The organism is Alcaligenes sp. Me129, assembly GCF_050487245.1.
In the GTDB taxonomy this organism is placed as follows: Bacteria; Pseudomonadota; Gammaproteobacteria; order Burkholderiales; family Burkholderiaceae_B; genus Alcaligenes; species Alcaligenes phenolicus.
On the sequence record NZ_JBKQGX010000003.1, the window covers coordinates 169,906 to 227,005 of the forward strand.

The 57,100-nt window shown below is 57.2% G+C and carries 54 protein-coding genes (2 of these 54 running past the window's edge); 28 read left to right on the forward strand and 26 right to left on the reverse strand.

The genetic code is table 11. The features are described 5' to 3' along the window. Positions 1-253, forward strand: partial view of a monooxygenase gene (locus ACLPGZ_RS04745; protein ID WP_060186241.1) — the 3' portion only. Its footprint begins 59 nt before the window's first position; only the last 253 of its 312 coding nucleotides appear in the window; the start codon falls outside the window, past its left edge; its stop codon occupies positions 251-253. Positions 254-317: 64 nt separating this feature from the next. Here the strand turns inward: ACLPGZ_RS04745 and ACLPGZ_RS04750 are convergent, their stop codons facing one another. Next, positions 318-860, reverse strand: a complete 543-nt coding sequence (locus ACLPGZ_RS04750) for a carboxymuconolactone decarboxylase family protein (RefSeq protein WP_009463226.1) — start codon at positions 858-860, stop codon at positions 318-320. Between the two features lie 130 nt (positions 861-990). Here ACLPGZ_RS04750 and ACLPGZ_RS04755 point away from each other — a divergent pair, with 130 nt between their 5' ends. After that, positions 991-1,845, forward strand: a complete 855-nt coding sequence (locus ACLPGZ_RS04755; protein WP_115634286.1) for an AraC family transcriptional regulator — start codon at positions 991-993, stop codon at positions 1,843-1,845. On the opposite strand, the gene ACLPGZ_RS04760 is transcribed toward ACLPGZ_RS04755, so the two are convergent. Then, a complete protein-coding gene (locus ACLPGZ_RS04760) occupies positions 1,837-2,730 on the reverse strand; it encodes a LysR substrate-binding domain-containing protein (RefSeq protein WP_026484978.1) in 894 nt (297 codons plus the stop codon). The two genes, ACLPGZ_RS04755 and ACLPGZ_RS04760, sit on opposite strands and share 9 nt — an antisense overlap. 154 nt (positions 2,731-2,884) lie before the next feature. Here ACLPGZ_RS04760 and ACLPGZ_RS04765 point away from each other — a divergent pair, with 154 nt between their 5' ends. The 3 genes from ACLPGZ_RS04765 to ACLPGZ_RS04775 all read left to right on the forward strand — a co-directional run bounded on the left by ACLPGZ_RS04765 (position 2,885) and on the right by ACLPGZ_RS04775 (position 6,634). Further along, positions 2,885-3,877 carry a Bug family tripartite tricarboxylate transporter substrate binding protein gene (locus ACLPGZ_RS04765; RefSeq protein ID WP_035271329.1) on the forward strand — a complete coding sequence of 331 codons (993 nt, stop codon included), beginning with the start codon at positions 2,885-2,887 and terminating at the stop codon, positions 3,875-3,877. Positions 3,878-3,892: 15 nt separating this feature from the next. Then, positions 3,893-5,059 carry an amidase gene (locus tag ACLPGZ_RS04770; protein ID WP_411762640.1) on the forward strand — a complete coding sequence of 389 codons (1,167 nt, stop codon included), beginning with the start codon at positions 3,893-3,895 and terminating at the stop codon, positions 5,057-5,059. A gap of 261 nt (positions 5,060-5,320) precedes the next feature. Next, positions 5,321-6,634, forward strand: a complete 1,314-nt coding sequence (locus tag ACLPGZ_RS04775) for a ferredoxin reductase family protein (protein WP_035271333.1) — start codon at positions 5,321-5,323, stop codon at positions 6,632-6,634. A 95-nt stretch (positions 6,635-6,729) separates the two neighbouring features. Here ACLPGZ_RS04775 and ACLPGZ_RS04780 read toward each other — a convergent pair whose 3' ends face one another. Continuing rightward, the gene (locus ACLPGZ_RS04780) at positions 6,730-7,338 is read right to left on the reverse strand and encodes a TetR/AcrR family transcriptional regulator (protein WP_115634288.1); all 609 of its coding nucleotides are present in this window, start codon (positions 7,336-7,338) and stop codon (positions 6,730-6,732) included. 144 nt (positions 7,339-7,482) lie between these two features. Here ACLPGZ_RS04780 and ACLPGZ_RS04785 point away from each other — a divergent pair, with 144 nt between their 5' ends. From ACLPGZ_RS04785 to ACLPGZ_RS04805, 5 genes are all read left to right on the forward strand, one after another. Next, complete coding sequence (locus ACLPGZ_RS04785) at positions 7,483-8,991, forward strand: DHA2 family efflux MFS transporter permease subunit (RefSeq protein ID WP_429641002.1); 1,509 nt, start codon at positions 7,483-7,485, stop codon at positions 8,989-8,991. Between the two features lie 34 nt (positions 8,992-9,025). Beyond that, positions 9,026-9,406, forward strand: coding sequence for an RNA-binding S4 domain-containing protein (locus ACLPGZ_RS04790; protein WP_060186234.1), 381 nt, complete (start codon positions 9,026-9,028; stop codon positions 9,404-9,406). 435 nt (positions 9,407-9,841) lie between these two features. Next, positions 9,842-10,996 (forward strand): mandelate racemase/muconate lactonizing enzyme family protein, encoded by a 1,155-nt coding sequence (locus tag ACLPGZ_RS04795; protein ID WP_302357263.1) that lies wholly within the window; start codon positions 9,842-9,844, stop codon positions 10,994-10,996. Positions 10,997-11,026: 30 nt separating this feature from the next. Then, complete coding sequence (locus ACLPGZ_RS04800; protein ID WP_429641003.1) at positions 11,027-12,001, forward strand: Bug family tripartite tricarboxylate transporter substrate binding protein; 975 nt, start codon at positions 11,027-11,029, stop codon at positions 11,999-12,001. A gap of 115 nt (positions 12,002-12,116) precedes the next feature. Continuing rightward, entirely contained in the window at positions 12,117-12,758 is a 642-nt protein-coding gene (locus ACLPGZ_RS04805; protein ID WP_429641004.1) for an HD domain-containing protein, read from the forward strand. Between the two features lie 13 nt (positions 12,759-12,771). Here ACLPGZ_RS04805 and ACLPGZ_RS04810 read toward each other — a convergent pair whose 3' ends face one another. From ACLPGZ_RS04810 to ACLPGZ_RS04830, 5 genes are all read right to left on the reverse strand, one after another. Then, positions 12,772-13,146, reverse strand: coding sequence for a nucleotide pyrophosphohydrolase (locus ACLPGZ_RS04810; protein WP_026484969.1), 375 nt, complete (start codon positions 13,144-13,146; stop codon positions 12,772-12,774). A gap of 71 nt (positions 13,147-13,217) precedes the next feature. Beyond that, positions 13,218-13,679 (reverse strand): YaiI/YqxD family protein, encoded by a 462-nt coding sequence (locus ACLPGZ_RS04815; RefSeq protein ID WP_088451220.1) that lies wholly within the window; start codon positions 13,677-13,679, stop codon positions 13,218-13,220. 3 nt (positions 13,680-13,682) lie between these two features. After that, positions 13,683-13,949, reverse strand: a complete 267-nt coding sequence (locus ACLPGZ_RS04820; RefSeq protein WP_083054211.1) for a hypothetical protein — start codon at positions 13,947-13,949, stop codon at positions 13,683-13,685. Positions 13,950-14,202: 253 nt separating this feature from the next. Next, a complete protein-coding gene (locus tag ACLPGZ_RS04825) occupies positions 14,203-14,484 on the reverse strand; it encodes a peptidylprolyl isomerase (RefSeq protein ID WP_009463196.1) in 282 nt (93 codons plus the stop codon). Between the two features lie 96 nt (positions 14,485-14,580). Next, a complete protein-coding gene (locus ACLPGZ_RS04830) occupies positions 14,581-15,288 on the reverse strand; it encodes a TerC family protein (protein WP_035271346.1) in 708 nt (235 codons plus the stop codon). Positions 15,289-15,746: 458 nt separating this feature from the next. Here ACLPGZ_RS04830 and ACLPGZ_RS04835 point away from each other — a divergent pair, with 458 nt between their 5' ends. From ACLPGZ_RS04835 to ACLPGZ_RS04845, 3 genes are all read left to right on the forward strand, one after another. Next, the gene (locus tag ACLPGZ_RS04835; protein ID WP_083054212.1) at positions 15,747-16,253 is read left to right on the forward strand and encodes an RNA polymerase sigma factor; all 507 of its coding nucleotides are present in this window, start codon (positions 15,747-15,749) and stop codon (positions 16,251-16,253) included. Further along, entirely contained in the window at positions 16,243-17,238 is a 996-nt protein-coding gene (locus tag ACLPGZ_RS04840) for a FecR family protein (protein ID WP_203145136.1), read from the forward strand. The genes ACLPGZ_RS04835 and ACLPGZ_RS04840 overlap by 11 nt, the downstream gene beginning before the upstream one ends. A 147-nt stretch (positions 17,239-17,385) precedes the next feature. Continuing rightward, a complete protein-coding gene (locus ACLPGZ_RS04845) occupies positions 17,386-19,821 on the forward strand; it encodes a TonB-dependent siderophore receptor (RefSeq protein ID WP_429641005.1) in 2,436 nt (811 codons plus the stop codon). Positions 19,822-19,944: 123 nt separating this feature from the next. Here ACLPGZ_RS04845 and ACLPGZ_RS04850 read toward each other — a convergent pair whose 3' ends face one another. The 12 genes from ACLPGZ_RS04850 to kynU all read right to left on the reverse strand — a co-directional run bounded on the left by ACLPGZ_RS04850 (position 19,945) and on the right by kynU (position 32,996). Further along, entirely contained in the window at positions 19,945-20,754 is an 810-nt protein-coding gene (locus tag ACLPGZ_RS04850; protein ID WP_429641006.1) for a phosphodiesterase, read from the reverse strand. A 9-nt stretch (positions 20,755-20,763) separates the two neighbouring features. Beyond that, positions 20,764-21,606 (reverse strand): carbohydrate ABC transporter permease, encoded by an 843-nt coding sequence (locus ACLPGZ_RS04855; protein WP_009463184.1) that lies wholly within the window; start codon positions 21,604-21,606, stop codon positions 20,764-20,766. Further along, positions 21,606-22,496 (reverse strand): carbohydrate ABC transporter permease, encoded by an 891-nt coding sequence (locus ACLPGZ_RS04860; protein ID WP_411762636.1) that lies wholly within the window; start codon positions 22,494-22,496, stop codon positions 21,606-21,608. Before ACLPGZ_RS04860 ends, ACLPGZ_RS04855 begins: the two co-directional genes overlap by 1 nt. Positions 22,497-22,508: 12 nt before the next feature. Then, positions 22,509-23,771, reverse strand: coding sequence for an ABC transporter substrate-binding protein (locus ACLPGZ_RS04865; RefSeq protein ID WP_411762635.1), 1,263 nt, complete (start codon positions 23,769-23,771; stop codon positions 22,509-22,511). A gap of 19 nt (positions 23,772-23,790) precedes the next feature. Next, positions 23,791-24,891, reverse strand: coding sequence for an ABC transporter ATP-binding protein (locus tag ACLPGZ_RS04870; protein ID WP_009463178.1), 1,101 nt, complete (start codon positions 24,889-24,891; stop codon positions 23,791-23,793). Continuing rightward, entirely contained in the window at positions 24,888-25,658 is a 771-nt protein-coding gene (locus ACLPGZ_RS04875; RefSeq protein ID WP_009463176.1) for a DeoR/GlpR family DNA-binding transcription regulator, read from the reverse strand. Before ACLPGZ_RS04875 ends, ACLPGZ_RS04870 begins: the two co-directional genes overlap by 4 nt. A gap of 153 nt (positions 25,659-25,811) precedes the next feature. Next, a complete protein-coding gene (locus ACLPGZ_RS04880; protein WP_226348070.1) occupies positions 25,812-27,551 on the reverse strand; it encodes an amidohydrolase in 1,740 nt (579 codons plus the stop codon). A gap of 91 nt (positions 27,552-27,642) precedes the next feature. Next, positions 27,643-28,194: a peroxiredoxin gene (locus ACLPGZ_RS04885; protein WP_083054219.1), complete on the reverse strand. Its 552-nt coding sequence runs from the start codon at positions 28,192-28,194 to the stop codon at positions 27,643-27,645. 88 nt (positions 28,195-28,282) lie between these two features. After that, complete coding sequence (locus tag ACLPGZ_RS04890) at positions 28,283-28,831, reverse strand: TetR/AcrR family transcriptional regulator (RefSeq protein ID WP_035271362.1); 549 nt, start codon at positions 28,829-28,831, stop codon at positions 28,283-28,285. A 199-nt stretch (positions 28,832-29,030) separates the two neighbouring features. Next, positions 29,031-29,975, reverse strand: a complete 945-nt coding sequence (locus ACLPGZ_RS04895; protein ID WP_239055078.1) for a hypothetical protein — start codon at positions 29,973-29,975, stop codon at positions 29,031-29,033. Positions 29,976-30,334: 359 nt separating this feature from the next. Continuing rightward, positions 30,335-31,708, reverse strand: coding sequence for an amino acid permease (locus ACLPGZ_RS04900; protein ID WP_026484954.1), 1,374 nt, complete (start codon positions 31,706-31,708; stop codon positions 30,335-30,337). 37 nt (positions 31,709-31,745) lie between these two features. Next, positions 31,746-32,996, reverse strand: a complete 1,251-nt coding sequence (kynU, locus tag ACLPGZ_RS04905; RefSeq protein ID WP_009463162.1) for a kynureninase — start codon at positions 32,994-32,996, stop codon at positions 31,746-31,748. Positions 32,997-33,139: 143 nt separating this feature from the next. On the opposite strand from kynU, the gene ACLPGZ_RS04910 reads away from it, so the two are divergent. Further along, positions 33,140-33,601, forward strand: a complete 462-nt coding sequence (locus ACLPGZ_RS04910; RefSeq protein WP_021447021.1) for an Lrp/AsnC family transcriptional regulator — start codon at positions 33,140-33,142, stop codon at positions 33,599-33,601. Positions 33,602-33,644: 43 nt separating this feature from the next. Here ACLPGZ_RS04910 and ACLPGZ_RS04915 read toward each other — a convergent pair whose 3' ends face one another. From ACLPGZ_RS04915 to ACLPGZ_RS04925, 3 genes are all read right to left on the reverse strand, one after another. Continuing rightward, entirely contained in the window at positions 33,645-34,349 is a 705-nt protein-coding gene (locus tag ACLPGZ_RS04915) for a GntR family transcriptional regulator (protein WP_035271366.1), read from the reverse strand. 113 nt (positions 34,350-34,462) lie between these two features. Beyond that, positions 34,463-34,891 (reverse strand): hypothetical protein, encoded by a 429-nt coding sequence (locus ACLPGZ_RS04920; protein WP_083054229.1) that lies wholly within the window; start codon positions 34,889-34,891, stop codon positions 34,463-34,465. A 204-nt stretch (positions 34,892-35,095) separates the two neighbouring features. Beyond that, the gene (locus ACLPGZ_RS04925) at positions 35,096-36,109 is read right to left on the reverse strand and encodes a TetR/AcrR family transcriptional regulator (RefSeq protein ID WP_411762634.1); all 1,014 of its coding nucleotides are present in this window, start codon (positions 36,107-36,109) and stop codon (positions 35,096-35,098) included. Between the two features lie 506 nt (positions 36,110-36,615). Here ACLPGZ_RS04925 and lldP point away from each other — a divergent pair. From lldP to ACLPGZ_RS04980, 11 genes are all read left to right on the forward strand, one after another. Continuing rightward, entirely contained in the window at positions 36,616-38,283 is a 1,668-nt protein-coding gene (gene lldP, locus ACLPGZ_RS04930) for an L-lactate permease (RefSeq protein WP_035271369.1), read from the forward strand. A gap of 78 nt (positions 38,284-38,361) precedes the next feature. Continuing rightward, positions 38,362-39,141, forward strand: a complete 780-nt coding sequence (gene lldR, locus ACLPGZ_RS04935) for a transcriptional regulator LldR (protein WP_009462556.1) — start codon at positions 38,362-38,364, stop codon at positions 39,139-39,141. Next, positions 39,138-40,277, forward strand: coding sequence for an FMN-dependent L-lactate dehydrogenase LldD (lldD, locus tag ACLPGZ_RS04940; RefSeq protein WP_026484948.1), 1,140 nt, complete (start codon positions 39,138-39,140; stop codon positions 40,275-40,277). The genes lldR and lldD overlap by 4 nt, the downstream gene beginning before the upstream one ends. 2 nt (positions 40,278-40,279) lie before the next feature. After that, positions 40,280-42,001: a D-lactate dehydrogenase gene (gene dld, locus ACLPGZ_RS04945; RefSeq protein WP_239055074.1), complete on the forward strand. Its 1,722-nt coding sequence runs from the start codon at positions 40,280-40,282 to the stop codon at positions 41,999-42,001. A gap of 294 nt (positions 42,002-42,295) precedes the next feature. After that, entirely contained in the window at positions 42,296-44,083 is a 1,788-nt protein-coding gene (locus ACLPGZ_RS04950) for an ABC transporter ATP-binding protein (protein WP_239055073.1), read from the forward strand. Continuing rightward, positions 44,077-45,843, forward strand: coding sequence for an ABC transporter ATP-binding protein (locus ACLPGZ_RS04955; RefSeq protein WP_239055072.1), 1,767 nt, complete (start codon positions 44,077-44,079; stop codon positions 45,841-45,843). The genes ACLPGZ_RS04950 and ACLPGZ_RS04955 overlap by 7 nt, the downstream gene beginning before the upstream one ends. Then, entirely contained in the window at positions 45,843-46,787 is a 945-nt protein-coding gene (locus ACLPGZ_RS04960) for an ABC transporter permease (RefSeq protein WP_083054233.1), read from the forward strand. The genes ACLPGZ_RS04955 and ACLPGZ_RS04960 overlap by 1 nt, the downstream gene beginning before the upstream one ends. Then, entirely contained in the window at positions 46,784-47,725 is a 942-nt protein-coding gene (locus tag ACLPGZ_RS04965) for an iron chelate uptake ABC transporter family permease subunit (RefSeq protein WP_239055071.1), read from the forward strand. The genes ACLPGZ_RS04960 and ACLPGZ_RS04965 overlap by 4 nt, the downstream gene beginning before the upstream one ends. After that, the gene (locus ACLPGZ_RS04970) at positions 47,722-48,498 is read left to right on the forward strand and encodes an iron ABC transporter ATP-binding protein (protein ID WP_239055070.1); all 777 of its coding nucleotides are present in this window, start codon (positions 47,722-47,724) and stop codon (positions 48,496-48,498) included. The genes ACLPGZ_RS04965 and ACLPGZ_RS04970 overlap by 4 nt, the downstream gene beginning before the upstream one ends. After that, entirely contained in the window at positions 48,495-49,499 is a 1,005-nt protein-coding gene (locus ACLPGZ_RS04975) for a siderophore ABC transporter substrate-binding protein (protein ID WP_429641007.1), read from the forward strand. Before ACLPGZ_RS04970 ends, ACLPGZ_RS04975 begins: the two co-directional genes overlap by 4 nt. Before the next feature lie 107 nt (positions 49,500-49,606). Then, positions 49,607-51,859 (forward strand): TonB-dependent receptor, encoded by a 2,253-nt coding sequence (locus ACLPGZ_RS04980; RefSeq protein WP_115634304.1) that lies wholly within the window; start codon positions 49,607-49,609, stop codon positions 51,857-51,859. A 293-nt stretch (positions 51,860-52,152) separates the two neighbouring features. On the opposite strand, the gene ACLPGZ_RS04985 is transcribed toward ACLPGZ_RS04980, so the two are convergent. The 3 genes from ACLPGZ_RS04985 to ACLPGZ_RS04995 all read right to left on the reverse strand — a co-directional run bounded on the left by ACLPGZ_RS04985 (position 52,153) and on the right by ACLPGZ_RS04995 (position 54,980). Next, a complete protein-coding gene (locus ACLPGZ_RS04985; RefSeq protein WP_060186211.1) occupies positions 52,153-52,701 on the reverse strand; it encodes a GNAT family N-acetyltransferase in 549 nt (182 codons plus the stop codon). Between the two features lie 155 nt (positions 52,702-52,856). Further along, positions 52,857-53,858, reverse strand: a complete 1,002-nt coding sequence (locus ACLPGZ_RS04990) for a 2Fe-2S iron-sulfur cluster-binding protein (protein ID WP_060186210.1) — start codon at positions 53,856-53,858, stop codon at positions 52,857-52,859. Positions 53,859-54,038: 180 nt separating this feature from the next. Continuing rightward, positions 54,039-54,980, reverse strand: a complete 942-nt coding sequence (locus ACLPGZ_RS04995; protein ID WP_115634305.1) for a LysR family transcriptional regulator — start codon at positions 54,978-54,980, stop codon at positions 54,039-54,041. A gap of 121 nt (positions 54,981-55,101) precedes the next feature. Between ACLPGZ_RS04995 and wrbA the strand changes: the two genes are divergently transcribed. From wrbA to ACLPGZ_RS05010, 3 genes are all read left to right on the forward strand, one after another. After that, positions 55,102-55,728, forward strand: a complete 627-nt coding sequence (gene wrbA / locus ACLPGZ_RS05000; protein ID WP_060186208.1) for an NAD(P)H:quinone oxidoreductase — start codon at positions 55,102-55,104, stop codon at positions 55,726-55,728. 5 nt (positions 55,729-55,733) lie between these two features. Beyond that, entirely contained in the window at positions 55,734-56,900 is a 1,167-nt protein-coding gene (locus ACLPGZ_RS05005) for an MFS transporter (protein WP_115634306.1), read from the forward strand. Between the two features lie 90 nt (positions 56,901-56,990). Beyond that, on the forward strand, positions 56,991-57,100 hold the 5' portion of the coding sequence (locus tag ACLPGZ_RS05010; protein WP_060186206.1) for a carboxymuconolactone decarboxylase family protein. The gene runs 352 nt beyond the window's last position; 110 of the gene's 462 nt are visible here — the first part of the coding sequence; the start codon lies at positions 56,991-56,993; its stop codon lies beyond the right edge, outside the window.

The following is a 57,100-nucleotide window of genomic DNA, read 5'->3' on the forward strand; positions in this document are numbered from 1 at the left end:
CGAAGCCATGCAAGAACTGGCGCAATCCATCTGCCTGGAACCTGGCTTGATCTGGAAAATCTGGACCGAGAATAAAGAACAGTCCAAAGCAGGTGGCGTGTATCTATTCAGCGATCAAGCCAGCGCGCAGGCGTATCTGGAGATGCACAGCAAACGGCTCAACAGCTTTGGCATCACCGGCATTGATGCGCGCTTTTTTGATGTGAACCAGCCGCTGACAGCTATCAATTCCGGTCCCTTGTCAGCCAAATAAAACACAGACAACAGACGCAAGAAAACCCGCCTGCATATCAGCAAGCGGGCTTCCATATCGATGCTTAGGCAGTCAGCTCAACGGCCTTGAAATCCACCGGAACCTCCAGCGCATTGTTGATGTAGTTGGTGAACAGGTTCAAGGCAGTCACACCGACCAGTTCCACCACCTCACCTTCGGAAAAGCCGGCATCGCGCACGGCTTGCACATCGGCAGCCGAAACTTGCCCACGCTGATCCACCAGCTTGAGCACAAATTTCAAAGCGGCGGCGGTACGCGGGTCATCCGACTGACCACGCTGGGCCTGAGCCAGTGTCTCCGGACTTAGGCCAGCATTGGCACCCAGCACGTTGTGGGCGGCCAGGCAGTATTCGCAACGATTACGGTCGGCAATGGCAACCGCCAATTGCTCGCCCAGTTTCGCACCCAGCTTGCCACCGGCAAAGGCACCGAAAGAGCCCCACATGCTGCGCAAGGCGGCGGGCGAATTGGATACCATACGGAACATGGCAGGCACGCTGCCACCAAAGGCTTTTTGAATTTCCTGCAAAGCAGGCTGGCTGGCGGCGGGAGCTTGGGCAAGGTCAGGCAATGTAAGACGCGACATGATGATCTCCTGGTGAAGTGGGCCGGGGTGGCCGGAAAAAGCTTGCAGGGATAGTGTCTCGCCAAGATCAAGATCATTGGATAAGATTAGTCCCGACAACTTACCTTTTCATCCAGATGAGGATGTTTTCATGAACTTGGATCGCCTCTCCCTTCTGCTGGAACAATTCCGTGTTCGGGCTCATTTGTTCTACAACGGCTCTTTGTGTGGCGTAACCCGCTTTGCGGCCCAACCCGGACGGGCCTTCTTGCACATTCTGCGACGCGGCCAGTTAAGCGTGCGCCACGATCCGCGCGATCCCGTGCCGGAAGTCCTGACCATTGACCGCCCCAGCCTGCTGTTCTACCCCCGTCCGCTGGAGCACGCTTTTTACGATCTGCCCAATGAAGGCTCGGATTTCACCTGTGCCACCCTGGATTTTGATGGGGGTGAGCATCATCCCTTGGCCCGCTCCCTGCCCGATCTGATTATCGTGCCGCTGGAAGAAGCGGCCGGTCTTGAACAGGCCCTGGGCCTGCTCTTTGCAGAAACGGAATCCGTGCGCTGCGGCCATCGTCTGCTGGCAGACCGCCTGTTCGAGATTGTGCTGCTGCAATTGCTGCGCTGGCTGTTTGACCATCCGGATCGTTGCGAGATTCCCGTAGGCCTGTTCCGAGGTTTGTCACACCCACCCATCGCGCGCGCACTGCTGGCTATTCAGGCCGATCCCGGTCGGGACTGGACCGTGCAATCACTGGCACAGGAAGCCAAGATGTCGCGCAGCGCCTTTGCCGTGCAATTCAAGCACTGGGTGGGCGACACACCGGCAGACTATCTGGCCCAATGGCGCCTGTCGCTGGCCTGCCAGCGGCTGGCACAAGGCCAGTCTGCCAAACGTATTGCTCTGGATCTGGGCTACGCCAACCCCTCTGCCCTGTCCCGCCTGTTTCGGCAGCGCACGGGCCAATCCATGCGGGAATGGTTGGCCGCCCGCCAATCAACTTGAGCGATTCTGTTCCAGCACCGCCAGAAAATTCACCAAGGCCGGGTTGGTATTGTCCGAGACATAAGCACTCATCAGCTCTGCCGCAATATCATCTGCATCCAGCAAAGGCAGATACTCCAAGGTATCGGTGCGCAAGCGCGCCAGGGAAGCGGGAACAATAGCTGGAGCAATGCCCGCTTCAACCATGACCAGCACCGTGGGCACCATGCTTTCCTGTGCAAAGCGCGGCAGGCAGCCTGAGCGCTGCAGCATGCGCTGCTGCAAGAGATGAAAGTAACGCGACTGCTGACGCGAATACGCCACCATTTCGTAAGAGAAAGCCTGGTGCAAGGTCAGCCCCTGACTATGCTCCTGAGCACGTGGATCATCCCGCCTGACGACAAACATCATGGGTTCGGACTCCACCAGCTGCGGGTTCAAATCGGGCACGGCAAAGGAAGGCCGAATCAAGGCCACATCCACCCGGCGCTCATAAAGAGCCGCAGGCATATCGCTGGAGTTCATCTCGTAGATCTGTATATCCACCTGCGGGAAGTCCTGTCGAAAGCGATACAAATGCTTGGATACCCCCGCATAGGCGCTGCTGGGGGTCAGGGCTATGCGCAACATGCCAGTCTCGCCTCTATGCACTTGCTGTACCGCTTGCAAGGTCTGCTCCAGTTCGTTGCCGATCAAGCGCAGGCGGCGCTGCAACTCCGCTCCCGCCGCCGTCAATTGCACCGTGCGTGTGGTGCGGATAAACAAGGTCGCCCCTACCTGCTCTTCCAGCCTGCGTATGGCCTGACTCAAGGGCGGCTGGGTCATGAACAAACGCTGAGCTGCCCGGCCAAAGTGCAGCTCTTCGGCCACCACCAAGAACATCTCGCTTAATTTGGAGTCCAGCATATGCCCGCCAATTAGGTTAGAAAAAAGATCAATAACGATTATTTTTAATATTAGACAACATAATTAGCTCTTACTACCATCCGTCCTGACACTTATCAAAAACAGGGCCATACTGCACGTCACTGCGAATATTGGCCCAACGCAGGAGATAGACATGACGGTATTCAAGCATCGCGCCCCTTTACTGAGTGGCCTGCTCACACTGACTTTGTTGGGTTCCGGTTCGGCCATGGCCGACGCGGCTTACCCTTCGCAGCCCATTACGTTTGTGGTGCCCTACGCTGCAGGTGGCAGCTCGGATACCCGCTCGCGCATGCTGGCTCAAAAAATGAGCGACAGCCTGGGCGTGACAATCGTGGTGGAAAACAAGCCCGGTGCCAGCGGCAATATCGGCACCAGCATGATTGCGCGCGCCAAGCCCAACGGCTACACCATCGGCCTGGGCAACTTTGGCCCCATGTCGGTGAACAAGGCGCTGTACGGCAGCAACCTGCCTTTTGATCCTGAACAGGATTTGCAGCCCATCGCCCTGATCGAACGCGGTGCCATGGCACTGGGTGTAAACAGCAACTCGCCCTACCAGTCTCTGGCTGATCTGGTCGCCGACGGCAAGAAGAACCCCGAAAAACTCGACTACGCCTCGACTGGCGCTGGTGGTGCCTCGCACTTGCTGACTGAACAGTTCAAGGCCACCTCCGGCTTTGACGCCGTACACGTGCCTTACCGTGGTGGCGCTCCTGCATCGAACGACCTGCTGGCCGGCAACATCTCCTTCTATCTGGAATTGGCCAGCCTGTTCCTGCCCCACATGCAAATCGACAACCCACGCCTGCGCGTACTGGGCGTGACTTCGGAAGAGCGTCTGAAAGCCATGCCTGACACCCCCACCTTCAAAGAACAAGGCGTGGATCTGGTGGCATCGAACTGGTTTGGCGTGATTGCCCCCGCCGGCTTGCCTGCTGATGTACTGGAAAAACTGAACAAGGCTGTCAACGACGCCCTGAAAGACCCCGACTACCGTCAGATTGTGGAATCCCAAGGCGCGGAAGTTGTAGGTGGCACACCTGAAGAATTTACCGCTTTTGTGAAAGAAGAAACCAAACGCTGGACCACGCTGATCAAGGCACAGAACATCTCGATTCAGTAGTTCCAGTTCTCGCTTATGACTGCAAACCCTTCCCCTCTCGCTACGCAGGACCAGGCTATCCAGGCCTGGTCCTGGCTGGCTGATCCCGCCACCTGTATCAGCACCAATCCCACTGGCCCCTTGGCGGGTTTGAGCTTTGGTGTGAAAGATGTGCTGGATGTTCAAGGCATGCCCACGTGCTACGGCGCGCATTTCCCCAATGCGCTACCGGCCGAGCGGGACGCCGCCTGTGTCGCCCTGCTGCGTCAGGCCGGTGCCATTGCCCTGGGCAAAACCGTCACCGCCGAATTTGCCTACGCAGCCCCCGGCCCCACCCGTAACCCACTGAACCTGGAACACACGCCCGGCGGTTCTTCCAGTGGTTCGGCAGCGGCCGTAGCAGCTGGCATGGTTGATTTTGCATTGGGCACCCAAACGGGAGGCTCCATGATGCGCCCCGCTGCGTTTACCGGCATTCTGGGTTTCAAACCCAGCTTTGGCGCGGTGCATCGCAGCGGTCTTTTCCTGTTGTGCGACAGCCTGGACACGGTCGGCTACTTCAGCCGGGACTTGTCCGTGCTGCGCCGCGTGGCCACTGTCCTGCAAGGCTTGCCTGATAGTCGAGTCCCCACCGCGCCGCGAATTGGCGTGCTGGATGGCAAAGATCTGGGCCCGATCACACCCGCAGCACTGGCCGCGTTGGAACAAGGCTGTGAGCATCTGGAGCAACAAGGCGCCCACCTGGAGCGTCTGCCTGCGGACCCACAACTGAAAGAGCTGCTGATCCTGCAAGGCCAGATCATGGCTTATGAAATGGCCCGCAGCCTGCTACCCGTCTGGCAAGCCAGCCCGGATGCCTTGCGCCCCATTACCGTGCAAGCCATCAAACAAGGCCTGGAATTGCCTGCAGCGGATTACCACGCCTGGCAGGCGCGCCGTCGCCAATTGCAAACAGAATGGCAGGATCGTTATGGTCATTTCGACGCATTGCTCACTCCAGCGGCTCCCGGCCCGGCTCCCTATGGACTGGATAGCACGGGCTCTTCAATACTGAATCGTCCTTGGTCCTTGTTGGGCTGGCCTACCTTGAGCCTGCCCGCGCCCGGTCAAAACAGCCCACTGCCCTTGGGTTTGCAACTGATCGGACAGCCTCACCAGGACGCGGCTTTGCTGGATCTGGCATCGCTTATCTGCCCGGCTTGATGGGCCTGAAAAGCAATCAAAAGAACTACTCTGCAACAAGCTGAAATAGAGTAAACAGCAACCAGAATCATTAACAAATGCTTTAAATAACAAATATTTAGGAGTGCTTTGAGTTTTCTCAAAACACTCTTGAATATTGGCTCCGCAAACGGCTTGGCAGCGTACTAACATCAATAAGGTGTTCCCGGTGCGCTGCGTCGGTACGTTCATCACATCGCGACTACGCAGCACCCGGCTCTTTCAAACAATCCGGAAAAGACCATGCGTCGCCCTCTCTTACTGCTGCTCTCCACTTTCTTTCTGATCTGGGCTGTTGAAGCCCTGTGGCTGGCCCCCTCGCCACCGGGCGATATGCTGTGGGTGGTCCGACAAGAAGGCATGCTGTTAACCGGGATTCTGGCACTGGGCACCATGACGGCCATCATGATTCTGGCCCTGCGTCCCCGCCGTCTGGAACCCTGGTTAGGCGGCATGGACAAAGCCTACAGGCTGCATAAATGGCTGGGTATCATCGCCATTTTGCTCAGTCTGGCCCATTGGCTCAGCAAGGAATCCAAAGGTCTGATCTCGGCAGCGATCGGCACGGGCGGCCGTCTGGCCAAAACCCCGGTTCCTGAATGGGTCAGCCTGTTCAAGCCCTATGCAAAATCACTGGGTGAATGGACGTTTTACGCGCTGATTCTGATGCTGATCATCACCCTGGCGCACCGCACGATTTCCTATAAAAAGTGGTACAGCCTGCATCGCCTGATGCCAGTGGCCTATTTGATCCTGATCTTTCATGGCGTGGTACTGACGCCCCCTGCTTACTGGAGCGGTATAGGCGGCTGGGCACTGGCCATCACCATGGTGATCGGGACAGCAGCAGCCGGCATCCAGCTGCTACGCAACTTGAGTTCGGCCTACCCGCATACGGGCACCGTGATCTCCTGTACGTCACAAGGTGATGTGCTGGAGGTGCAATGCCGCATGGACCAATCCTGGCCAGGTCACCAGGCTGGGCAGTTTGCCTTTTTGCGTTTGAAGGGTGAATCCGAGTCCCATCCCTTTACCTTGTCCGATGCAGATCAGGACAACCAGATTGTGCGCTTTCATATCAAGCAGTTGGGCGACTGGACCCGCAGCCTGCCCGAGCGTTTGCATGTTGGCCAGAACATTGAGCTGGACGGCCCTTATGGACGCTTCACTCAGCCGGACCGCGATGACAAGGGCATTTATATCTGGGTGGGTGCGGGTGTCGGGGCCACGCCATTTCTATCCTGGTTAAGCCAGGAACATCAGGACGGTCACGCTCCCTACGCCTATCTGCAATATGCCTGTCAGCATAGTACTGACCCATTGGCTCAGGCCTTGAGCAAGGCTGCCAAAGAGCACCCGGACGTGAATCTGGAAATTTATGCCGATGGCCGTCGCTGGACGCCCAAAGAGGTGCTGCAGCATTACCATGCCGACAAACCTCTGCATATCTGGTTCTGTGGACCGGCTGCAATGGGCCGACAGTTGCGACGTGAGCTCAAGCAAACACTGCCTGCAAAATCCTGGACCTTGCACAAGGAACACTTCCAGTTCCGCTAAGCCTTTGCTCATCCAGCAACTGGCCTTGTTTAGAAATCAGAACAAGGCCAGTTCTGCGTATGCTGAGTGCAGCAATCCAGTGCGGCTAGAACAGCCTACATATTTTGGTGAGGCGGCGTCGCCCCGAGCATAGACACAAAAAGAGTCACCAGATTGTTCTCCATGACGGCCCACTGCTCTGCAGTTTCCAACCCCATATTGTCGACCGCGCCATGCATGCCCTGGTAGATCACCCAGGCGGTCAAATCCACGTCGGCCACAGACCAGGCCCCCGCTTGCTGCCCTTCGTTCAGGATCCTGTGCAAGGGCTCGGTTACCGTATTGCGTTCGCCCTGGTAGTTGCTGCGCATATGGTCTGAAAACACCAGATCATGCATCTCCAGCGTGTCCCTATAGGCCTGAACCGAAGCGCGAATCCAGCAAGCCAGACGCTGCACCCAATCATCTTCCGGCGCCTGCTCCAGCGCCCCCTGCACCCGGTCATGAAACTGCTGGATGAACTGCTCGCGCAGGGCAGCCAGAATCTCTTGCTTGGAGCTGAAGTAGTGATAGAACAAGCCCTTGGACATGCCCGCCCGCGACACAATTTCATCCACCGGCGTGGCATCAAACCCTTGTTGCAAAAACAAGGTGGCAGCCGCCTCCAATAAGTCTCGGCGACGAACTTCAGAGGGTTGGGTACGAGGTGTTTTGGCAGCGGTCATGGATGTCAAAGTATCAGAAAAACCCCGACAAAGTGCCTCGTCGGGTGTCACCGCGCTATTTTAGCCAGCCTGTTTATTTTTCATTGACTGACAGTCAGTCAATATTTTATATTCGTCGATAATAATTCTCATTTATCAAATATCATGACTCGCCGACTTGCTCTAACCATCGCCATTTACCTGGGGACTTTCATGGTCACCCTGGACATCAGCATCGTGAATCTTGCCTTGCCACGCATGCAACAAGCCCTGCAAACCGATATGGCCGGGCTGCAATGGATCGTGGATTCCTATGCGCTGTGCCTGTCCGCCTTCATGTTGTCTGCCGGGCTACTGGGGGATCGCTACGGACGCAAGAAGAGCTGGTTGCTGGGCGTGCTGGCCTTCACCGTCGGCTCCATGATGTGCGCCTTGGCCGGTTCACTAAGCGCCCTGCTCTGGGGTCGTGTCGTGCAAGGCGTGGCCGGGGCTTTACTTATTCCTGGAGCCCTGTCGATCCTGACCCACGCCTTCCCAGACCCGGCCCAGCGTGCCCGCGTCATTGGCGGCTGGTCTTCCTTCAGCGCCCTGGCTTTGGTACTGGGCCCGATTCTGGGCGGTGTGCTGGTCGATGTAGCCGACTGGCCTTCGATCTTCAGCCTGAATCTGCCACTGGGCCTGCTGACCCTGGGCTTGGGCATGTGGGGCATTCAGGAGTCAGCCAACCCCGAACACGCAGCTTTCGACCCTATCGGCCAACTGCTTAGTGTGATCTGGCTTGGCTCCCTGACCTATGGCCTGATCTGCGCGGGTGAGCAAGGCTGGCACGCCACCGAGACGATTCGTTCCCTGGGCGTGGCCGCGCTCACCTTCGTGGCGTTTATCTATGCCCAAACCCGTGTCGCCCGCCCCTTGCTGCCTCTGAGTCTGTTTCGGGACTACCGCTTCAGCACTGCCAATATCGCCTCCTTTGTGCTGGGCTTTGCCGCCTATAGCAATGTGTTTTTCCTGTCCCTGTTCTTCCAGAACGCCCTGGGCTGGAGTGCCACCCAAACCGGCTGGGGGCTGGCTCCCCAGTTCATTGGCATGGCTGTGCTGGCCTCCCGTTTCGGTGCCTTGAGCCAGCGCTTTGGATTGAAGCTGATCCTGACTGTGGGCTTTGGCCTGATGGCAGCCGGTTCCTGGTTGATGATGTTGCTGCAACCCGGCGCTTCCTACTGGATGGCTGGTTTCGCCTTGGCCGTACTAGGCATTGGCATGGGTTTGTCGGTGCCGGCGTGCAGTACCTTGGTCATGAATCTGGTGCCGCGTGAGCGTTCCGGCATGGCATCAGCCACCACCAATGCCATCCGCCAAACCGGCATGACCCTGGGCGTTGCCCTGCTGGCTTCCTTGATGAGCCAAGGAGCAGTCAGCTCCCTGTCCAGTCGTCTTGATCCGGTCAATCCCATGCTGGAACAGGCACAACAAATTATCAGCTCCGGTCAGGTGACTCTGCCTGCCTCAGCAGATTCCTTGTTCTGGATGCAAGCCATCCAGCACGCCTGGGCAGACGGCTTTCACCGCGTCATGTTCTGGGCCGGATTGCTGGCCGTCTTCAGTCTGGTTCTGCTGCTGCGTCTGCGTTTGCCTCGTGTACAGGCTGCTCCTGCCGCTGCGGTGGAACTGCATTAAGCCCAGCTTTTGCAGACTGGATTTACAATAGCGCATGGACAAATTACGACTGGATAAATGGCTCTGGGCAGCGCGCTTTTACAAGACGCGCAGCCTGGCTTCCGAGGAGATCACCAAAGGGCGGGTTTTGCTGAATCAGCAAAGCACCAAGCCTGCCCGCGAAGTCTCAATCGGTGATGTGATTACCTTGCGCAAGGAGACTCCTGCCATGGAGGTTCACGTCACCGCCTTAAGCAGTGTACGTGGCCCCGCGCCGGTTGCTCGCCAGCTGTATCAAGAGACGGAAGAAAGCAGCACACGACGCGCGCAAGCCGCCGAACAACGCCGTCTGGCACCTGAACCTGCACTGGACTTTGATGCTGGACGTCCGACCAAAAAAGATCGTCGTCAGATGCAGTTGCTGCGGGGGAAATAGACCGCTCCCTGCTCGTACTTCGCGACATAGAAAAAGCCCTGCCAAGCTGCCCTGCCTGGCAGGGCTTTTTTTATGATTCGTTCTTTCGATGAGTCTATCGCCAGCGTTTCACGGCGATCTGCACAGGGACTAACAACCCGCTCCTGCTTGCCTCTTCCCCGCCGGTCTACCTGCTTATGCCGCAAGCGCCTGCACTGCTTTTGAGCACCCCACAAAACGTCTGCACCCCCGTCCGCTAAAGCATCTGCCGATGCAGAAAACCTTCAACTAAAAACCTTAAAAACAACGCTGCAAACCCTTTTTGATATATCAGATTGCGCTTTTATATATCAATTAAATCAAGGGTTTACACCATTGATTGTGCTTGCAACAAAACGCTATAAACCTAAAACAATTACATGCAAACGCATTCAAAAAGCGTGAGGAGACAGGAAAATGAAGATCACAGCAGTACGCGCCATTCCCTTGAACGTGCCTTTCAAGCTCGATAGCGCGGGCATCCAAAAACCCACCAACCTGGCCATCTGCCATGTGGAAATCGAGACCGATGAAGGCATCACCGGCTATGGACTTAGCGCCATTACCGAAGAGCACCCTGTTGCCAGCACGATCAACGATATTCTGGCCAGCGACCTGATCGGGCAAGACCCCCTGAACACCGAGCGCCTGTGGGATCGCATGTACTGGAACGTGTGCCCTCGTGGCCAGACGGGCTATGCCATGCACGCTATCTCTGCGTTGGACATTGCCTTGTGGGACATCAAGGGTAAAGCCCTGGGTCTGCCCGTATGGAAACTGCTGGGTGGTGCCCGTGAAAAAGTACCGGCCTACGCGACCTTCGGCTTTGCTTTCCTGGGCGAAGAAGAGTTGGTTAAAGTCGCGCGCGACTGCGTGGATCAAGGCTTCAAGGGCCTGAAGATGGTGGTAGGCCATCATGGCTTGCAACGTCGCGACGAACCGCGCCCCCTGTCCGAACTGATCCGCCAGGACATGCGCCGCATGAGCCTGGTACGCGAGGCCATCCCCGCCGACATTCCGCTGTACATCGACGGCAATTGCAGCCTGGACTATGTGCACGCCAAAGCCATCGCCCGCCACGCCCGTGAGCTGAACGTCGGCTTTTTTGAAGAGCCCATTACCCAGAATGACACGGGTCGATTGCGCGAATTGCGTCAAAGCACTGGTATCACCATTGCCGCTGGTCAAAACGAAGGCCAGTCCTACCGCTTTCGGGATCTGTTGATGCAGCAGGCTGTCGACATTCTGCAGCCCAACGTGCTGATCTCCGGCGGTTTCACCCAGTCCCGCAAGATCTTCGCTCTGGCGGAAAGCTTTAACGCGTCCGTCGCCAATGGCGGGGCGTTCCCCTCCCACAACGGTCACCTGCACTGCGGATTGCTCAATGGCGGCGATGTGGAATGGCACCTGGCCGCCAGCGCCATGATGGCCGAGATCTACACCGGCCTGCCCCAGCCCGAACAAGGCTGGCTGCGCATGCCCGACGCCCCCGGCCTGGGGCTGACACCACGACAAGATCAAATCGACAAGCTGCGCAGCAACCCCGGCAGCCTGGGCTCCGGCAAAGGCTGAAACCGACGACTACCGAGGAGGTAAAAAAACATGAAACCCTGGTCCCGTGTTGTACTTGCCCTCAGTTTTATCTTTGCTGCCGCGCCCCAAAGCTGGGCAGCTTCCCCCGCCTGGGCCGAACGCCCGGTGCGGCTGATCGTCCCTTCTGCCGCGGGTGGTTCGGGCGACACCCTGGCTCGTCCTCTGGCCGAAGCTCTGGGCAATGAAATAGGTCAAACCGTTGTTGTAGAAAATAAAGGAGGTGTAGGCGGCGTGCTGGGTGCCAGCATGGTGGCCAACTCCAGCCCCGCCGACAATCAGCTCTTGTTTGGTGCCGTGCATCACATGATTGCGCCTGCCGTGTTGCAGAACTTCCCCTACGACACACGCAAGGACCTGAAAGCCGTCACCCTGATTGCCGCCATGCCCAATGTGCTGGTGGTGAATGCCAATTCGCCCTATCACAGCGTGGACGACCTGCTGGCCGCCGCCAAGCAAGGGGCTGGTGTGAACTATGGCACCAGTGGCGTCGCTACCATGCTGCATCTGATGGCCGGCAAGCTGGAAAAGAAATCCGGCACCACCATGACCGCCGTGCACTACAAAGGCAGCGGCCCGGCTGTGATGGCGCTGATCAGTGGCGATCAAGTGGACTTCATGTTCGAGACCATGCCGTCGGCCGTGGCGCAGATACGCAATGGCCGCTTGCGCGCCCTGGCCGTATCCAGCCCGGAACGCGCTCCTGCCTTGCCGGATGTACCCACGCTGAAAGAACTGGGCATGGATGAGATCAGTGCCCAGACCTGGTACGGGATTTTCATGCAAGGAGATGTACCGGATGCCACCGTGCAAAGCGTGGCAGACAGCATTCACCGTGCCTTGAATACCGACAAGATCAAGGAAATCTGGGAAGGGAACGGCGCGACCCTGGTCACCAACAGCCCAGCCGAGTTCACGGTCTATGTGGATCAGCAGTTGAACTATTGGGCCGACTCGGTCAGTGATCTGGGGCTGAGCAACTTCTAACTCTAAAAACTGCAACTCACCTTCAGGGCTGCCACTGGCAGCCCTTTTTCTTGAGCCTGCCCTGCCCCTGCTGCTTCGCGTTATGCTGTGGCACCCGTTACAGCAAACCATAGCCATGTCCAGCCTGTTCCACCCCTTTGAAAAGCTTGCCGCCCAACTCCTGCCCCATAGCAGCACCAGTCACAACGACGGCTCCCACGACCAATCGCACTTGCAGCGCGTCTGGAAGAACGTCTGTGCGATTCAGGAAAAAGAAGGTGGGAATCTGCGGATTTTGCTGGCAGCAACGGTGCTGCACGACTGCGTGGCGGTAGAGAAGAATTCGCCATTGCGCTCTCGTGCTTCCACCCTGTCGGCGGAGCAGGCACGACACATTCTGACCAGGCTGGGATGGTCAGAGCAGGACTGTGAAGCCGTGGGCCAAGCAATTCAAAGCCACAGCTTTTCAGCAAACATCCCGCCCGTCAGTCTGGAGGCCCGCATCTTGCAGGATGCAGACCGCCTGGATGCCATTGGCGCTTTAGGGATAGCTCGCTGCTTCTATACAGCGGGGCGAATGGGCTCCAGCTTGTATGAGCCGGAAGATCCAAAAGCAGAGAGTCGTCCTCTGGATGACAAGCGCTACGCGCTGGATCACTTCCCGGCCAAATTATTCAAATTGGCCGAGGGTTTTCAGACTGAACGGGGGCAAGCAATCGCGCGTGAGCGACACGCGCGGATGGAACGGTTTGTAGAGGAAATGCTGGGGGAGCTGTAATCCCTAGCCCCTTTTACAACTCCGTATATTTCTTGTTCGTCCCCCGCACTTTGTCAGCGGGATATTTCCGGGCATTTTTCACCAGCTTGTTGGTAACAGCCTCATTCATGTCCACACCCAGAACGAAGGCAAGACGGCTCAGGTAGATTTGCACATCGGCCAGTTCATCGCGCACGGCTTCGGCGGTTTTCGGGTCTTTGCCTGCTTCGCGGGACTGGTCTTCTGTCAGCCATTGGAAGATTTCGATCAGCTCGCCCACTTCATTGGTCAGGGCCATGGCCAGATTTTTGGGGCTATGGAACTGGTCCCACTCACGCTCGCGGGCGAACTGGGCGACGGCCTCGTTCAGGCCAGTCAAATTCATCAAGGGGCGTTTTGGGTCTGTCATTACGTACTTCACTCTAAAAATTTCAATCCAGCGACAGACTCACACAAGCACCGGGGGGATGGCAAGTCTGTTTACGATCTCGCAGCCGTTTGCAGGCTCATCATCAGGCGGTCCAGTGCGTTGGCAAACTCACGCCGGTCGGCCTGGCTGAAGGGGGCTGGGCCTCCGATATCCACGCCGGTACTGCGCAGTTCTTCCATCATGTCGCGCATGGCCAGGCGCTCGCCTATGCTGTTGGCGTCCAGGCGTTCGCCCCTGGGGGTCAGGACCAGAGCTTTACGCTCCAGCACCTGGGCAGCCAGAGGGATATCGGCGGTAATCACCAGATCTCCCACGCTGGCGTGCTGGACGATGTAGTCATCCGCCACGTCAAAGCCCCGCGCCACCTGCACCGCCCTCAACCAGGGCGATGGCGGGGTGCGCAGCATCTGATTCGCTACCAGGATCACATGGCAACTCCAGCGCTGCCCGGCGCGGTACAGAATTTCTTTGATGACTACGGGACAAGCGTCCGCATCGACCCAAATCTGCATGGGTTACAGGCCTAGAGCTTGAGCCAACAGGCGATCAATGACCTCATTGGTCGAGACGCCTTGCTCGGTAGCACGAGCGCGCACGGCATCAATAACTGGCTGGGTCAGCTTGACGGGAAAGGACACCAGCCCAGCAGCCTGATCCAGACGACGTTGTTCGCGCCGATCAGCCACGGCGGAGTCACCTGCAAAGCGTTGTGGCGTACCCGCTTTTTTTACATTGCTCAGCAGTTTGACGGCGCTGAGTTTTTCCATATCGGTGCGTTTCATCGGATTTCTTTATAAGAATGGGCTGGTTCGCTCACGGTAAGCGAACAACACGGCGACAAGGCCGTTAGCCGGTATGGCTGGCATACTGCGCAGCTTGCAGGAAAATGTCCAGGCTTTTTATGTATAAGCCCTGATAATCAAAGCTTTAGTTTCTGTAAGCAGCCACCGCACGGCCCTACACCCAACCACCAGTAACCAGATCAACATGCGCAAAAAAACCCGCCGTAGCGGGTTTTTTATTGGCCTGATCGTATCAGTCCTGACGTGCAGTCACTTCTACCAGATGGTAGCCGAACTGAGTCTTGACGGGGCCTTGCACAACGCCAACGGGGGCGCTGAACACAACCTGATCGAACTCGGGCACCATTTGGCCACGGCCAAATGTTCCCAGCTCACCGCCCATGCGGGCCGATGGGCAGCTGGAATTTTCCTTGGCCACCTGAGCAAAGTCAGAACCACCTTCGATAGCGGCTTTCAGTTCGTTCGCTTTCTCTTCGGTGCTGACCAGAATGTGGCGTGCGGAGGCTTGTGCCATGGTGTACTCCTTTTTTTAGAAAATCGTTTGAGCTTAACCCAGAACCATGCCGGAAGCGAAGCCCCCGGCGCCGGTTCTACACCTGCTGTTTCAATTTCAGGCCTGGGCAGCTTTCTTGCGCTTGGCCGCGGCAATGCCATGACCCAGGGCTACGATCAGCAAGGCACCCACCACTTCAGCAATCAGCTTGGTGCTGGTGGAGGCTTCACCAAAGAACTCGATAAACTTCACGTCGGTCACGATCATGCCACCGGCAATCCAGCCCAGCAGCGCGGCGCCGAAGGTCACCACGATAGGGAAGCGATCGATCAGCTTCAGAACCAGGGTGCTGCCCCAGATAATGATAGGCACACTTACGACCAGACCAAAGACAACCAGACCGATCTGATGATCCGGATCGGCGGTTTGAGCCGCGCCGGCAATAGCGATCACGTTGTCCAAGCTCATCACAAAGTCGGCAATGATGATGGTTTTAACGGCTTTCCACAGGGTGGCACTGCCTTCCACATTACCGTGGCCATCATCTTCAGGGATCAGCAGTTTCACACCAATCCAGACCAGCAACAGGGCACCGACCACTTTCAGGTAAGGCACGGCCAGCAAGGTCAGGGCAAAGGCAATCAGGACGACGCGCAGGCCAATGGCACCGGCCGTACCCCACAAAATACCTTTGACACGTTGTTTGGCAGGCAAGTTACGGCAAGCCAATGCGATAACCACGGCGTTATCGCCCCCCAGCAATATATCGATCAGGATGATCTGAAATACTGCCGCCCAACTCATTGTTTGCAAAAACTCCATCATGTGTAAGACCGCCTTTTCATATTGTTTGATTGAAAGCTGACGACCATCTTGCATGACTGTACAACGAGAAAATGACGACTCGTGTACAAAACAAAAATGGCCTGATCCATTAAGGACGCAGGCCATATCGTTTTTAGAGGATACACCTTGCCCTTTAATGGCAAGGTCTTGCTTGCAACCCTAAGGTTGCCCGGGCACCGGGAACATGTGCAAAAAACACAGATTGCCGTGATGACGATGCGCCGGAAAGTAAGCTACTCCCCCTGATAGTTCGCAAGTATAACGATCTTGTATGAAACAACAAAGCTTTTCGCCGGACATGACGATTTTTCGATGCAAGTTCCGGATCGACGTTGCAAGCTGGCCTCACGCCCCGATAGGGCCTGAATAAAGCGCCATTGAGTTAATGAGAACTATTTGCAATAATTTGCTTTTTGTCATTCAAGCTCCCTGCCCCCATGTCCAATTCGGACCTCTCCCGCAAAAGCTGGCTGGCCTATTATGGCGAGTTCATGCAGTCCTGCCTGCGCCGCTTTGGCGGCGCCGCGGACGCGGAAGACGTCGCCCATGATGCGGTAGAGGCCCTGCTTCGAAAAGATCAGAAAACACTGACAGCGGTCCATGCACGCAACTTTCTGTACAAGTCCGCGCGCCATCGGGCCATTGATCTGTGGCGTCGCAACAGCCGCTTCCAGCACCTGGCCTGGGACGAGCTGCATGAAGACGCTCACCCCATCACCGATGGTGCCGATGCCCATGCCAGTGCGGAGCAAGTGCGCCACGCCCTGGTTGCGGCCCTGGAAGCCTTGCCTTTGAATCACCGACGGGCTTTTGTCTTGAATCGCATCGAAGGCTGGACCCAACCTGAAATTGCCCGTCATCTGAAACTGTCCATTGCCAGCGTGGAGCGTTATATTGCGCTGGCCAGCCAGTTTATCCGCGAGCGCCTGCGCGATGAGTTCTGAATCCCCTTTCTACCCCAGTGATGCCACCTCCCCCGCCGAAGCCGCCGCCCAATGGTCGGCCCGCCTGCATTCGGGCCGCTTCAGCCCGGCTGACGAGCAAGCGCTGGAGGAGTGGTTGCAGGCTGACCCGGAAAATGAGCGCGAATTTATGGCGGTGGAGCAGTTAAGCTCCCTGGCCAGCACGCTGGACAAGGATTTGGTCAAGCTGCTGTATGGCGGCAAAGTGCCCCAGCGGCCCGATCTGCGCCGCCGCAAACTGATCCGTAATACCGGCGCCCTGGTCGCTGTCGCAGGCTCTGCCGGTTTGGCAGGCCTACTACTCAGCCCCCAGGCTGTTTACGCTGCTAGCCTGCAAACACGTGTGGGCGAGCGCCGCTGGGTTCCTCTGCCGGACGGCTCCAGCCTGGAGCTGAATACCGCCACCCAAGCCGAGCTGCGGTTTTATGAAGACAGCCGTCATCTGGACCTGATTCAGGGCGAAGTGATGTGCGCGGTAGCATCCAGCCCGCAGCGCCCTTTTATCGTCAAAGCAGGCAATACGGTGGTGCGCGTTACCGGCACCAGCTTTACGGTTCGCCGCGATGCCGAGCAAGTCAAAGTGCTGGTCGAAAGCGGTAGTGTGGAAGTGTCCAGCGGTAGCTGGTGGAACCGCCAGACCCGGTATCTGGCCGCTGGCTCTGGCGCCACCGTTTCCGTTCAGGATGGGCTCAGTATTCAGCCCGAGGTTGATGTGGCCGCTGCCACCGCCTGGCGGCAAGGACGCCTGATTGTGCGGGACCTGTCCTTGTCCGAAGTCGTTGCTGAAATCAACCGCTATCGCGAGCATCCCATCCGCATCGCTGACACCAGAATCGGCCAGCAGCGTGTCACCGCGTCCTTCCTGCTGGACGAACAAAGTGCGGTGCTTCAAGCCCTGCAACAGATCCTGCCACTGCAGGCCAAGACACAAGACGATGGCAGTGTCCTGCTGAGCAGCGTCTCGTAATTACAATTAGTTTCAAATAAATCGATTCAAGCTGAGGGGTTTAGTAAGACTGACTCGTATTTAGATTCAGCGTTCCTCAACATCGCGTTTGACGAACATCTCTGAATCTGGGCGTCGCCCTGCCCGCCCCTACCCTGAATCTGCACCGTGAACCGAACCGCTTTCCTACCCCGCCTGCGCCCCGTCCTGCTCGCTTTGATGATGGCCAGTGCCAGCCCCCCTGCCCTGGCCCAAGACAATCCTGTCCCTATCCACATTCCTGCCCAGCCCTTGTCCGAAGCGCTGCTGAAACTGGCCGAACAGACCCAGCTGCAGGTGTTTTTCTCACCTTCGCTAGTGCAAGGTCTGAGCACGACACCGATTCAGGGCCGCATGCGCCCGGAAGACGCGCTACGCAGCCTGCTGCAAGGCTCTGGCCTGGAATACCGGCGCGAGAACAACACCATTACTCTCTCACGCCCCAATACGGACGCCACCATGCTGGACCCGGTGCGCGTCGTGGGCCGTCGCCTGCCCGTGACGGAAGGCAGCCAGACCTACGCCAGCCACGGCGCGACCACCACGGCCACCAAGCTGAACATGACGCTACGCGAAACGCCACAAACTATCAGTGTCATGACGCGCCAGCGCATTGAGGACCAGTCACTGGACAACATCGGCAGCGTGCTGCAACAAGCGCCCGGTATTTCCATCCAGCACATAGGCAGCGACCGCTACACCATCTACTCGCGTGGCTATGCCATCGACAACTATCAGCTGGACGGCCTGTCCACGCTGTCCGATATCGTCAGCCAGAACATCCCACAGGGGCTGGCGGATATGGCGATTTATGACCGCGTGGAAGTGCTGCGTGGAGCCTCCGGCTTGCTGACGGGCGCAGGCGACCCGTCTGGCGTTGTGAACATGGTGCGCAAGCGCCCTACAGCAGACTTCCAGGGCCATGCCGAAGTGAGCTACGGCTCATGGGATCAGATGCGCGCTCAAGTAGACCTGGGCGGCCCGATTAACGAGAACGGCAGCCTGCGCGGCCGTCTGGTTGGAGCCCATCAGGAAGGCAACAGCTATATGGACTACTTCACAACAAAAAAAGATGTGGTCTACGGCATACTTGAGGCCGACATTACGGACACCACGCTTGTCACCTTGGGGATGGATTATCAAAAAAATGATCCGCGCGGCTCCTCTGGCTCCGGCTTTCCTTTGTTCTACGACACCGGCGAACAGACCGATTTTGATATTTCCACCAATGCAGGGGCTCGTTGGAACACCAATACACTGGAGTCTCACAACACCTTTGTGAAACTGGACCAGCAACTGGGGGCAGACTGGTCACTGGCCATGTCCCTGAATTACCTGAAGGCCCGCCGAAGCGGGAAAAGCGCGGATGCTTCCTGGGGCTATCCCAACCGTGAAACGGGCGACGGCGTGCAGCTTTACGGAGGTGTTTCAGATGCCACACAGTATCAAACCAGTTTTGATATTCACGCAAAAGGCCCTTTTCAACTATTTGGACAGGACCACGAACTGATCGTCGGCTTTAATTCGTCGCGCTACAAGAATCGCCATGACACCATGGACGACGATATCGAAGGCGCCTCCATCAATCTCCACAACTGGAACAACAACCCGGCCCTACCCAATACGACTGGAGAAAAGCTGTTTGACTATGATCTGACCGTCAAACAGTACGGTGGGTATTCGGCGCTACGCCTGAAACCCAGCGACAAGCTGGCTGTCATTTTGGGTGGTCGCCTTAGCAACTACCGCTACAGTCTTTCCCAAAGCTATCCTGACCCTGGTATGCAGCGCTTTAACAGCCTGAAAACCATGCACGAAGACAATGTCTTCACTCCCTATGCCGGCATTGTGTACGACCTGAATGAAGAGCATTCGATCTACGCCAGCTACACCAGCATCTTCAAGCCACAAAGCTATCGCGACCGTAGCGGCAACTTTCTGGACCCGCGCAAAGGTAATAACTATGAGATCGGTCTGAAAAGCGAAATGCTGGACGGCCGCGTGAACAGCAGCATTGCGCTGTACGAAATCCGCCAGGACAATCTGGCCGTGGCCGACAGTGGCTTTATCGTGCCGGGTACCGAGCGCGAAGCGGCCTACACGGCGGTCAAAGGCGCCAAGACCCAGGGCCTGGATATGGAAGTGACGGGCGAGCTGCTCGATGGCTGGAACATGGCCTTTAGCTACACCTACAGCCAGACCAAAGACGCCCAGGGCGAGCGCATCAAAACCCTGGTGCCACGCCATATGGCCAAGCTGTGGACCACGTATCGCCTGCCTGGAAGCTGGAATCGCCTGACGATTGGGGGTGGTGTGAACTGGCAAAGCCAGATCCATTTCACCGCCACACCGTGGGATTTGGGCAAGACTGTCACCGGAGAACAAAGCAGCTACGCCGTCGTCAACCTGATGGGCCGCTACGACTTCAGCAAGCAATTGACGGCCACCTTGAACGTCAACAATCTATTTAACCGCAAGTACCTGAGCGCGCTGGATCAGACCTTCTACACCGGCTATTACGGTGCGCCGCGTAATGCCATGCTGAACCTGCGTTATTCCTTCTAATCACGTGAAAGCGGCTAGCAGGCAAACAGCCCCCGTAACCTGGAAAATAATCCAGGCCTCGGGGGCCACTGCGGGTTTGCTGATCGCTACCGCCTTGTGCCAGCGTTGCTGAACCCGGAAGGCTTACACGCACTTCAGGGCACTCAAGTCCCCCGTATACGGAAAGCGCAATTCCTCGTAGCCAAAGGGCTGAAAATGCACCGTCAAACCATCTGCGTTGGGCAAGATAAGCGCGTAACTGGCAGGCTCGAAAGTCGATGTTGCGGCCCCCTCGCGCTCCAGATCCAGTTCGTGCTGATGGTTGGTGCCATTCACCGTCACAAAATGCAGGCCGTTCCACACGCCGCTGGCGCAGCGATGCACGTGGCCGGAGAACAAATGCACGGGCGCGGGATGAGCCTTGAGCAAAGGCAATAAATCCGACGCATTACTCATACGCAGCCAATCCATGGACGGATACTGCAAGGCAGGTAAAGGATGGTGCGAAAACAGCATCACCGGGCCACTATGCGCGGCCAGCTCCTGCTGCAACCATTGCAGACGCCGCGTACACAAATAGCCGTTGGTATAGCCGTCCTCCAAGGTATCCAGGTAGATCAGGCGCCAGTCGCCCAGGGTCTCGGCATGCTGTACAAAGCCGGGTAAATCGGTCGTGGCCTGCGGAAATACACTGTGAAAAGCGCTGCGGCTGTCGTGGTTGCCCATCATCAAACGTACAGGCGGAATCAAATCCTGCAAGCCTTCACGCAGGCGCTCGTATGCGCGTGGATGACCGGCGTGGGTCAGGTCGCCCGTCAGCACGCACAAGTCTGCATCTGCATGATGACGATTGACGTGCTGTACACAGCTACGCAAGCGATCCAGAGGGTCCGAGCCAAACAACAGGCCATCGGGCGGGGTAATGTGCAGGTCCGAAAACTGGATGATCTTCATCAGAATTCCTTAACGAATGCCGGCGCGTAAAAAGGCCTGCATGAACTGCTTTTGAAACAGCAAAAAGCCCAACAAAAGCGGCAAGATAGTCATTAATGTGGCGGCACTGATCAGGGAGATACTGACCCCACTTTCCGGTGCGCCAAACAGGGATAAACCTACGGTCAAAGGACGGGTATGGTCAGAGCTGCTGATCACCAAGGGCCATAGAAAATTGTTCCAGTGCGTCGACACCGACACCAGGGCATAAGCCAGGTACACAGGCTTGACCAACGGCACGTACACTCGCCAGAGCACACCCAGGCGGCTGCATCCTTCCAGTCGCGCCGCATCCTCCAGTTCACGCGGCACTTGCTTGAAAGCCTGGCGCAACAAGAACACGCCAAAGGCACTGGCCATATAGGGCACACCCATGCCCCAGACCGTGTCCGTCCAGCCCAGCAAGGCCACCATGCGGTAGTTCTCCACAATCAGCACTTCAGGCAGGATGAACAACTGCAAAAGCAACAGCATGAACAGAAACTGGCTGCCAAAGAAACGAAAGCGGGCAAAGGCATAAGCGGCCAGGGTGCACAGCACAAACTGTCCGAGCAGAATGGTCAGCACCAGCACGGTGGTGTTGAAGATGTAGCGCAACCAGGGCGCACGGTCCCAGGCGGCTGCAAAATTGCTAAAGGTCCAGCCTGCGCTCCAGTCAAAACTCAAGGCGGCGGACGGGTCGCGAAATGCAGCCCAGCAGGCGTATAGCAAAGGGGCAATCCACAGCAGGGCCAGCGCATGTGCCCCCACCGTATCCAGGGATGGCAAACGCAAGCTGCGGCCCGGAGCAGTCAAAACAGTGTCCATGTTCATCACTGGTAGTGCACGCGTCGTTCAGCGTAGCGAAATTGAAAGATGGCGACAGCACCCAGCCCCAACAAGAGCACAACTGTCAGCACGGCGGCACTAGGCGTATCCATATAGGCAAAGGCGGTTTCCCAGATCCAGTACAGCATCAGCTTGGAGGCATTATTGGGGCCGCCCTTGGTCAAGATAAACAAGTGATCAACCAGCTTGACCGAGTTGATCAGCGCGTTGATCAAAATGAACAGGGTCGTGGGTGCCAGCAAGGGCAAGAGCACACGGCGGCCATACCGCCAGCGGGTCGCGCCTTCCAGACGAGCGGCATCGCGCAGCTCGGGCGGAATGGTTTGCAAGGCCGCCAGATAAAAGATCATGAAAAAACCGGCTTCTTTCCAGATCGTCACCACCATGACCGCGCCCAGGGCGGTTTGCGGCTGGCCCAGCCAGTTGGTGGCCCCGGCGCCAAACAGCTTGGCAATCTGATCCAGTAAACCCAGATCCGGTGTGTAGAAAAACAGCCATAGATTGGCGGCGGCAATCATGGGCAGCATGGTGGGCGTGAAGTAAGCACAACGCACCCAGGCCCGCATACTCATGGCCCGGTTGGCCCACAAAGCCATCAACAAAGCCAGGGCCATGGACACCGGAATCACAATGGCGGCATACCAAAGATTGTTCTTCAGAACCAGCCAGAACGTCGGGTCAGCCAGCATGGCATCGTAGTTGTCCATGCCCACAAACTGGGCCGGACGACGCGCCGTGCCTTTACTCAACAAGCTGGACCAGAACGTGTGCAGCGCCGGGATAAAGGCAAACACGCTTAGCAGCACAAACAGCGGCGTTAACAAGAGGTACGCAAATACCCACTCTTTACGCAGCACACGCAATGGTTCAGCCATTCCTGCACCTGCTTAGTTGAAAGGACGCAGCAGACGATCTGCAGCAGCCTGGGCTTCATCCAAAGCGGCCTTGGGCGTCTTGGCATTGGTCAGCACGGCTTGCACGGCGTTGGACAGCAGCTCGCGTACACGTGCTGTCTCGTAAGTGGCAAACTCGGGCGAAGCTACGGCCAACTGATCGCGGGCAACCACAGCTTGCGGGAACGTTTTGGCGTACTCGACCAGAGCAGGCGTTTCGTAGGCGGCAGGGCTGACACCGACATAGCCCGTAGCCATGGACCACTTGGCGGCACGCTCAGGGGCCGTCATCCAGCGCACAAAATCCAGAGCCGCTTTCTTCTGTTCCTCGTTCGCGCCCTTGAACAGGTAGAAGTTGCCACCGCCGGTAGGCGAAGCCGCTTTTTCCTTGGCGGGCAGCATGGCAACACCAAAGTCGAACTTGGCTTCATTCTTCACCGCAGTCAGGTTGCCCGTGGTGTGCCACATCATGGCGGTCTTGCCTTGGACAAAAGCCTGACGCAGCGTGCCCCATTCAATGGTGCCAGTGGGGCTGACTTTGTGCTTGTAGGCCAGGTCGTGGAAGAACTGCAGCGCCTCCACCGACTTGGGGTCATTGAAGTAGACCTGCGTGCCTTCTTCATTCATCAGCTGACGGCCATTTTGCAAGGCCATGGCCTGGAACATCCAGTAGGGGTAGCCCGTCGACGGAACCATCAAGCCGTGATGCTGGTCATTAGTCAGTTTCTGGGCGGTTTGCACCAACTCGTCCCAGGTCTTGGGAGCTTGATCCGGATTCAGGCCCGCTTCACGGAACATGTCCTTGTTGTAGAACATGACGATGGTGGAGCGCTGGAACGGAATGCCCCAGACCTTGCCTTCCAAGGTGCCGTTAGCCATCAAGGCTGGATAAAAGCTTTTCAGCCAATCCTGGCTGGTGGCGTCCTGAGCCACATCGCTAAAGGCTTCAACCAGGCCTTGTTCCACCAGATCATGCGTATCCAGTGCGCCCAGCACAGAAAGCTGCACCGGCTCGCCCGCACGCAGGGCCGACAAGGCACGTACACGGGTTTCATCGTAGTTCCCGGAGTACACGGCCTTGACTTTGACATCCGGATTCTGGGCCTGGTAGTCCGTAATCATTCCATCGACCACATCGGTCAGCGGGCCGCCTACGGCAATGGGGTAGTACATGGTCAATTCCACCGCGCTATGGGCATTGGCGCCCAGGCCCATCAACAGGGCGCTGGAGGTGGCAAGCAGACAATTCTTCAACATGGGTAGACTCGCAGTACGTTTAGGGAAGAACAGCAGGAGGAACAGCGAAAGGAGCAGCAGTCAGAGCATCCGCAGACGGCAGGCGAGCCCCGCTGTCCTGGTTAAAGTAAAAAGCGTGAACAGGGTCCCAGCTCAAGCCACAGCGAGCACCCGCCTCGACGCTGCGGCTGTGCGGCGCGCGCACGATCAGGGTGTGGCCATCGTCAAGCTGCACATACACATAGGCATCGGCCCCCTGAAACTCCTGGTGCACCACGGTGGCAGCCACATACTGCTCGCCTGCTTCGTGCAAGTTCAGGTTCTCCGGGCGCACGCCCACCAGCACACGATGCGGCTGGTCGTACTGACGGCGCGAGGGCCACAACTCCAAGGGCACGTGGTCACTGTGAATCATCATCATGGGTGGGCTGCCGATAAAGCCGGCGGTAAAGACGCTATTGGGCTGCCCGTACAGGTCCTGGGCACTGCCCTGCTGCTCAATATGTCCGGCATTGAGCAGCACCACGTGATCGGCCATGCCCATGGCTTCGGTCTGATCGTGGGTGACGTACACCACGGTCAAACCCAGGCGTTGCTGTAGAGCACGGATTTCATGGCGCACGGTGTGACGCAGCTTGGCATCCAGGTTCGACAGCGGCTCGTCCATCAGGCAGATACGATGGCCCGACACAATGCTGCGCGCCAGGGCTACACGCTGCCGCTGCCCGCCCGACAACTGGCCGGGCTTGCGCTCTTCCAGACCTTCCAGATTGGTCAGCGCCAGGGCTTCACGCAAACGCTCTTTTTGCTGCTGACGATCGGCACGGCGTACTTGCAGGCCGAACAAGATGTTGTCGGCCACATTCAGATGCGGGAACAGGGCGTAGGATTGGAACACCATGCTCAAACCACGCTTGGCGGGCTCCAGATAGGTGGCGTCCTGCCCATTAATAAAAAGACGACCCTGATCGGGGGTTTCCAGCCCGGCAATAATGCGCAGCAAGGTGGACTTACCGCAGCCCGAAGGCCCCAGCAAGGCCGTAAATTTACCTTCCTGAATGGACAGGTCCATTTGCTTGAGCACGGCCTGTTCGCCCCAGGCTTTGCCTATGCCTTGCAACTCGATAGCGGCGCGATTCATGCCTGCACCTCGTCAGCGATCACGATCTGAACACGCGCAGGAATTTGCTCGCGGTAAGGTTCGGGAATAGGCTGGTCGCTGACCAGAATATCCACATCATCCAAAGAGCCACTGCGCACAGGAGCACGACGGCCAAACTTGGTGTGATCCAGCACCAGAATCCGCACACGGCAATTGCCGCGCAGGGCTTTGTGGCAATCGGACTCGGCCATATCAAAGTCCAGCAAAGCACCGTCCGAGTCAAAGCCCCCTACCCCGGACACGCCAAAGTCCGCCTTGAAGCTGTTGAACAGGCGTTCGGCGCCGGGGCCCAGAATTTCGGGGTTGGGTTGACGCAGTTCGCCACCCGTCAGTACCACGCGGTGGCTCATATTGTGGGACAGGGCCAGAGCGGCACTGATGTTGTTGGTGACCACGGTCAGATCGCGATGGTCGGCCAGCGCCAGGGCCACTTGCTCGGGGGTGGTGCCAAAACCCAGCAGCAGGCTGGCACCGGGAGGAATCAATGTGGCAACGGCTCGCCCGATACGGGCCTTGGCTTGCAAATGGGTAATGCGGCGCGTTTGGAAAGGCACATTGCGCTCGACCACGTTCAGCTCGGCACCACCATGGCGGCGGCGCACCAGATCGGCTTCATACAAGTGGTTCAGGTCGCGCCGGATAGTCTGCGGCGTCACCCCGAAATGCGCGGCCAAGCCATCCACTGACACCGCCCCTTGGGCGGCCAGCAGATCCACAATAATGCTTTGCCTGACAGATAGGTTCATAACACGGCGTATGGGTTTCGTTTGAATACCCGGCAGTGTAGGAACGCGAAGTTACGAGTCGGTGACGCTCAGATGAAAGTTTTATGACGCCCAAATGTTCATATGAACATTTGGGCGCTCAATTCAGACAGCATTCGCACGGTCTGTCTGGTGTTAGTGAGGGACAAGCTGCTTTGTCTCCACTGCCCCATCCTGTTCATAAATCAGCTTGCCCCGCTTGATGGTCTGAACCACTTGCAAGCTGGTCAATTGCTCAGGGGCGACCGAGGTCGGGTCTTGCGACAGGACGACAAAGTCCGCCAGCTTGCCCGGCTCAATCGAGCCTTTCTCCTTCTCCTCAAAATGCTGAAAAGCCGGCCAGATGGTCATCGCCTTAAGGGCCGTCATGACATCCACCCTCTGGTCCGGCCCCAGAATATCGCCCGATCGAGTGCGACGAGTCACGGTCGCCGACAGCACCCTCATGGAATCAGGAAAGGCAACTGGTGCGTCGTGGTGGGTGGAAAACATCAAACCGTGTTCACGCACCCAGCCAGTGGGAGAAATATTGTCGGCATTGACCGGCCCCACTGTGCGGTCACGGTGCCAATCCCCCCAATAAAAGGTGTGCATGGGGAACAGGGAAGGAAAAACATCCAGCTCCGCTATGGTCGCCACCTGGTCCCGGCGCAAAAACTGCCCATGAATCAATACGGCTCGCCGATCCCGGGGGCCATACTTGTCACGGGCTGTTTTAATCGCAGCCAGCAAAAGGTCTGAGGCGGCCTCACCATTCGCGTGAGTCAGAAGCTGTATATCGTTCTTGAAGGCCCAGTCCACCGACTCAAACACCTGATCTGACGTGACCGCCGCATAACCCCGGTAATCGGCGCGGTAACCTGCTGGCGGCTTGTAATAGGGACGGTCGCGATAGGCCGTAAACCCCTGAGGAGAGCCGTCAATCGTAAGCTTGGCACCGGCCACCCGGAAACCGTCGGTGTAATGCCGCGAGACATGACGCGCGATAAAGTCCCGGTCCTGCAGCACATCAACGTAGACGGCGACATCAATATCGATCTTGCCCGCCGTCGCTGCTGCCTGCATTAAAGGCACCGTATCGGACGTCGCGCGCCCCTCCTGCCCGGTCGTGTAGCCATAACGCTTTAGCAGATCGGTGCCGGCAACAAACAGAGCCTGAACCTGTTCGGACGTAAGTTTGCCCATCTGACTGGTCAAGCTGGAGAAAAAAGCCATCTCCTCCAGCACCCCATCAGGTTGAGTCCCGCCCTCTTCCCGCCGAATGACACCGCCTGCAGGATCTGGGGTCTGGGCGGAAATGCCCGCCATCTCCAACGCCTTGCTGTTGAGCACTCCAATGTGGCTGGACTGATGAATGATGATAATCGGCACTGACTCGGACACCGCATCCAGCTCATGTCGATTGGGATGTCGCTGTTCCGCCAGCTGGGCATCGTCATAACCAAAACCCAGGATCAGACCCACCTCCCTGGTTTTACTTTGCTCACCCAGCCATTGCCTGAGCGTCTCTTGCAGACTGTGGATATCTGTCACCGCGCCATCCGGAGGCGATAGCAGATTGGCGGACATGGCCTGCAGACCGATCATGAAAGCGTGGCTGTGTGCGTCCACAAAGCCCGGCAGCAAGGCCTTGCCCTGCAAATCGATCACGGTAGTGTCCTGACCTTTGTAGGCTTGCATCGCCTGCAGGGTACCCACATCCAGAATCAGACCATTCTTGACCGCAACCGCCTGGGCAGCAGGCTGGCTGTCATTCATCGTCAGCACGGGTCCTCCCATCCAGATCTGATCGGCTATTTCTGCCGTCCAGGCAGAGCCAGCCATCACCATGCTGCTAGCCAGCACAAACACTTTCAGTGTGCTTTTGAACGACATATGCTCCCCTTTCTATTCAGAAAAAAGTTGCCGACTCGTTTACTGTGCCCCTCGCCATGCTGTGCGGAACAACAAGCTGCTATCCCGGTTTTTACTTGACCCCCTGTTGTGCGGACCAGTCGCGTACGGCACCCAGGGTCTTGTTCACGTGTTCGTCCGGCTCCATTGCCGTATATTCAAAAATGATTTTTCGCTCAGGCGAAATGACGTAAGAAATGCGGGAAGCACGCTCGGTGTGCGTCCCCAGGCCCGCGTCATAAGCCTTGATGACCTGGCCTGTGGTGTCCGCACCCACCGCGAACTTGCTGCCGCAAGGTCCGGTGGAAAAATCCTTCAGGGTATCGATATTGTCCGAAGACAAGCCAATTACAGTGGCGCCAAAGTGGCTGTACTCGTCAATGGCTTGCGCAAAAGTATGCGCTTCGACAGTACAACCCTGGGTGAATGCTGCCGGATAAAAATACAGGACGACTGGCCCTTTTTTTAAGGCCTCATCCAAATTGAATTCAAAGGTTTTACCGGCCAGAGCGGCCTGCACGGTAAAGTCCGGCGCGGGGGTGCCCACGTCCAAAGCGGCCTGTGCGCCACCTGCCCCCGCCAGCAGGGACAAACCCAAAGAGAAAGCTGCTATTGCCTGTTTCATGCCATTGCCTCCGTATGTGTGCGCTGCACCAACAAGCAGCGTAATCCGCACAGACATGAAAGCACAAGGCCTGGTTTTCCGGTCCCGATCAGGGATGAACGATGCCGCTCCACAGCAGGACAAACACATTATGGGGTGCATCATGGCGGGCCAGACGGCCAGCTCGAATCAGCCTGGCAGCCTTGCCCAGCAAGGCAAACAAGGACTCGCATAACCAACTGGCCGCCAGATCGCGCCGCAAGTCCCCGCTTTCCTGCCACTGTTGAAACTGCTCAATCAACGCCTCTCGTACCGCTTCACTGCGGGCCGTGGAATACTCCTCTACCTGCAACTGCAGCTCAACGTACATGTACAGATCCACAATAGGCAGCAGTTCCTGGATTAGTCGTTGAATGGCTTCTTGTGCCCTTCCCTCGCACAGACGGGCGCGTTCAATAGCCTGCTCCGCACTATTTACCCCTTCCTGGAAGATCTCCATCATCATGGCTTCGCGAGACGGGAAGTAGCGGCACAGGGTTGCGCGACTCAAGCCCACCAGACCGGCCAATTGCCCCATGGACGCCCGCGGCTGGTCAGCCAAAGCGCTTACAAGGCGCAATAGCAATTCCTCGCGAGGCCGAGGCTTTGCTGCAGTCATAATTCTTCCCCTAGGTAATGCAGGACTGGATCGGGCACGGGCTATTGCCAGATCGCTGCGAATCGGTCTTCTTGTTTGGCACCACTGGAGATCAGGAAAACGAACAGGCACGCTACCTGGGTGGAGCGTGCGCTAGTGTAACGTCATTCATTGAGAAACCGTATTTCACCCATGGAATAATGACTATGCAGGTGATTTTTTAAACGCTCAGACCGGCACGCGGAGCCGGCCAGAAAGCATCTGTCAGCAAGGTATCCGGATCCAGATCCAAAGGGCCGGGCCGGGTTTCCGGCACGCAGCGGCGCAAGGCTTGCTGCATCCGGTGCAAGGCCAGCTCGCCCGTGGCCCCGGCAGTGACCCGATCCCACCAGAAGCGATGCACATGGCGTACCTGCACGGGTACGCTAGGCAGGCCCAGCCTCTGGGCCATGGCCAATCGGTGCAGACCACGATTAATTTTCAGAATACGGCCATCACGGGAGATAACCACACCCAAGGCATCTTTGCCGCGCCTGGGATCAAAGCCATCACGAGCCATATCGTCCAGAAAACCCAGGTAAATGCGCAGGTACTCAATAATCTTTTCCGGCGTATCCAGAAATACACCTTGCTGATACGACTCCCAAGGATTGCCCTGTTCAATACGCTTCATCAGCTTTTTGAAACGCGCCGTTTGTTCCAGCTGATGCCGGTTTTCATCCAGATCGCTGATCAGGGAGTAACGCGTTCCGACGCGCAAATCCTCACACCGCTGGTCCCAGCTTCCCTCCCAGATAAAGGCCAGGGAGGACGGCCGTTTTTCCTCCTTGCGAGGCGCCTGAATGGCCATGCGGATCAGCTCTCGCGGGTTCACATGCAGGGTTAAAGCCTGCTCCCCCAAGGTTTCATGGACGATGTGACGCGGCAGGCCAAACGCCTCGATCCGACGGCTGCCGACTTTGCTGTGCATCCAGCGCTGCAGCATGATGCGGCCCAAGGGGAAACCCAAGTACTGCTGGGTCTTGTCCCGGCTATGGGCCACCCAATGGGCCAGCAGCACGCGCTGCCGAATCTCGGGCGCCGCCAAGCTGCTAAAAGCAGCATCCGCGCCAGGGCCCAGCAAGGCTTTGCGATTCGATTGACGCAACTCACGTGGATGAGTCATGCGCTTTCCATGACGGTTCACAGTTTTCCTCCCAAGCACTCGCAGCACTGGCCGCCCCCAACAAAGAACAGCGGCCCAGAACGACTGACAGTGGCCTTCTTGAGCAATCACAATACCAAATGATACATAATAGTCTCAAATAATACACATTTTTATTGAGTCGATTCTCCACAAACCGCAAGGCTGACAAAGATCAAACCGGCCCCACACCACATCCTTACCTGCTCAGACACACACGCCTCAACATCACTACGCTCCCGCTGTTATCCGACGGGACGAGCTTCTTGAAACGCACGCTGCAAAAAAAAGCCCCTGCCAAGGCAGGGGCTTGTTCAAACAGAGCCAGAAAGTCAGATCACTCAGGCAGCCTTACGAGCGCCTCGTACAAAGTAAATCACGACCAAGGCAAGCAGGAACGGCACACCAAACAGCAAGGTGTAGTGAAAGATATTGATGAACCAGGTAGTCACCAAAATCGCCACAATGCCAATCAAGCCCAGCAAGGTGCCGATGGGATAGGCCGGCATACGGAAACGTAGCTGCACACCGTCCTGTGCCACGCGGCGGCGGAAGAACAAATGAGTCAGGAAGATCATGCCCCATGTGAACAAAGCGCCAAACATGGACAAGGCAATCATCACCGGAAAGGCGGTTTCCGGATTGTTGGCATACACCACTGCGGCCACGGCCACACCGCTGGCCGATAAAGCCAGGGCATTCAAGGGCACACCATTGCGCGCCACCTTACCCAGCGCAGCGGGCGCATCACCGGCACGCGACAGGCTGAACATCATGCGGGTCGAGATATAGAGCATGCTGTTCATGGCCGACAAGGCCGCAATAATCACAATGAAGTTCAGGATGCTGTCTGCATAGGGAATGCCGACGGACTGCATCACTGTAATGAAAGGACTGGTTGTGCCTTCCGCTACCAGCACCTGCCAAGGCACCAGCATCACGATAAGCGACAAGGACAGCAGGTAGAAAATGATCAAGCGCCAGATGGTGGCCTTGAAGGCCTGGCGCACGGCTTGCTCGGGGTTTTCTGCCTCGCCCGCCGCCACGGCAATCATCTCGATACTCAGATAGCTGAAGATGGAAATGATCACCCCTACCCACACCCCATACCAGCCATTGGGCATGAAGCCACCCTGGCCAAACAGGTTTTCCTGTACCTGTGCGGGCTTGTAATAGCCCGTCAACATGCCAATGGCCAGCACGATGAACGCAATAATGGCAAACACCTTGATCAGGGCAAACCAGTACTCCACCGAGCCAAAAGCCTTGACGCTGTAGGCATTGACGGCAATCAGCACGGCCGAGAAAAAGGCGATCCAGATCCAGGGTGAGACGTCCGGGAACCAGAACTTCATATAGTCCGCCACCGCCGTCACCTCGGTGCCCACGGCCAGAACAATGCAGGCCCAATAGCTGTAGCGCACCAGGAACCCGGCCAGCGGATGAATATAGAACTCCGCATAGGCTCCAAAAGAGCCCGATGTGGGGTGTTCCACCGTCATCTCGGCCAGGCAGCCCATCAGGACCAGAGCAATGAAGCCGCCAATCACATAACTCAGTACAACGCCGGGACCCGCAAAGCCAATGGCAAATTTGCTGCCCAGGAACAAGCCGGTACCGATGGCGCCCCCGATCGCAATCATGCTCATTTGGCGGGCGCTCAGTTTTTTATGCAGCCCGGCTTCGCGCGATTGAATTTGCTCAAATCGGCTCATGTCTCCTCCTTTATGCTTATTTTTTATATCAGCCTGATCAGGTCACCTTGGAGCGTGTTTTATAGGCGGGCTTGTCCCATTCCTTATCGGTCAGTACCGCCTTGATATGCTGCACAGCCTGCCAAATATCCACAAAAGACAGATACAAGGGCGTAACACCAAAGCGCATCACTTCAGGCTCGCGGTAGTCCCCAATCACACCACGGGCGATCAGGGCCTGCACCACGGCATAGCCTTGCTCATGGGCAAAACTTACATGGCTGCCACGGTAGTGGTGATCGCGTGGAGTCACCAGACGCAGGCCAAATTCCGCACATTCCTGTTCCACCAACGCGATGAACAAGTCCGTCAGCGCCAGGGATTTACGGCGCACCGCCTGCAGGTCGGTTTGCAGGAACACGTCCACACCGCAAGCCACCAGGCTCAAGGAAACAATGGGCTGAGTACCGCACAAGAAACGCTCGATACCGTTGGCGGCTTCATATGACGGGCTCATGGCAAAGGGGTGCTTGTGGCCCCACCAGCCGGACAAGGGCTGGCTGATCTGGCCCATCAGCTTGGGGTTCACCCACAGCAGGGCCGGAGCACCCGGACCGGCGTTCAGGTACTTGTAGGTGCAGCCAATGGCAAAGTCGGACTCGCTGTCTTTCAGCTCGATAGGCAAGGCACCCACGGAGTGGCACAAATCCCAGATCAACAGGCCATTGTGTTCATGCACCAGGCGGTTGGTCGCCTGCATATCGTGCAAGTAACCCGTGCGGTAATTCACATGGGACAGCACCACCACAGCGGTTTCATCATTGACGGCTGTTTGCAGGTCTGCCGGGTCATCAATCAATTCAAGCCTATAGTCTTTGCCAAAGAAGGCGTTAAACCCTTCAATGATGTAAAGATCCGTAGGGAAGGAATCACGCTCGGCCAGGATCACTTTCTTTTCCGGATGGCGCTCTTTTTGCAAATTGACGGCGGCAGCCAGCACCTTGAACAGATTGACCGAGGTGCTGTCGCTGACGATGGTTTCACCTTGACCGGCACCGATCAGGGGCGACATCTGGTCGCCCAGACGCACGGGCAAGGTCCACCAGCCTGCCTTGTTCCAGCTATTGATCAGGTCGGTACGCCATTCCTGAGCAATAACTTCCTGGGCGCGCTCCATGGCGTGTCGGGGCATGGCGCCCAGCGAATTCCCGTCCAGATAAATCGTGTTGGGTGGCAGGTCGAACTTGGCTTTGAAGGCAGCCAGTTCATCGGCCTGATCCCACTGCTCGCATTGCTGCAAGGTAATCATATTCATGCTCCTCGATTCTGCTTTTTAAGCTATTTAGTCTAGCACCGAGCCTCTGGTAAATTATTCCAAAGCGATGAAGATTATGATTAATACTGGAAGAAAATTCGGTTTTTAAAAACCTTTTTCATAGAAAATTCTAAAATATGAGACTAGATGAGACAGACCTGAAAATCCTGCGTCTTTTACAGGACAACGGCAGGCTCAGCAACCAGGAACTAGCTGACCTGGTAGCCCTTTCGCCCTCCTCCTGCCACCGGCGCGTAAAGATTCTGGAGCAGGAAGGCTTCATCGAAAACTACAGCGCCAACTTGAGCGCAGGCAAACTGGGCTTTGCCATTGAAGCCTTTGTGGAAGTGAATATCGGGCAGCTCAACGAGAGCGAGCATCAGTACCTGAGCAAAGCACTGGCTACCATGGATGAAGTGCTCCATGCCTACATCGTGACCGGGCAGGCGAACTACATGCTGCACATACGCACGCGCAACTTCGAGACTTTTTCCAATTTTGTCATTCACAAGCTCAACACGCTGCGCGGCGTCACCAAGATCCATTCGCAGATCGTGCTGTCTTGCATCAAGGCCAAGGGGCAACGCTTGCCTGTGTAAACCGGCATACCGGCAAGGTCTGGCCAGGTGCCAGGCCGCGGGCTTAGTCGTAGTTCAGTTTGAAGCGTCGCTTGAAATGCTCGCTGCGCCACCAGCCCTTGCCGCTTTGCACCGGTTTGTTATCGGTATTGAACAGATCAATACGCTGCACAATCACGGCCTGGTTCTCCTTGATCCAGAGCTGCTTGGCCATGTCTGCCGACGCGTTGGCCATGCTGATCTCTTCTTGCGCATGCTTGATGGGCACGTTCAGCACGCCAGTCAGCATCTCTACCATGGTGTGTGTTTCCAGAGCCTGTTGCTCGATACGTTCTCCTATCGAGCGTAGCAAGTAGTTCTCAGCAAAATAAAGGGGCACCGCTGACCTGTAGCGCACCGCTTGCAGCTTATAAACCGGCTCATCGGAAGCGAAAAACTCAGCAATGTCTGCTGGCGGGGCGACCAGCCCCCAGCTGGCAATCTGGGTGGTGGTGTCTTTGCCCAACTGCACCAGATCATTGATGGAGCTCAGCTCCCAGGAGCCGGTGTTCTTGCGTTCCAGCACAAAGGAGCCTCGGCTGGGAAAACGCTCGATCAAGCCATTGCGCGTCAAGATCGCCAGGCCCTGGCGCACGGTGATGCGGCTGACGCCAAACATCCCCCCTAGCTCGGCCTCCGTAGGCAAGCGGTCGCCGGGCTTCAAGCGACCGTCCTGGATATAGCGGGTCAGCTTGTCGGCAAGCTGCTCATACAGTGGTTTTGTACTCACTTTTTTATCTCATCCCTGTTGATGACACTCTGCTGCTGGCTCTCCCTACGTGCTGTGTTCCACCTGCGGTATCAACAGAAAATCGTTGGTTCCCCTGCCAGTAAGCCATCTTCTTATTCGCGTTCCAGCAGGCCTTTGATCAGAAACATCTCGGCCTCATGGACACAGGAAATTTGCTCCCATGCCGCATCGCTTTGTGTAGCCAAACGCCAGGTCAGCAAGCTCACTACACATTTGTCTGCGCCCAGCTTGAGCACCTCGCCTGGGATAACGCGCGACATATTACGAAACTGCATCGCCTCCTTGCTGGCGCCCACCTCGTAATCCACCTGAAAGCGGTCTGCGTCCACATTCAGGCGCACATAGGTTTCCTGGCCGCTAAAGACCGAGGTCCCCATGAACAGACCCGGTTCCACTTCGCTGCGATTCGCACTGCCCCAGGCCCACTGACCTTGCAAGATGCCATCGGACATGATTTCAAAAGCGACCTTAGCCGGGCGCTCCACCAGGATGCTACTGGAATGACAATGTGGATCTTTCACGTACTTGCTCCTGTGACCAATACTTATTGTTATGACAATGTTTTTATTGTCATACCAAAGAAAAACCGAGACTAGACGGGAAAACACGTACAGTTCAGCGAAAGATTGTCCATAACAAAGCCGCTGCCTCTCAACCCGGAGACGCAGCGGCTTTGAAACCTGAAGCAAAGCGCTATCAGGCGATGGACTACTGTCTGTTATGTCCTAACTTGCTGTCACCCACTGCTGGATGAAAGCGCGCAGCTCGTCGGGGCTGGAGGCCACACCCCCGGGTACGCGATAGACCTTTTCCAAAGGCCGCACCATCTCCTGCAGGGCAGGCAGATTGGCAGGGTCATCGCACATCATCACAATCCCGCGGCAATAACGACCGAAGCCTTCACGATGTGCCTTTAACCACAACACCGCTTTCTTGCGCCCTTCCGGGTCGCCGGGAGTGGAAGGATCGGGCAGGCTTTCGTAGACCAGAACGAACTCTTTTTCGGCCTTGATCAGGGTTTCCATATCGTCCAGCCATTGCGTGGCCAGCTCCAGGGTCAAGGGGAACTCGCGCACCCTTGCTATCGGCAAAGCGGATGTATCCAGAAACTGGGTGGAAAAGTCAGGAGAAATGTCTTGCTCACTCATTGCTAAAGCTCCTTGAATCAGGGCTGTCATGCCCAATTGCAATATGCCCTCCATCTCGACCTCCTCCACGACCCGTTCCACGGCTGCACGTGGCTCCCGGCCAGCCACGGCATAGACCGTATCGGCAACCGCCAGGCAATGAAAGGCCACCGTTCCCATCAAGTAACGCGAGCGCTCGAAGGACACGCCATAAGCCTGAGCAATGTGCTCTTGATGTTCCCGGATCTTGTCCAGCATGGAAGGAGTCGCCACCAGCCTGCGTATCACATAGGGCGTGATGCCCGGATTGGCTTTCACAAAAGCCTGTGTCGCCGCACTGAACAGCTGCAGATAGTCTTCCAGGCTGCCTTGAACCGGAGTAGTGGCTCGAGGCACTTGCCAGCGGCTGAAAATTTCTTCGGCCACCAGTTGTTTAAGCCCTTCCAGATTGCCCACATGCTTGTACAGCGCCATCTGGCTGACACCCAAAGCAGCCGCTACCCCCACAAAAGTGATGTTGGGCAGGCCAATCTGAATACCAGCGTCGGCAATCCGTGCTCGGGTGATGGTGGGAGGACGTCCGCGTGGCGCGGGCGCCTGAGGGGTTGGCATATCTATGTTGACCCTTTTGATGACAGCAGCGCGGTAGTACTGCCACTGCCTCTTATTTAATTTATGAAACTCTACTAATTAGAAGCCTAGTTTACATCCACGATAATGATTCTCAATATCATTTTTTGCAAAGCGAGTGTTCCTGCTGATGAAGTCGCAAGACATCGACCTGAACGAGCAACAGCGTAACCCGATTCCTCCCGCCCCATCCTGGCAAAAATAGTCAGGAAAAGAGACTTTTCACGCCTGAAAACCGTGTGACAGCCCCTGCCCGTTCCACCTCTCATTTTTGGTTTTTCACCTAAATTGGTCAGACCAATTAATTGAATAAAAAATTGTTTATTCTTGAATTGTTAGGGTAAACACTTAGATTCAATAAAATAATCCTTTCTATACAATGCGCTCTGTTCTTGACGATCTCAAGAAATGGTCAGACCAATTTAACGACCTTCAGGCTCGCTTGCGATACAAGCGCCTCCCATTTGCTCCTGCGGAGATAGAACAACATGCAACAAGCGTGGCTGCAGCAATACGATCCCACCGGCAATATCTGGCTGTCGGCACTGATCGCCCTTATTCCGATCATCTTTTTTTTCCTGGCCCTGACCAAGTTGCGCATGAAGGGGTATCTGGCAGGGACGATTACCGTCTTGCTGGCCCTGGGCGTTGCCCTGTTTTTCTATCGCATGCCGGTTTCCACTGCGCTGGCCTCGGTGGTGTATGGCTTTTTCTATGGGCTGTGGCCGATCGCCTGGATCATTGTGGCCGCCGTTTTTCTGTACAAGATTTCGGTCAAGACCGGTCAGTTCGACATCATTCGCGCCTCCATCCTGTCCGTCACGCCTGACCAGCGCCTGCAGCTGATTCTGGTGGGCTTTTGCTTTGGCGCCTTCCTGGAAGGGGCAGCCGGTTTTGGTGCGCCCGTTGCCATTACTGCCGCCTTGCTGGCTGGCCTGGGTTTCCGCCCCTTGTACGCGGCCGGTCTGTGCCTGATTGCCAATACCGCCCCGGTGGCGTTCGGTGCCATGGGTATTCCTATCATCGTGGCCGGTCAGGTATCGGGTATTGATCCTTTTGAAATCGGCCAGATGGCTGGTCGCCAACTGCCTTTCATGACGGTGATCGTGCTGTTCTGGCTGATGGCCATCATGGACGGCTGGCGCGGTATCAAGGAAACCTGGCCTGCCGTACTGGTCGGTGGCGGCTCCTTCGCGCTGGTGCAGTTCCTGACCGCCAACTACATTGGCCCCGAGCTGCCGGACATTACCTCGGCTCTGGTTTCCCTGGTTGTGCTGACTCTGTTCCTGAAAGTGTGGCAACCCAAGCGCATCTTCCGTTTTGAAACACAAGAAGGCTCGCCTGCTCAGGACAATCTGGCCGATCAGGCCCCTACCGTGCTGAGCACTGGCCGCATCATCAAAGCCTGGTCGCCCTTCATCATCCTGACTGCCATGGTCACGATCTGGAGTGTGCAGCCCTTCAAAGCCTTGTTTGCTGCCAATGGCCCGCTGGCGTCGACCATCGTGAACATTCCTGTGCCCTTCCTGCACAATCTGGTCGACAAGGCTCCACCCGTCGTGGCCTCGGCCACTCCGTATGGCGCGGTCTACTCCTTTAACTGGCTCTCTGCCACCGGCACCGCCATTCTGATTGCCGCCTTGCTGACTATCCTCTTTTTGCGCATGAAACCGGCAAAAGCGGTGGAAACCTTGGGCGAAACCTTCAAGGAACTAGCTGTACCGATCTACTCGATTGGCATGGTGCTGGCCTTTGCCTTTATCGCCAACTACTCCGGCCTGTCCGCAACTTTGGCGCTGGCCCTGGCTCACACCGGCAAAGCCTTCACCTTCTTTTCGCCATTCCTGGGCTGGATTGGTGTGTTCCTGACTGGTTCCGACACCTCTGCCAACGCCTTGTTTGGTGCCTTGCAGGCAACCACGGCACAGCAGCTGGGTCTGCCTGAAGTGCTGATGGTGGCCGCCAACACCACAGGTGGTGTGACCGGCAAGATGATCTCGCCCCAGTCGATCGCCATTGCCTGCGCGGCAGTGGGTCTGGCCGGTAAAGAATCCGATCTGTTCCGCTTTACCGTGAAACACAGCTTGATCTTTGCGGTTCTGATTGGCCTGCTGACTACCCTGCAAGCCTATGTGTTACCTTGGATGATTCCCTAAGGGCACGCCCTCATCCTTCATCTGCAAGGCGCGTATACGCGTGCCTTGCAGATTTATTTTTCCGGTATCTCAAGAACTATGCGCCTCTCTGATCACGTTGCCCAACAATTGCTGGCGCTGATTCAATCCAGCGATTTCAAGGCCGGGCAAAGACTGCCTGCCGAGCGTACGTTGGCAGCTCAATTGAATGTGTCGCGTGCATCGCTGCGCGAGGCTATTCAGCAACTGAACAGCCAGGGCATTTTGCGCAGTCAGGTAGGTTCAGGCACTTACCTGGCCTCCCAAACGCCCCAATGGACCCAGCGCTCGGTAGACCCGCTGGCCGCCCTGATGCTGTCCGATCCCCAGTACCGTTACGACGTGCTGGAAGCGCGCATTGCTCTGGAGAGCAGTACCACCTGGCACGCCGCCCTGCGTGCCTCGCCCGAAGACAAGGACAAGATCCTGCAATGCTTCGAGCAAATGATTCGCTACCAGCAAAGCGGCGATACCGTGCAGTCCGCCCGCGCCGATGCCCAGTTTCACCTGGCCGTGGCCGAAGCCTCGCACAATCTGGTGCTGGTTCAGGTCATGCGGGGCCTGTTTGATCTGGTGCTCAGCAGCGTGACGCAAAACCGGGACATCATCATGTTCGTGCATGACTCCCCCGAGACCATTGTCAATCTGACGGCGCAACACGAAGCCCTGGTCAAAGCCATTGTTGATGGCGATCCCGCTCAAGCACGCCACGTTGTGAACGAACACCTGGGCTACGTACGCAACACCCTTCTTCAGGCTGACGAAGACCTTGCACGCCGCGAACGTGCCGCGCGCCTGCAAACCCCTCCTTCCGTCTTATCCGACCCGACCCTGCCATGATTATTTCCTCCTCGACCGACTACCGGCGTGCCGCCCAAAAACGACTGCCTCCTTTCCTGTTCCACTACATTGACGGCGGTGCCTACGCCGAGCACACGCTGCGCCGCAATGTGGACGATCTGGCCAATGTCGCCCTGCGCCAGCGTGTCCTGAAGGACATGAGCCAGCTCGATACCAGCATTGAGCTGTTTGGTGAAAAACTGTCCATTCCGGTGGCCTTGTCCCCGGTAGGTCTGACAGGCATGTACGCGCGTCGAGGGGAAGTCCAGGCTGCCCAGGCAGCCGATGCACATGGCATTCCCTTCACCATGTCGAGCGTGTCAGTCTGCCCGATCGAGGAAGTTGCGCCGCGCCTGAAGCGGCCCATGTGGTTTCAGCTGTATGTGCTGAAGGACCGCGGCTTCATGCGCAATGCACTGGAACGCGCGCAAGCTGCAGGCTGCAGCACCTTGGTCTTTACCGTAGACATGCCCGTACCCGGCGCTCGTTACCGCGATGCGCATTCGGGCATGAGCGGCCCGAATGCCGCTCTGCGTCGCTATGCACAGGCTGTCATGCACCCGCGCTGGGCCTGGGATGTCGGTCTGCTGGGTCGCCCGCACGATCTGGGCAATATCTCGCGCTACCTGGGCAAGCCTACGGGTCTGGAAGACTATATGGGTTATCTGGGCGCGAACTTTGACCCCTCGATTTCCTGGAAGGATCTGGAGTGGATACGCGAATTCTGGAAAGGCCCCATGCTGATCAAAGGCATTCTGGACCCCGATGACGCCCGCGATGCCGTGCGCTTTGGTGCCGATGGCATCATCGTCTCGAATCACGGCGGCCGTCAGCTTGACGGCGTCTTGTCCTCGGCACGCGCGCTGCCTGCCATTGCCGATGCCGTCAAAGGCCAGATCAAGATTCTGGCAGATTCGGGTATCCGCAGTGGCCTGGACGTGGTGCGCATGATTGCGCTGGGTGCCGACGCTGCCATGCTGGGCCGCGCCTACATCTATGCCTTGGCCGCCGCCGGGCAATCCGGCGTGGACCACCTGCTGGGCCTGATTGAAAAAGAAATTCGGGTCGCCATGACACTGACCAGTGTCAGCAGCATTTCCCAGATCACCTCTGACCTGCTTGTACAGGAGTCTTGACCATGTCAGTTTCCACCAGCGCTGCGGATTTGTTGCAGCAACTGCGCTCTATTGTCGGCAACCCTCACGTCCTGACGGACGACCGCAGCACGCGTCGTTACCGCAAGGGCCATCGCACGGGTGAAGGCAAGGTATTGGCCGTTGTGCGGCCCGGAACGCTGCTGGAACAATGGCGCAGCCTGCAAGCCGCTGTCGCTGCCGATTGCATCGTGATCATGCAGGCGGCCAACACCGGCCTGACAGGCGGCTCCACCCCCGACGGAGACGACTACGACCGCGACATCGTGCTGATGAACACCATGCGTCTGCAAGGCATACAAGTCATCAACGATGGCCAGCAAGTTGTCTGCCTGCCCGGTGCCACGCTGGACCGTCTGGAACAGACCCTGGCCCCCCTGGAGCGTGAACCCCACTCGGTGATTGGCTCCTCGTGTATCGGCGCCTCTGTGCTGGGCGGTGTTTGCAATAACTCCGGCGGTGCGCTGGTACGACGCGGCCCGGCCTACACGGAATTGACGCTGTACGCGCAAGTGCTGGACGATGGCACCCTGCAACTGGTCAATCACCTGGGCATCAATCTGGGGGATACCCCGGAAGAAATTCTGAACCGCCTGGAGCAAGGCAAATACAGTGTTGCGGATATCATCAACGACCCGGAACGCAAGGCCAGCGACCCACGCTACGCCGACGATGTGCGCGATGTGGATGCCCAGACCCCGGCCCGTTTCAATGCCGACCCTTCACGCCTGTACGAAGCCTCCGGCTCGGCCGGCAAGCTGTGCATTTTTGCCGTGCGTCTGGATACCTTCCCCAAAGAAGCCAGTACTGTTTTCTACATTGGCACCAATGACCCGGACGAGCTCACGGCTGTGCGCCGCCATCTGCTGACGGAACTGCCCCGCCTGCCTATCGCGGGCGAGTACATCCATCGCACCGCCTACGATATTGGCGAGCAATACGGCAAAGACACCTTCTTGCTGATCGACCGTTTTGGTACCGCCAAAGTGCCATCCGCCTTTGCCATGAAAAGCCGTGTGGATGGCTTTTTTGAGCGCTTTGGCTGGCGCGGCGTCACTGATCGCGTAATCCAGGCCATCATGAACCGCCTGCCCAGCCACCTGCCGCCACGCATGCGTGAATGGCGCGACCGTTTCGAGCATCACCTGTTGCTGCGCGTCTCCAACGACACCGCGCAGGCCACGCGCGAATTTCTGAGCCAGCAATTTGAAGGCAGCCAGCAAGGTGCCTATTTCGAGTGCGATGCCGAAGAAGGTCGCAAAGCCTTTCTGCACCGTTTTGCCATTGCCGGTGCCGCCATCCGCTACCGCGAGGCACATCCCGACAGCGTGGAAGATATTGTGGCGCTGGACATTGCCTTGCGCCGTAATGACAAGGAATGGGTGGAGCAACTGCCGGACGATATGGAAAAAGACATCGTCCACAAGCTCTATTACGGCCACTTCCTGTGCCACGTATTCCACCAGGACTACATCGTCAAAAAAGGCGTGGTTCCTCTGGATATGGAACACCGCATGTGGAAGTTGCTGGATGAACGCCGTGCCGAATACCCGGCCGAGCATAATGTTGGCCACCTGTATATCGCCAAACCTGCCCTGGCCGGTTTCTATCGCGAGCTGGACCCGACCAACACCTTCAACCCTGGCATCGGCCACACCTCGCGCCGCAAATGGTGGAGTGTGTGCTGCGGCGGCAAACACGACTAGCCCCCCTTTTCTTGAAGGTACTCACGGGCTGCAAGCCATTCCCTTGCTTGCAGCGCGGTCCGCCCCTTCAATAAACCGTCCTTCATGCAAACCAGCAGGCCCCCAAGCTCGACTTGGTGGGCCTGTTTTTTTGTGCATTGTGACAAACAGAACACAAAAATATTCTGCCGCCTTTCCTATTTAGTTTAATAGGTTCCACTAATTCAAAATTTAGATTACATTATCGATAATGATTCTCAATACCTTATATTGAAGAGCCGAATTCTCCGGCTTTTTAGATACTTACCACCGCTCATGACCACTCGTGAAACTGCTACGGACGTGCGTAAAGAGCCTGGCCCCATCAGCCAGATCCTCAGCTCTATACGCTCACGTCTGATTGTTGCCGCCGTTCTGGCGGCCTTGGGTTCAATGCTGACCCTGGTGCCTTTGGCCGGAATCGCCCATATCGCCAAGCTGACTTTGGGCAATACCCTGTCTGGCGAGCTGCAAGGCGATATAGGCTGGGCGGTGCTATTGAGCATCATCAGCATGTTTGCAGGCCTGGCCCTGATCTCGGCAGGCGAGCTGCTGGCCCACCTGGCCGACAATCAGCTGACACGCGGTCTGCGTCTGAGTGCCGCCCAGAGGTTAGCCAAGGTGCCACTAGGCTGGTTTACCGGCCAGGCTTCAGGCGAAGTGAAACAAGCCATGCAGGATGACATCGCCACCCTGCACAGCCTGACCGCACACTTTTACACCTCGGTCGGCCGCGCCGTCGGTGCCATTGCGATCTCGGTGCTGTACCTGTTCGTCATGGACTGGCGTATGGCCATCGTGGCTCTACTGCCCTTCCCCGGTTTCTTCCTGTTTTTGCGCCACGCCATGAAAGCCAGCAGCGCGAACATGCAGGGCTTTGTCGAAAAGCTGGGCCGCTTGAACAGTGCCACCGTGGAATTTGTCAGCGGCATTCCCGTGGTCAAGGCCTTTGGTTCCAATGGGCAGGCACATGGCGGCTATAGCAAGGCCGTGGATGGCTTTGCCAACGCCTTTCTGAACTTTGCCCGCCCTTTGGTGGCCCGCATGGCTCACGCCCATGCCATGATCGCTCCAGTCACGGTTCTAGGTGTCGTGCTGATCTTCGGTGCCCTCTTCAGCTATTTGAACTGGATTGCCCCGGTAGACATTCTGCCCTTCGCCCTGGTGGCTCCCGGCATTTGCGCCCCCCTGCTCTTGTTGCATACCCTGCTGCACGATCTGGGTGGCGCAACGGGTGCGGCACAGCGCGTACAAGCTTTGATGAAAACACCCGTACTGGAACCGCTGAGCACTGATCAGCAACAAGTCCCGGCAAATCACGAAGTGCGAGTCGAAAACGTCAGCTATGCCTACGGCGAAGGCCATCAGGCACTCAGCAATATCAGCTTCACCCTGGAACCGGGCACAGTCACCGCGATTGTGGGCTCTTCCGGCTCTGGAAAATCCACCATCGCCCGCCTGCTACTGCGCTTTTTTGACCCCAGCGAGGGCCGCATCACCCTGGGCGGAGCCGATCTACGCCAGATTGAATCCACCGAACTTTACCGCCGCATTGGCTTTGTGCTGCAAGAGGTGCGCCTGATCAATGCCAGCGTGCGCGAGAACATTGCGCTGGGCCGCCCCTCGGCCAGTCAGCAAGAGATTGAAGATGCCGCTCGCGCCGCCAATATTCACGACCGTATCTTGACCCTGCCTCGTGGCTACGACTCTGTCGTGGGTGAAGACGCCCAACTCTCGGGCGGCGAGCGTCAGCGCGTCAGCATTGCGCGCGCTGTCCTGCTGGACCCACCCATTCTGGTGCTGGACGAAGCCACCGCCGCTGCCGATGCCAGCAATGAAGTGGCTATTCAAGATGCTCTGTCACGCTTTGCCCAAGGCCGCACCTTGCTGGTCATTGCTCACCGCCTGGACACCATCATGCACGCGGATCGCATTCTGGTGCTGGAAGACGGCGCGATTGTGGAGCAAGGCAGTCACACCAGCCTGCTGGCTGAACAAGGCCGTTACGCACGGCTCTGGACCCTGGGTGGCTACGACAACCGTTCCAAGGACACATCATGCTAAAGACCCTGATTCAGTTGCTGGGTACGGATGCCCCCATTTTCCGCCGCTATAGCTGGATGGCTGTCTTATACGGTCTGCTGTGCGGCCTGACCATGACTACCTTGGTCCCCGTTTTCACTCATCTGCTCAATGGCGAACCCAAACAAGCAGGCGGCTGGTTGCTGGTCCTGCTGCTTGGCGTGGCTGTCTGCTGGGCTTGGCGCCGCCATGTGGAGCAAGCGGGTGTAAATGTTGGGGCCGCCATCCTGCAAGGTGGCCGGCATCGTCTGGGCGAACATATCGCCCAACTGCCCGTAGGCTGGTTCTCCGCTCAAAACACCGCGCGGCTGGGGCACATCGTCACCCAGGGCATGATGTCGGTGGCCCAATTGCCTGCACACGTCTTCACCCCGCTGATCGCCGGAGTTGTGACGCCGCTTGTGCTGGTCGTGGCGCTGTTCATTCTGCATTGGCCGCTGGGTTTGATTGCCCTGATCGCGTTGCCTTTGCTGGCGGGTGTTCTGGCACTGACCGCCCATTTGGGACGCAAGGCTGATGATGCCTTCCAGGCCCACTTCGCCCATGCCAGCCAGCGCGTGGTGGAGTTTGCCCAAGCCCAATCCGTGCTGCGTGCCTTCAATGGCGAAGGCGGTGGCACCCGTCTGCTGGAAGAAGCGATTGAACGCCAACACCAGGCGGGTAAGAAACTGATCTGGCAATCCACGGCCTCGGCGGTACTCAATGCCTGGGCCGTACAAGCAGCCTTTGCGGCCTTGCTGATTGCCGCCACGCTTTGGCTAAACAGCCATACGGGTCTGGGCCTGAGCAGTGCAGAAGTCATCGCCGTCATCGTGTCCTTGCTGCTGAGCGCACGCTATATCGACTCCTTGCTGGAAGTGGCCAGCTACGGTGAAGTGCTGCGCGGTGCACGCGGCCAACTTGATGCGATTCAAGAACTGTTTGCCGTTCAGCCCCTGCCCGAGCCCGCTTCACCCCAAACTCCAAGCGACGGCTCGATTGTGCTGAACAATGTGCATTTCCGCTATGCCGCCGACAAGCCCGATGTACTGAATGGCGTCAGCCTGAACATTGCACCTGGCAGCATGGTGGCCTTGATCGGGGAATCCGGCTCAGGCAAAACCACACTGGCTCGTCTGATTGCCCGCTTCTTTGATGTCAGCCAGGGCAGTGTCTCCATAGGAGGCGTGGATGTACGCCAGATCGGCAGCCCCGTACTGGCCACGCAAATCAGCCAGATTTTTCAGGACGACTATCTGTTCGCAGGCAGCATTGCCGAGAACATACGCCTGGGCAAACCGGATGCAACCGAGGCCGAACTGATGGAAGCGGTGGAACAAGCCGGTGTCAGCGAAATCATCGCGCGCTTGCCAGAAGGTCTGAACACAACGGTGGGCGAAGGCGGGGCCCGCCTGTCCGGGGGCGAGCGTCAACGCATCGCCATTGCGCGCGCTCTGCTCAAGAACGCCCCCATTTTGCTGGTGGACGAAGCCACTGCCGCACTGGATGCCGAAAACCAGGCAGCCATTGCCCAGGCTTTGGCCCGTCTGCGTGGCAAGCGTACCCTGATCGTGATTGCTCATCAGCTCTCTACCGTAGCCATGGCCGATCAAATCGTGGTGCTGGAAAACGGCCAGATTATCGAGCAAGGCCCGCCGGCCCAACTGCGCGAAACCCAAGGCCGTTATGCCCACTTCCTGAACCAGCGTCATGCCGCCAAAGGATGGCGTATTGCCACCGCAGCCCAGAATAACGGTGTGTGATGCGAGCTAGATCTTTTGTGCTGGTGTTTCTGATCTTGTGCAGCCTGTCTTTGCTGATAGGTGCACGGCAAATCAGTTGGGCACAATTATGGAGTTTTTCAGGCGATGCCTGGCTGACACTGAGCGCCAGCCGCCTGCCCCGTCTGGCGGCACTGGTCTTGAGTGGCATAGGCCTGTCTGTCTGCGGGGTGATCTTGCAGCACATTGTGCGCAATAAATTTGTGGAACCGGCCACCTCGGGCGGGCTGGATGCCGCCAAGCTGGGCATTCTGATCGCCCTGACTCTGGCCCCCACCAGCGGCACATTGGGCAAGCTGCTGTTTGCCCTCTTGTTCTGCTTTGCCTCCAGCCTGATCTTCATCGCTGTGGTACGCCGCATCCGCTTCAAGAACACCGTGCTGGTACCGGTGATTGGCTTGATGTATGGCGGTGTGCTTAGCGCCATTGCCGAGTTCTATGCCTACCACCATCAGATTCTGCAAAGCATGCAGGGCTGGATGCTGGGCGACTTTTCCAAGATCGTGCAGGGCAACTACGAAATCATTTATTTGATCCTGCCCATTGTGTTGCTCACCTATCTGTATGCGCATCGCTTCACAGTGCTGGGCATGGGCGAAGGCATGGCCACCAGCCTGGGCCTGAACTATTCCGCCACCGTGGCCCTGGGTTTGATACTGGTTGCGGTTACCGTCTCGGCCACTGTTATTACCGTAGGGGCCATTCCCTTTATCGGCCTGGTCATCCCCAATCTGGTGGCGCTGCGCTATGGCGACAACCTGGGCCGTACCTTGCCCATTGTGGCGCTGGGCGGTGCCTGCCTGCTGCTGGCTTGCGACATTCTGGGCCGCCTCATTATCTACCCGTTTGAAGTCCCCATCGGCCTGACCGCCGGTGGCGTGGGTGGCGTGCTGTTTCTGTTCCTGATCTTCTGGAGGAACCGATGAAACGGCAACATCTGGTCTGGATACTATTGCTGGTGCTGGCACTGAGCTTTGTGTTCTATCGCTCCGGCCTGGACTTCGACTACATCATCCCCAAACGCCTGAACCGTTTGGCAGCCATGGTCATTGGCGGCATCTGCATTGCCTGGTCCTCGATTATTTTCCAGACCATGACCGGCAACCGGATTCTGACACCCGCCATCATGGGATACGAAGCGGTTTACCTGCTGTTCCAGTCCCTGCTGATTTTGCTACTGGGCACACAAAGTCTGGTGATGCTGGGCGCCAATGGCAATGTGGTGCTGTCCATTGTGCTGATGCTGGCCTACTCGCTGGCAATCCATCACTGGCTGTTTCGCCAGGGCAAGAACAATGTGTATTTCCTGCTGCTGATGGGGCTGGTACTGACCATGATCATCAGCACCTTCACCCAGTTTGTGCAGCTAAAGATCAGCCCCGGCGAGTTCTCCATTTTGCTGGGTTTTAGCCAGGCGTCCTTTAACCGGGCCGAGCCTTTGCAACTGCTGGTTTCCGCCCTTCTGGTGGGGGGCATTTGCCTGGGCAGCCTGCGCAGCTTGCCCACGCTGGACGTGCTGTCTTTGGGCCGCGAACAAGCCATTTCTTTAGGTGTCGACTATCGCCGTACCGTGCGCATCCAGCTGGCACTGATTGCTGCCCTGGTGGCTATTTCCACCAGCCTGCTCGGGCCCACTGCCTTCATGGGGATTTTCGTAGCCAACACCAGCTATGCGCTGGCCCGCAGCTTCCGACACCGAATCACGCTGCCGCTAGGCTGCGCCATCGCCATCGTCATGTTTTTGCTGGCGCAGATAGCAGTGGAACATGTTTTCAATTACCGCACGACCGTCGGGATACTCGTCAACCTGGTGTGTGGCGCGTACTTTCTGGGACTGATGGTTCGTACCCGAGGCACAGCATGATTACGATCAGTCAGCTCTCCAAACACTACAAGAACAAGACCGTGCTTTCCAAGGTCAGCACACAGTTCCCCGCCGGACAGCTCAGCTCCCTGATCGGCCCCAATGGTGCCGGCAAAACCACCTTGCTGATGAGTATCGCCCGCTTGCTGGAGACCGACGAAGGCCAGATCCAGCTGGACGGCCGCAACATTGCGGATATACGTATTGCCGACTATGCGCGCCGGGTAGCCACCTTGCGCCAATCTCCTGATTTCAATTTGCGCCTGACCGTGGAAGAACTGGTCGCCTTTGGCCGCTTCCCCTATAGCCGGGGCGTGCTGACGGATGAAGATCAACAAGCCATCTCCGACGCTATTCAGTTTCTATCGCTGGAACCCTTGCGCCAGTCCTATCTGGACGAGCTGAGCGGTGGCCAGCGACAGATGGCTTTTCTGGCCATGACCATTGCCCAGCAAACCGATTATTTGCTGCTGGATGAGCCGCTGAACAATCTGGACATCAAGCACGCCGTCCAGATCATGCGCGCCTTGCGTCGGCTCTGTGACGAGTACGGCCGTACCGTGATTCTGGTGGTGCATGACATCAACTTTGCCGCCAACTATTCCGATCACATTGTGGCCATGAAAAACGGTGCGTTGTACTGCGCAGGACCGGTGTCAGAGGTCATCACGCAAGCACGGCTGACCGAACTTTATGGTCTGGATTTCGAGATTACGCACAGCAAGCGTGGCCGCCTGTGCAATTACTTCACCCCATCAGGAGAACTAGCATGATCGCCAAACACAGATACGGGCTGATAGCCCTGTTTGTGGCCGCCAGCTTTGCCTTGCAAGGCTGCGAGAAAAAGACCCAGGCAGCGGCGGAAACCCCGGCACCGCAAGCCGCCGTCAGCCCGCAGGCCAGTGCCCGCTATGAACCGATTGTGGTCGAACACAAGCTGGGCTCGACACGCATCGAAAAGCTGCCACAACGCGTCGTGGCGCTGGACATGAACGAAGTGGATTTTCTGGATGCCTTGGGTGTCCCGGTGGTGGGCATGCCCAAAGACTTCATCCCGGCATTCCTAGACAAGTATAAAAATGCCCCTGAAATCCAGGACACCGGCGCAATTGTGCAACCCAATGTGGAACAGGTGTACGCCGCCAAACCGGACCTGATTCTGATCACCTCCTTGCAAGCCAATCACTACAAGGAACTGAGCCAGATCGCCCCCACCATTCACTTTGACGTGGATTACCGCGATAGCCAGGTCAATCACATTGAAGTCATCAAGACTCACCTGCTGACTCTGGGCTCGCTTTTCAAGAAAGAAGAGCTGGCCCAACAAAAAGTGGCCGAGCTGGATGCCAAAGTCGCCCAGGCCAAAGAAATCACCCAGGATCGTCCTGAAAAAGCCCTGATTGTTCTGCATAACAACGGCTCGTTCAGCTCCTTCGGATTGCAGTCCCGCTACGGTTTTGTATTCAATGCGCTGGGCGTACAGCCTGCCAGCCCGACGGTAGAAACCGGCCTGCACGGACAGCCTGTTTCCAGCGAGTTCATCCAGCAAGCCAATCCGGACATCATTTACATCATCGACCGTACCGCCGTAATGGAACGTCGCCCTGCCCTGAACGCCGACAGCCTGAGCAACCCGCTGCTGCGTGAAACCAAAGCCTGGCAAAACGGCCGTGTGGTATTTGCCAATGCCGAAGCCTGGTACGTAACTGCCGCCAGTGTCACCTCGCTGAAATTGATTATTGATGACGTGATCAAGGCCTACCAACACCCATGATCTAACGGTTTTTACACGGGCAAATAGACAGTAACGCGACTCAATCCAATTTCTATTTGCCTTAATCAAAGCAAAGAAACACACCCCGCTACATAAAGGAAACTGGCATGTACACACCACGCCACAATGGGACGTTTGCGCCCTCGATACGTAAAATCGGCAGTTCCAGCCGCTCCGGCTTTGCCCTGGACCGCACGTTCAGCGCCGTGCAAATGGCATTAATACTGGGTTTGGGAGCCAGCGCGCTGGCCTTGATGGCCTCGCCTGCGCAGGCACAAAACAGTACGGCTGCCCAGGCTGATGAAGTCGTCACCCTGCCATCCGTTACCGTCAAAGGCCAGCGCGACAAGACCGTCGAGAGCTACGCCGGTGGACAAGTTGCCACTGGCGGACGTGTCGGTTTGCTGGGCACCAAAGACTTCATGGAAACACCCTTCAACACCATCAGCTATACCGAGCAATACATTGCCGACCAGCAGGCGCGTGACATCAGCGAAGTGATCGCCAAAACCGACCCCAGCGTGTTCATGAGCGGCATCGCAGGCGAGAGCAACGAAAGCTATTCCATCCGCGGCTTCCGTTCCGATGTGGGTGATGTCACCGTCAACGGTCTGGCCGGGATGGGCGGCTACTACCGCAACTCACCCGAAGCCTACGAGCGCGTCGAGGTCCTGAAAGGCCCCTCGGCCCTGCTTAACGGCATGCCGCCCAAAGGCTCGGCAGGCGGCGCCGTCAACCTGGTCACCAAACGCGCAGGCGACGATCCCCTGTTTCGCGTCACAGGCAGCTATATGTCCGACTCGCACTTTGGTGGCCACGTGGATCTGGGCCGTCGATTTGGCGAGGACAAGCAGTTTGGTGTACGCCTGAACACAGCCTACCGCGATGGTGAAATTGCCGTCAAAGACCAGGACAAGAAAATTACCCAGACCTCTTTGGGCCTGGACTGGCGCGGTGAGCGTGTCCGCTTGTCTGCCGACCTGTTTCACAGCAAAGACCGCGCCTACGGCCTGACGCGCGGCCTGACCTTGAATCCCGGCGTAGAACTGCCCAAACCACCCAAACCCGATGTGTCGTGGAACCCGCCTTGGGCTTTTTACGACACCACCGATAAAGGCGCCATGATCCGTGGCGAGTTCGATCTGAACGATCAATTCACCGCTTACGCTGCCGCCGGTATCAGCCGTACCAAATTCAGATCCAATATGGGAGCTGGTCAGGTGATCAATAACGCAGGCGACTTCAGGATCAACTTCAGCGGCGTGGCCGACGAGATGCGGCGCAAAACCGCTGAAGTGGGTCTGATGGGTAAGCTGCAAACCGGCCCGGTCAGCCATCAATTCGCGATCAACGCCACGCAGTACAACGAAGACTACGACCTGAGCGGCTTTCGCAACCTGCTGCCCACCGCATGGGAAACCAATATCTACGATCCCGTCTGGGGTCCAGAGCCTTCCTTGCCGAACAATATTCCGCTGATCAGCACCACTAAAACTCGCTTGAAGAGCATCGGTTTTGCTGACACCCTGTCCTTTGCCGAGGACCGCGTACAAGTGACACTGGGCGCACGCCGTCAGCAAGTGATCAACGAGAGCTTTAATGGCACCACCGGCCAGCGTACAGGCGAGCGCTACAAGGAAAGCGCAACCACTCCCGCCGTCGCTTTCCTGGTGAAAGCCACTGATCAAGTCTCGGTCTACGCCAACTACATCGAAGGCTTGTCCCAAGGCGCGATTGCTCCCAACACCGCCGCCAATGCAGGTCAGGTTTTTGCCCCCTTCAAAACCAAGCAGAAGGAAGTGGGCCTGAAGCTGGATCTGGGTGACTTTGCCCATACCCTGGCCCTGTACGAAATCAAGCGCCCCAGCAGCTATACCGACCCATTTACCAACGTGTTCTCCTTTGGTGGCGAGCAACGCAACCGGGGCATTGAATGGGGCTTTTTCGGCTCCCCCATGGAAGGTGTTCGCTTGATGGGTGGCGTGGCTTACTCCGATCCGGAAATCACCAAAGCCGCCAACCCGGCTGAAGAGGGCCGCCAGGCCACGGGCCTGCCCAAGTGGCAAGCCAAGCTGGGCGTGGAATGGGATGTACCCAACTTGCAAGGTCTGACCGTGATGGCCAACGCCACCACCTCATCCAAGCAATACCTGAGCGCGGACAACTCCCTGCCCATCCCCGGCCATACCGTGTTTGATCTGGGCGCACGCTATCGCACCAAGATCTCCGGCCGTCCGCTGACCTTGCGGGCGACGGTGAATAACGTAGAGAACAAGGCTTACTGGGCCAAGCCGCACTTCACCAGCCTGGGTGTTGGCGCACCACGGACTTTCATGTTGTCGGCAACGATGGAGTTCTAAGCTGAAGCGCTGAGTTTGATGAAAGGGCCTTGTAGCGCGATAAAAGCGCAGGCAAGGCCTTATTCTTTCCAGAAGAAGAGGCCAAGCCTTCCTGATACTTTGGCGACATTTTCAGGCACAAGAGTACTTGGCATCCTGGCACCGGGCACAAGAAGCAACCAAGCTTTTGGGCTTACGGAGAGCTACCCTTGGTGTCGTACCCGACACCATACGCAGCGACGGTCACCGCAACAATAACAAGAATGACAACGCTAAAGGAAACTGGCTGATCCAGCGTGTTAAAGACTAAGCCCCTAATCCAATAAACACAGCAGATGGATATCTTCCGGGTCCAGCGCAAATAAACGAGCATCAGGCTCTGGCGCGATTTCAAAGCCATGCGCCAGATAAAAATCCACCGTATTCACCGAAGGCGTGGCCGAGGCATAGACCGCCTTCGCGCCCCACTCCACAGCCTGCTTCTTGGCCTGATCCAGCAGCCATGTGCCCATACCCTGCCCGCGCAAGGACTGGCTAACGTGCAAAAAGAAAAGCTGACGCCAGTCGCCTTGTGGCCCCAAAGGCAAGCTGTCCAAACCCACAGCGGCCAGCAAATGATCGCCCTGGAATACGCCCATGAACCAGGAACCGCGATGAAAAGCGTCTTCATGTTCAGGGTGATATTTCTCCGGGTCCCCTTCCGGCCAACCGCGCAAATCAATATCAGCCGCTTGCTTGTGCAGCACACCATCGCGCAGCTCGTACAAGCCGTCAATCCGTTCGCTACGGTCTATAGACCACAGCAGATTCAGTTCGGTTTCCAGTAGAGGGCGTAACGACAAACCAGAGGGTAAAGAGGACATCAAATTCACTGTGACATGTTACGAGGGCTGAGCCAGGCTTGGCACTCAAACAAAAAGATCAGTAGGCTCATTACTGAACGCCAGTCTCACCCCTTGTCTGAATACGTCCGATTATAGGCGCACGCCACTCGAGCTAGCCGCAGGCCTCAGCAATCTTACGGGGTAACAAACACCTGCGCATGCAGATCCTGAATTTTCAAACCGCGCTTCAATACCAGGCCGGTGGCCGCATCCACCAAGCTCGGAGACCCCGCTGCATACACTTTCCAGCCACTCAGGTTTTCCTGTTCCTGAGCAATCACCTCTGTCAGCGCACCGCGTCGATAGGGCATCACCGGTATGCCCGAAATGACGGGCTTGAAGCTCAAATTAGCGTATTGACGTTCCAAGGCCTGAAAAATATCAAGCGCATATAAGTCCCGAATTTCCTGCAATCCGAAATACACATGTATGGCTTGCGTCATGCCGCAGGCCAAAGCCGATTCAATCATTGACCTGATCGGTGCCAGGCCTGCCCCGTCAGCAATACACAAGATGGGGCCATCGTGAGCATCACGCAGATAAGAAGAGCCACGCGGTGCCTCCAGCACTACCTGCTCTCCCGGCTGCAGCACCGTGTGCACGTAGCCTGAGGTCACCCCGCCCGGGACACGACGTATATAAAACTCCAGCTCTGACGCACCGGGGGGATTGGCCATGGCGTAGCTGCGTACCGGCGCTTGCCCGAACCGGATATCCGCATATTGCCCGGCATAAAACATCAGGGGCTCGGCTTCATCAAGACGAATTCGGACAAGGCGTATATCCTGCGTCAAATCCGCAATGGCAGATACGGTCCCCGTCATAGTGCATAAAGGAGGCCGCCCACGTATATCGTCCGTTCCCAGCCAATCTACCGTGACATCGTCGGTCGGAATGGCTCTACAGGCCAGGATCAGGTTTCGGGCCCGTTGCGCGGCCGTCAAGGCAAAAGGCGAATACTCCATCATCTCCACCTGCCCGTCGACCAATCTCGTTTTACAGCCACCGCAGCGCCCCATACGGCAACCATGCGGGTAGACCATACTGTTCTCCAGTGAGGCCTGCAGAATGGTTTGCCCGTTCTGAGCTGCTATCCGTGTGCCTGTCTGACGGATAAAAATGGTTTTGCTGCTCATGTCAGCCTCCCCCTAAGGTACGAGCCGGTGCCCTACCAGGATTTCAACGCATCAAACCCGTGTTTCCGAACCGGTACAGATCTGGCTGCCTTGCAAATGTTATATAGCATGCCAAGGAAATGTGCCCAGCAAGGACAAGCACGGTTTTATCCACCCTAAAGCCTGTACCCGGTTACCTCTTCACGGCGCCGTTCCTGGCCAGACTTGCATAGCATCCTCAGACGGAACGGCACACTTAAGCAACTGCTGCCGCAGCATTGTAGCGGCGACACCAAGCGCGTGATCGGTGCGATGAGCCAGATACGCGCGCGTGTAGGACACCCCCATGGGGCCGAGCGCCGCAGCCGCCAAGGGCACAAGTTGCTTCTGCTCCAACTCCTGCTCAATCGTCCACAAGGGCAAACGCCCCCAGCCCACCCCGCCTAAAATCAGCGCGCGCTTTGCATCCTGAGTCCCTACTCGCAACGTCTGCGGTGATAACACCCCAAAATCGCGCCCTTCGGACAAGGCCGAAGGGTCCTCCAGAACGATCTGCGTATGATCTGCCAATTCCGTGTTCGTCAACGCATGACGGACCAAAGCCAGAGGATGGCTCGCCTCAGCTACAGCCACAATCGGCACCCAATGCAAAGCCTCGATCTGAATGCGCTGATCCATGAAATCCTCGCCCACCATGATGGCAAGGTCACAGCGCTTGTCCCGCAGCGCCTGTAGTGGCGCACCCAGAGGCTCAACAGCCAGGCGCAGACGGACAGATGGCAAAGCATGACGCAAGGCTTTTAACGCTGCCGCAACAACAGGCAGCGGATAAAGCGTATCGACCATCAAGGACAGCTCGGTCTCCACCCCCTGGACCAATCCGCTGGCGTGGGCACGCATGAAGTCTACTTTCAGCAATATCGCCCGGGCATCTTCGAGCAAGGCCTGACCAGCTTGCGTCAGCCTGGGCCGATGAGCACTTCGATCAAAGAGACTTACTCCCAGATGGCGTTCGAGATTAGCAATGGCGTGGCTTACCGCGGACTGCGCACGACGCAGACGCGCCGCACCCTGACGAAAACTGCCTGCGTCAGCGACGGTGACAAACATACGGATCTGATCGAGGGTAAGGGCGTCCAGCATTGATCTATTTTTTGAATCAAGATGTTCAATATTATAGGTCTTCCGTAGATCATTCAACGCGCCGATACTGACTGTCATTAAGGCGTTCTGTTAACCCTTAAACACAAAAGGACTGTGCGAAATGACTAAAATCCTTATTCTTTATTACTCGTCCTACGGCCATATTGAAACCATGGCCAAGGCGGTTGCCGAAGGGGTACACAGCAGTGGTGCCCAAGCCGTGCTGAAACGTGTGCCGGAGCTGGTGCCTGATGCCATTGCCAGAAAGGCAGGCTACAAACTCCCTCAGAATGCTCCAGTAGCAACCGTCGATGAACTTGCGCACTACGATGGCATCATCCTGGGCACGCCGACCCGATTCGGAAACATGGCTGCCCAGCTCAAGAACTTCCTGGACCAGGCCGGCAGCCTGTGGGCACGGGATGCCCTGGTCGGCAAGGTTGGCAGTGTTTTTACCTCTACTGGCAGCCAGCACGGTGGCCAAGAATCCACCATTCTTTCTACGCATACCGTTCTCCTGCACCTGGGCATGGTGGTGACAGGTCTGCCCTACAGTTTCAAGGGGCAGTTGCGCATGGACGAAATCACAGGGGGATCTCCTTATGGTGCCTCAACACTGGCTGATGATGGCAAGGGAGGTGACCGGCAACCCACCTCTAACGAGCTGGAGGCAGCACGCTATCAGGGAGCTTATGTAGGCCGAGTGGCTCAGGCACTGGCATCAATAAAACCTGCGATAGTGGCGTAAATAACATGCCTTCCCACCAGACACACACTGACTGGCGAGCGGTCTGGGTAGTCTTCATAACCGGGGTAGCCTGCGCCTACAACCTCGGGAAGGTGGCGACTGCCGCAGCGCACTTGCAGTCTGAGCTGGGTTTGAGCCTGGCGGAAGTAGGAAGCCTGGGCGCCACCTTCGCGGTATTAGGTGCATTGGGCAGCATAGCAGCCGGTTCGGCAGTGGCACGAGCGGGGGATAGACGCATGTTGATCATAGGACTTCTGACCATGACAACAGGCGCAGTTGCCGCCGTGCCAACGAACAGCATCGTTATGCTCATGGTCGCGCGAACAGTGGAAGGCCTGGGTTTCCTGCTCATCACCGTATCTGGACCGACGCTAATAGCGCGGATTACACATAAACAGGACCAAGGCAAAGCCCTTGCTCTGTGGAGTTGTTTCATGCCAGGCGGTATGGCTTTAGCCCTGCTTACCGGGCCCTGGTTTAGCAACTGGCGCGATATTTGGCTCTTTACGGCTGTGTTAACGGCCATGATCACCGTGCTGGTCATGCGGCTAACCCCAGCGCTTCCAACACGCCAACTGGCGCCAGCGCCTTGCGCCCGTCTGGGTCATGTTCTTAGCTCAGCCCCTTTGGCTATCACTTTCCTGCTCTATAGCTTGATGTTCTTTGCGCTCTTTTCATTCTTGCCGGTGCTACTGCAACAGCGCATGCAGGCAAGCCCTACTACCGCAGGCATGCTGGCGGCGTTAGCCTGTCTTGCCAATGTGCTGGGAAACCTCTGCGCCGATCGGATTCTAAGGCGAGTGTCCCGACGTGTACTTTGCCTATGGGTCGCCCTCGTGATGGGGGCGTGTGCCCCGGGCATATTCTTGCCCGTGTTCGGGTCCATACCAACACTGGCGCTATGCCTCCTGTTCTCCGCAGTGGGCGGCCTGATTCCAGCCAGCCTGCTGTCTGCAGTTCCACTAGTGACAAGGAATCCAACTCAGGCCGCCCTGGCAGTGGGACTGCTAATGCAAGGCAGCAATATGGGAGTGGCGCTCGGACCGTTACTGGTGGGCCGCGCCGTCGATGGGCACGGCTGGCCCGCCGCCGCAGTGCTGGTTGTCGCCTGGGCGACAGCAATGGCCTTCATCGTCGGATGGCACAGCAAGCACCTGGCGCTGAGGGCTTAGCCAGACGGTCACAACACCCGTAACAAGCCTGATCTCTCCGCGACAAGCACTACACGATTGCCCCACTCATTCTTCAGAAAGGACATAACGATGTCGACTCCCCGACTTGACTACTACACACTGGCCCCACAATCGGCCAAGGCTCTGGGCCGAGCTTCATTTACGGCAGGCTGCACCCTGGACAAACGCTTGAAAGAGTT

Coding starts and splice junctions, on each gene's coding strand:
- ACLPGZ_RS04750 (WP_009463226.1), bottom strand. CDS start 860: ATGTCGCGTCTTACATTGCCTGACCTTGCCCAAGCTCCCGCCGCCAGC.
- ACLPGZ_RS04755 (WP_115634286.1), top strand. CDS start 991: ATGAACTTGGATCGCCTCTCCCTTCTGCTGGAACAATTCCGTGTTCGG.
- ACLPGZ_RS04760 (WP_026484978.1), bottom strand. CDS start 2,730: ATGCTGGACTCCAAATTAAGCGAGATGTTCTTGGTGGTGGCCGAAGAG.
- ACLPGZ_RS04765 (WP_035271329.1), top strand. CDS start 2,885: ATGACGGTATTCAAGCATCGCGCCCCTTTACTGAGTGGCCTGCTCACA.
- ACLPGZ_RS04770 (WP_411762640.1), top strand. CDS start 3,893: ATGACTGCAAACCCTTCCCCTCTCGCTACGCAGGACCAGGCTATCCAG.
- ACLPGZ_RS04775 (WP_035271333.1), top strand. CDS start 5,321: ATGCGTCGCCCTCTCTTACTGCTGCTCTCCACTTTCTTTCTGATCTGG.
- ACLPGZ_RS04780 (WP_115634288.1), bottom strand. CDS start 7,338: ATGACCGCTGCCAAAACACCTCGTACCCAACCCTCTGAAGTTCGTCGC.
- ACLPGZ_RS04785 (WP_429641002.1), top strand. CDS start 7,483: ATGACTCGCCGACTTGCTCTAACCATCGCCATTTACCTGGGGACTTTC.
- ACLPGZ_RS04790 (WP_060186234.1), top strand. CDS start 9,026: ATGGACAAATTACGACTGGATAAATGGCTCTGGGCAGCGCGCTTTTAC.
- ACLPGZ_RS04795 (WP_302357263.1), top strand. CDS start 9,842: ATGAAGATCACAGCAGTACGCGCCATTCCCTTGAACGTGCCTTTCAAG.
- ACLPGZ_RS04800 (WP_429641003.1), top strand. CDS start 11,027: ATGAAACCCTGGTCCCGTGTTGTACTTGCCCTCAGTTTTATCTTTGCT.
- ACLPGZ_RS04805 (WP_429641004.1), top strand. CDS start 12,117: ATGTCCAGCCTGTTCCACCCCTTTGAAAAGCTTGCCGCCCAACTCCTG.
- ACLPGZ_RS04810 (WP_026484969.1), bottom strand. CDS start 13,146: ATGACAGACCCAAAACGCCCCTTGATGAATTTGACTGGCCTGAACGAG.
- ACLPGZ_RS04815 (WP_088451220.1), bottom strand. CDS start 13,679: ATGCAGATTTGGGTCGATGCGGACGCTTGTCCCGTAGTCATCAAAGAA.
- ACLPGZ_RS04820 (WP_083054211.1), bottom strand. CDS start 13,949: ATGAAACGCACCGATATGGAAAAACTCAGCGCCGTCAAACTGCTGAGC.
- ACLPGZ_RS04825 (WP_009463196.1), bottom strand. CDS start 14,484: ATGGCACAAGCCTCCGCACGCCACATTCTGGTCAGCACCGAAGAGAAA.
- ACLPGZ_RS04830 (WP_035271346.1), bottom strand. CDS start 15,288: ATGATGGAGTTTTTGCAAACAATGAGTTGGGCGGCAGTATTTCAGATC.
- ACLPGZ_RS04835 (WP_083054212.1), top strand. CDS start 15,747: ATGTCCAATTCGGACCTCTCCCGCAAAAGCTGGCTGGCCTATTATGGC.
- ACLPGZ_RS04840 (WP_203145136.1), top strand. CDS start 16,243: ATGAGTTCTGAATCCCCTTTCTACCCCAGTGATGCCACCTCCCCCGCC.
- ACLPGZ_RS04850 (WP_429641006.1), bottom strand. CDS start 20,754: ATGAAGATCATCCAGTTTTCGGACCTGCACATTACCCCGCCCGATGGC.
- ACLPGZ_RS04855 (WP_009463184.1), bottom strand. CDS start 21,606: ATGAACATGGACACTGTTTTGACTGCTCCGGGCCGCAGCTTGCGTTTG.
- ACLPGZ_RS04860 (WP_411762636.1), bottom strand. CDS start 22,496: ATGGCTGAACCATTGCGTGTGCTGCGTAAAGAGTGGGTATTTGCGTAC.
- ACLPGZ_RS04865 (WP_411762635.1), bottom strand. CDS start 23,771: ATGTTGAAGAATTGTCTGCTTGCCACCTCCAGCGCCCTGTTGATGGGC.
- ACLPGZ_RS04870 (WP_009463178.1), bottom strand. CDS start 24,891: ATGAATCGCGCCGCTATCGAGTTGCAAGGCATAGGCAAAGCCTGGGGC.
- ACLPGZ_RS04875 (WP_009463176.1), bottom strand. CDS start 25,658: ATGAACCTATCTGTCAGGCAAAGCATTATTGTGGATCTGCTGGCCGCC.
- ACLPGZ_RS04880 (WP_226348070.1), bottom strand. CDS start 27,551: ATGTCGTTCAAAAGCACACTGAAAGTGTTTGTGCTGGCTAGCAGCATG.
- ACLPGZ_RS04885 (WP_083054219.1), bottom strand. CDS start 28,194: ATGAAACAGGCAATAGCAGCTTTCTCTTTGGGTTTGTCCCTGCTGGCG.
- ACLPGZ_RS04890 (WP_035271362.1), bottom strand. CDS start 28,831: ATGACTGCAGCAAAGCCTCGGCCTCGCGAGGAATTGCTATTGCGCCTT.
- ACLPGZ_RS04895 (WP_239055078.1), bottom strand. CDS start 29,975: ATGACTCATCCACGTGAGTTGCGTCAATCGAATCGCAAAGCCTTGCTG.
- ACLPGZ_RS04900 (WP_026484954.1), bottom strand. CDS start 31,708: ATGAGCCGATTTGAGCAAATTCAATCGCGCGAAGCCGGGCTGCATAAA.
- kynU (WP_009463162.1), bottom strand. CDS start 32,996: ATGATTACCTTGCAGCAATGCGAGCAGTGGGATCAGGCCGATGAACTG.
- ACLPGZ_RS04910 (WP_021447021.1), top strand. CDS start 33,140: ATGAGACTAGATGAGACAGACCTGAAAATCCTGCGTCTTTTACAGGAC.
- ACLPGZ_RS04925 (WP_411762634.1), bottom strand. CDS start 36,109: ATGCCAACCCCTCAGGCGCCCGCGCCACGCGGACGTCCTCCCACCATC.
- lldP (WP_035271369.1), top strand. CDS start 36,616: ATGCAACAAGCGTGGCTGCAGCAATACGATCCCACCGGCAATATCTGG.
- lldR (WP_009462556.1), top strand. CDS start 38,362: ATGCGCCTCTCTGATCACGTTGCCCAACAATTGCTGGCGCTGATTCAA.
- lldD (WP_026484948.1), top strand. CDS start 39,138: ATGATTATTTCCTCCTCGACCGACTACCGGCGTGCCGCCCAAAAACGA.
- dld (WP_239055074.1), top strand. CDS start 40,280: ATGTCAGTTTCCACCAGCGCTGCGGATTTGTTGCAGCAACTGCGCTCT.
- ACLPGZ_RS04950 (WP_239055073.1), top strand. CDS start 42,296: ATGACCACTCGTGAAACTGCTACGGACGTGCGTAAAGAGCCTGGCCCC.
- ACLPGZ_RS04955 (WP_239055072.1), top strand. CDS start 44,077: ATGCTAAAGACCCTGATTCAGTTGCTGGGTACGGATGCCCCCATTTTC.
- ACLPGZ_RS04960 (WP_083054233.1), top strand. CDS start 45,843: ATGCGAGCTAGATCTTTTGTGCTGGTGTTTCTGATCTTGTGCAGCCTG.
- ACLPGZ_RS04965 (WP_239055071.1), top strand. CDS start 46,784: ATGAAACGGCAACATCTGGTCTGGATACTATTGCTGGTGCTGGCACTG.
- ACLPGZ_RS04970 (WP_239055070.1), top strand. CDS start 47,722: ATGATTACGATCAGTCAGCTCTCCAAACACTACAAGAACAAGACCGTG.
- ACLPGZ_RS04975 (WP_429641007.1), top strand. CDS start 48,495: ATGATCGCCAAACACAGATACGGGCTGATAGCCCTGTTTGTGGCCGCC.
- ACLPGZ_RS04980 (WP_115634304.1), top strand. CDS start 49,607: ATGTACACACCACGCCACAATGGGACGTTTGCGCCCTCGATACGTAAA.
- ACLPGZ_RS04985 (WP_060186211.1), bottom strand. CDS start 52,701: ATGTCCTCTTTACCCTCTGGTTTGTCGTTACGCCCTCTACTGGAAACC.
- ACLPGZ_RS04990 (WP_060186210.1), bottom strand. CDS start 53,858: ATGAGCAGCAAAACCATTTTTATCCGTCAGACAGGCACACGGATAGCA.
- ACLPGZ_RS04995 (WP_115634305.1), bottom strand. CDS start 54,980: ATGCTGGACGCCCTTACCCTCGATCAGATCCGTATGTTTGTCACCGTC.
- wrbA (WP_060186208.1), top strand. CDS start 55,102: ATGACTAAAATCCTTATTCTTTATTACTCGTCCTACGGCCATATTGAA.
- ACLPGZ_RS05005 (WP_115634306.1), top strand. CDS start 55,734: ATGCCTTCCCACCAGACACACACTGACTGGCGAGCGGTCTGGGTAGTC.